Source organism: Acidisoma cellulosilyticum (genome assembly GCF_020621385.1).
GTDB classification, from domain to species: domain Bacteria; phylum Pseudomonadota; class Alphaproteobacteria; order Acetobacterales; family Acetobacteraceae; genus Acidisoma; species Acidisoma cellulosilyticum.
In genome coordinates this window covers 1-56,183 of record NZ_JAESVA010000017.1, presented here as the reverse complement: position 1 = coordinate 56,183, position 56,183 = coordinate 1, and the positions used below count along the sequence as shown (strand labels likewise).

The window sequence follows — 56,183 nt, the reverse complement described above, 5'->3', positions numbered from 1 at the left end:
CAAGATCGCCCAATGCCTCCAGCGCGTTGGCCAGATAATGCTCGTGCAGGTAGGAGGGCCGGTCGCCCGCCAACCGCCGCGCGGCCTGGACGACCAGAACCATCTCCCGCGCATCCTTCGGATCGCGCAGGCAATTCGCTTTTTCGAAATAGAGCCGGTAGTCGAGCGGATCCGCTTTCATGGCCTGGTCGAGACAGATCAAGGCTTCCGGCACGCGACCGGCCAGCCGCAAGGCTTCCGCCGCGATCAAGGCCCAGGAGGGTCTCGCGTCCGGCAGATGCGCCTGCCGCTGCAGCCGATCGGCCGCCTCATGCGGCGTCAGCCGGCCCAGCGACCAGGCGGCCCAGCCGGCATAAAATGCAGCGCCCCAGACAGAGGGATTGCAGGCGATCGCCCGTTCCGCCGCGACCAGCATGTCCTGCCATTGCCCTTGCAAGGCGTACCATTGCGCCAGCTCGACCAGAAAAGCCGCGTTTTCAGGGTTGGCGGCGATGGCGGCCGTCAACTGCGCGACCGTAAACCGGCGTTCAATCCCCAGATTATAGTCATCATGCGCCACACCCAGAACTTCGATGGTCGCGCGGCGATAAGGGCGATCGATCAGCCCGGCGTCAGACAATATCGGCACCCACAGCAGCGGGTCGCCGAAGCTTGAATCATCCGTCCCGATGACATGGGCCTGGCCGAGGGGCGTCGTGAATCCAACCCCCTGGTTGAGCAGATAGAGGAACCGGACATCCGCGTCGGGGAAGGTCGTCTTGACCGCCCGCTCCAGCCGCAGCGCCTTGTCGTAGTCGATGACGCGCCGCACCAAAGTCACCGGCCTGGTCGCCATATAGGTGCGAAAGCGGTCCGCCAGATACTGGAACTTCTTGATGAAGGCCGGATAGTGCAGCAGAAAATCCGGCTGCACATGGTGCGCATAAAGTGGAAATTGATGATGGAAGGTGACGCCGGTCACCACGTCCTGCACGCAATGGGGCGTGTGATCCAATCTCAGCGTGAGATGTTCCGGGTGAAAGACGTCGAAATTTCTTTCGATGATCCTGATCAGCCCGTCGATCGGCGTTGCCAGCCAATCAAAAAAATGCGCGATATTTTCGCTGCCATGCATTCTGAGCTGAAATGCCACGTCGCATCTTTGCCCAAGGCTGATCAAGGATCTGGTCATATCAATCCATTATCAACATGATCCATGGCAAACAGAGCCTCACTTCCCGCGCGCAACGTCCCTGAGACGAGACAGGGACAAAACGATCCGTCGATAAAACGATCAGTCGATCAAACGACAAGAAGAGAGACCCGCCAGCCTTCCGACCAATCCTGTCGGTGTGATTATCCTTTAAAATTCTTAGCAATTACATAAAGCTCGCTCGATTCCTTGCGGCTCGCGGGCGGCTTTGCGTGCTTCACGCTCTCAAACCGCAGTTTCATCGGGTCCAGCAGATGCTTGTCGGCCCCGCCCTGGAACAGTTTCGCGACGAAAGTGCCGCCGACCGGCAGCAGGTCGAAGGCAAGATCCAGCGCCATTTCGGCAAGCGCCACGATGCGGATGTGATCGGTCGAGGCATGGCCGGAGGTATTGGGCGCCATATCGGACAGGAACAGGTCCGGCTTTCCGCCCAGCAGTTCGATGATCCTGGCCTGATTTTCGGGGTCGGTCGCATCCCCCTGGATCAGCTGTGCGCCGGGAATAGGCGGGATTTCCAGCAGGTCGATGCCGACGACGACGGCCGCCCCACGGTCCAACGCCACCTGCGTCCAACCGCCGGGGGCAGCCCCCAGATCCAGCACCCGCATGCCCTTCTTGATGATCTGGAAGCGGTCATCCAGCTCGATCAGCTTGAAAGCGGCGCGTGACCGCCAGCCCTGCTTTTGCGCGGCCGTGACATAGGGGTCGTTCAACTGCCGCTGCAGCCAACGCTGAGAGGCGACGCTGCGCCCCGCCGTCCGCTTCAGCGTGACTGTCAGAGCCCGTCCTGCGCCCTTGCCCGGGTCGCCGGGCGGGCCTTTGCGCCCATCTTGGGCCATAAAATTCTGCCTTTGTCAGCCGGCGGGCGAAGCGGCGATGGATGTCTGCAAAGCCCCACCGCCGCAACCGCGACGGCTGTCCTTACGGCGCCCCCCGCGGATCTGCCGCAGAAGGATGCCTTCGCGCAAGCCACGATCGGCGACCCCCACCTCCGGCGTCGGCCAGACGGAGCGGATGGCGGCAAAGATCGCGCAGCCCGGCAGCACCAGATCGGCCCGGTCCTCGCCGATGCAGGGATGGGCCGCCAGGCCGGCGCGGCCCATGGCGCGCAGGCTTTCCACAGCCTGATCGGCTTCCTCGCCGGGCAGTACGATGCCGTCCACCAGCGGCCGGCGGTAGCGCGGCAGTTTCAGCGCCACACTGGCGACCGTCGTAATCGTACCGCTGGTGCCCAGCAGGCGGACGCCGGCGCGATTGATCTCCCGCCCGATGCGGTGGATGTCCTCGAACTCCCACAGCTTCTCCTCCACGGTCTCGACCATGGTGTTGAAGCCGTCCTCGGTGAAGCAGGTCTGCTCGGTACAGGCCCGCAGCGTCATGACCCCGAAGGGCAGCGAGACATAGCTGATCAGCGTCGGCTGGCCGGCATCCAGTCTGACCCAGGCGATTTCGGTGGACCCGCCGCCGATATCGAAAACCAGCGCCCGCGGGCCGGCATTACGCAGCAAAGGCGAGCAGCTTTCCAGCGTCAGCTCGGCCTCCTCCCGGCCGGAGATGATCCGGATATCAAGCCCGGTCTGCTCGCGCACGCGGGCCAGGAAGTCGGCGCCATTGGTGGCCCGGCGGCAGGCTTCCGTCGCGACCGCGGTCAAGCCGCTCAGCCGGTAGCGGGACAGCCGACCGGCGCAGGACCGCAGCGCATCCATCGCACGGTCCATCGCGCATTCCGCCAATTGGCCGGTTTCTGCCAATCCCTCGCCAAGACCGACGGAACGGCTGAAGCTTTCGATGACGCGAAAACCGTTGCTGCTCGGCACACCCAGCATCAGACGGCAATTATTCGTGCCCAAATCGAGGGCGCCGAAAATTGGCGCGCCGGACCGCTTTTCCGCGATCGGTGCATCGCCGGCCGCTCGGGGCGTGGAGATGCTGGTGTCCATGGGTTAATAGTCGTCGCTAGATCAGAGGTTCGACAAGTGTCAAATGTTTAAGATAGGCCTGCAAGATGAGAGGCATGCCTTATTGCCCACCGGTCCGAGAATACTTTTTATCACCGCGACGCGGATCGGCGACGCGGTGATCAGCACCGGCATCCTGAAACATCTGCTGCGCCAGAACCCGACCGCCCGCGTCACGGTCGCCTGCGGCCCGGTGGCGGCTGGGGTTTTCCAGGCCATGCCGCAGCTGGAGCGGCTCATTCTGATGCCCAAGCAGAAAATGGACGGGCATTGGTTCAAGCTATGGGGCCAGACCCTCGGCACGCGCTGGGATCAGGTCATCGACCTGCGCGGCTCGGGCACCGCCTTGTTTTTGCTCGCCCGTCACCGCCAGATTCTGAAGGGCGGCCGCCGCCCTGGCTCCCGCCTCGGCCAATTGGCGGAAAGCATGGGGATCGCCCCGCCGCCGCTGCCGATCGCCTGGTATAGCGAGGCCGATCGCGCCCGCGCCCGCGCTTTGCTGCCGAACGGCGCGCCCTATATCGGTCTCGGCCCGACCGCGAACTGGGCCGGCAAGGTCTGGCCGCCGGAGCGGTTCGTGGCACTGTTCCAGCGCCTGCGGGCGCATGCGCTGCCCGATGCGCGTCCGGTGATCTTCGCTGGTCCCGGCCCGGCCGAGGCCGCGCTGGCACAGCCTGTGCGAGACGCTTTGCCGGACGCGATCGACCTCACGGGACGTCTGACCCTGCCGCAAGCCGCCGCCTGCCTTGCCCGCACGGCCCTGTTCGTCGGGAATGATTCGGGTTTGATGCATCTGGCGGCGGCAGCCGGCGCGCCGACATTGGGGCTGTTCGGCCCCTCCCCGGTCGACGAATATGCGCCCTCCGGCCGCCGCACAGCGGTCGCGGTCGCACCCGGCCCCGCCGGGAAGGCGCCGATGGACGGGCTGACGGTCGAGGCGGCAGCAGAGGTCGCCATGGCTTTACTCAAGGATGAAGGGCGGATCGCCGCATGAAACCAATCTATGATCTCATCATCCGCGGCGGCACCGTCGTTCTTCCCTGGGGGTTGGAGCGCGCCGATATCGGCGTCGCCCTCGGCCGTATCATCACCCTCGCCCCTGGCGCGGATGCCGAAGCGGGGGAGGTTTTCGACGCGACCGGCCTGCATGTCCTGCCCGGCCTGATCGACGCCCATACCCATCTGCGCGACAATCCCGAGGTCGAGACCATCCCCTCCGGTACCCGTGCGGCCGTGCTCGGTGGCCTCGCCGCCGTCTTCGACATGCCGAACGGCAATCCCTCCATCACCACAGCCGAGCGGCTGGCGGTGAAGAAAGACTATGCCGCCACCCGCTCCTGGTGCGATCTCGGCCTTTACGTCGGCGCGTCGCGCGACAATATCCCTGACCTGGCGGCGCTGGAGCTGGAAGACAGCGTCTGCGCCGTGAAGGTCTTCGCCGGGTCCAGCACCGGCGACCTGCTCATCGAATCCGACGAACTTCTGGAGCAGGTGATGCGCAGCGGCCGCCGCCGCGTCGCTTATCATTCCGAGGACGAATATCGCCTGCGGGAGCGGAAGGATCTGTTCCACGAGGGCATGCCCTATGCCAATCACATGGAATGGCGCGACGTGGAAGCCGCCTTCCTCGGCACCCGCCGCCTGATGGCTCTCGCCCGCAAGACCGGCCGCCCCGCCCATATCCTGCATGTCTCGACCGCCGAGGAGCTGGATTACCTGGCCGATTACCGCGACATCGCGACGGTGGAGGTGCTGCTCAACCACCTCACGCAATGGGCGCCGGATGCCTATGACCGGCTCGGGCCTTATGCGGTGATGAACCCGCCGATCCGCGACAAGCGGCATATGGAAGCGGCCTGGGCAGCGGTGCGGGACGGCATGGTCGATGTCGTGGGGTCGGATCACGCGCCGCATGCGAAGGCCAATAAGGAAAAGCCCTGGCCGGCGACCGCCGCCGGCCTCACGGGCGTGCAGACCATCGTGCCGCTGATGCTGGACCATGTCTCGGCCGGCCGGCTGTCCCTGATGCGCCTGGCCGACCTCATGTGCGCCGGCCCGGCGCGGGTCTACGGCATCCTCGGCAAGGGCCGCATCGCGCGTGGCTATGACGCCGATTTCACCATCGTCGACATGAAGAAGACCCGCACCATCGAGCAGGACTGGATCGCCAGCCCCTGCGGCTGGTCACCCTTCGTCGGCACAAAGGTCCAAGGCTGGCCGGTCGCGACCATCATCCGTGGCCGCACGGTGATGCGCGAGGATGAGGTTCTGGGCGAGCCGCAGGGCCAGTTCGTCAGTTTTACGGGTTAGGATTTCCGCGCGCGCGACCTGCCCGGCTTCATGCCGGGCATCCACCCGCCGCGCCATGCAAAACGGCGGGTGGCAACCGCTTAGAGTCTACAAGCTTTTAACAAATAATTGGTCGTCCGCGCACGTGTTGCGCGGATCTACCCGCCCCGGCGCCCAGACGGCTGCTTGCCTGTTCGCAGGGGTAGACCCGCGGAACAAGTCCGCGGGCGACAAATTTGGGGGCGTTTCCAACCAAACCTGACCGCCTAGAGTCCGTCAGGTTTATGTGGAAACGACCCCTTGCCCCGTCATGGCCGGGCTTGACCCGGTCATCCAGTCCTTGGGCGCCCCAACGAATGGATGCCCGGCTCGGGCGCCGGGCATGACGATATTAGGGACAAGCTTCAGTTAAAATCAGACAAACTCTAAAACAGCAGATACCGCGTGGGATTGTCCGGCAGGTGCCAGGCGAAACCGGCCTCGGCGATCACGGACAGAATATTGCCGACGATCACCAGCCCGAGCAGAAGCGCGGTCACCCGGGCGATAGCCGGCGCGCCCTGCGCTTGGCCCTGAAACCAGGTCAGGCCGCAAAGCTGAAGGGCAGCGGCCAGGATGGTGCAGACGAAGACGACAAGGCACCACGTATAGAGGTGATAGCCCAGCATCGGCGCGCCAAAGCCGGGATCGCCGGGCAGGATATGCAACAGCACCTGCCGCGTGGCGATACAGGCGCCGAGCAGGCTCGCCAGGATCGCGATCGACGCGCCCACCGCGATCTCACGCGATGACAAGGCGCCGCGTGCGGATGCGACCAGGACCGATAGCGGGCCGAGGGCCGCCATCATCATGGCGATGCGCTGCATCAGGCAAAGCGGACAAGGCGGCTCACCGGACAAAAACTGCGCCGCGAAGGCCGCCAGCAGCACCAGCGCCAGGCACCAGGCCGTCGCGACATTCGCCAGCACATACAGGCGCGCCATCACGACCCTCACAGGCTTATCGTCAAAGGCGTCGTCATGTCCTGGTAGAAGACGACGGCGGTGATGATGAGCGCCAACAGAAAAAGTGGCACCGCCGCACGGCTGCCGCGCCAGAAGGCGATCAGGCTCGCCAGAATGATCAGCATGATGATGGCGAGGATCATGGCTAGCCGACCGACCAGATCGCCGCATCCACCGCCTCGCCCAGAATGTCCACGATAAGGTCGATATCGGCGGCCGTCGCGATATAGGGCGGCGCGAGCAGAACATGATCGCCCATGCGCCCGTCGATGGTCCCGCCCATCGGGTAGCAGGCCATGCCGCGGGCGAAGGCTTCCGTCTTGATCCGCTCATGCAGACGCAGACCGGGGTCGAAGGGGGTTTTGCCGGCGCGGTCCGCCACCAGCTCGATCGCCTGGAACAGCCCACGCCCGCGCACATCGCCGATATGGGGGTGATTGCCGAAGCGCGCGCGCAGCCGCTCATCCAGCCGATGGCCCATGGCGCGGACGTTGGCCAGCAGATCGTCCTCCGCGATCACCTGCTGCACAGCCAAAGCCGCCGCGCAGGCCGTCGCATGGGCCAGATAGGTATGGCCATGGGCGAAAGCGCCGGACCCATCGGCGAGGGCCGCGATGATGCGGCCATGGATCAGAATGCCGCCGATAGGCTGATAGCCGCCGCCCAGGCCCTTGGCGATCATCTGAATATCGGGCGCCACACCTTCCTGCTCCCACGCATGCAGCTTGCCGGTGCGGCCCATGCCGCACATCACCTCATCCAGCAGAAGCAGCGCGCCGTGGCGGTCGCAGACCTCCCGCACGGCCCGAAAATACCCGGCGGGCGCCGTCGCGGCACCCAAGGTTGCGCCCACCACGGGTTCGGCGATGAAAGCGGCCACCGTCTGCGGCCCCAACCGGACAAATTCGGCCTCCAGCTCGGCCGCCAGACGTGCCACGTAATCGGCCTCGCTTTCGTCTGAGCCCTGGCCGCGATAGGCATAGGCGGGCGAGACATGGCTGAAGGCGTCGCTCAGCAGCGGCTGATACAGCGCCCGCCTTGCCATATTGCCGCCAGCCGAAAGCGCGCCCAGCGTATTGCCGTGATAGCTCTGCCGGCGGGCGATGAAACGGCTGCGGTCAGGCTGTCCGATTTCCACGAAATACTGCCGCGCCAGCTTGATCGCCGCCTCATTCGCCTCCGACCCGCCTGAGACGAAATAGGCATGGGTCAGGCCGCCCGGCGCCGCGCCCACCAGCGTTTCAGCCAAGGCCTCCGCCGGCTCGGTCGTGAAGAAGCCGCTATAGGCGAAGGCGAGCGTCTCCGCCTGGTCCCGCACGGCCGCGATGACCCGCGGATGACCATGGCCGAGACAGGAGACGGCGGCCCCGCCGCTGGCGTCGATAATCTCCCGCCCATCGGCCAGTCGGACAAGCAAACCTTGGGCGGAGACCGCCTGCGGCGGAATATCGCGCAGCCCACGATGCAGAAGATGGCTCATAGCGTCAGATCACAGCCTCGATAGCGCGTTGCAGCTTCTGGGACTCGGGGGCGGTCTTGCTGGAAAACCATTCGGCCAGGCTGCCGTCGCGCCGCGTCAGGTATTTGTAGAAATTCCATCGCGGCTTGCCCAGAAACCCGGCCTGCTCGCCCAGCCATTGGAACAGCGGATGCGCCTGCGCGCCTTTCACATGGGATTTTTCCATCATGGCGAAGGTGACACCGTAATTGCTCTCGCAAAACGCGCCGATCGCCGCCGCCTCGCCCGGCTCCTGATTGCCGAAATCATTGCTCGGCACACCGATGATGACAAGGCCGCCGTCCTGCCCGCCCCATGTCACCTGCAACGCCTGCAGCCCGGCATATTGCGGCGTGAATCCGCATTGGGAGGCGGTATTGACGATCAGCAGCGGCCGGCCGCGTAAAGCGGCGAGCGGAAAAGCCTCTCCCTGAAGGGTCCTGAGGCTGAAATCATAGACGGTTTCGGCCATTCAGCCTCCAATTTCGCTTGAGGTTTGCTCTCGCTTCACGCCGCCGCTATGGTCCGGCCCCGTTTGCGGCCGGTGAGGAAAACCCCTCGCGGGGCGCAATTTCAAGAGGTTTGCCGGAGGCGTAGCGTGGTCGATATTTTCGACGAAGTCGATGAGGATCTCCGGGCGGAGCGGCTCGCGCGTTTCGCGCGCCGCTATGCGGTCCTGCTCGTCGGCGTCGTCGTGCTCGTTATTCTGGGTGTCGCCGGCTGGCAGGTCTGGTCCTGGCATCGCGGACAGGAAAATGCCAAAGCGGCCTCGGCCTATCTGGCGGTCATGGAACAGGCCGGCCAGCGCGGATCGGCGGCCGACCGCCAACGCCTGGCCCAATCCTTCGGCGCGGTCGCCCAGTCCTCGCCGCAAGGCTATGCGACGCTCGCCAAGCTCAACCAGGCGAGCCTTCTGGCCGATTCCGGCCATCTCAAGGATGCCGAGCCGATCTGGGATGGGCTGATCAATGACGGCCAACTCAACACCGTGCTGCGTCAGGTCGCGACGCTGGGCTGGGCCTCGCACGAACTCGACACCGCCGAGCCTTCGCTGATCCAGGCGCGGCTCGAATCGCTGGCCGCCGACGGCAGCCCCTGGCGCCCGATCGCCCTGCAATATCTGGCGCTGCTGAGCATCCGCACCGGCCACAAGGATCAGGCGATCAAGACCCTGCAACAGGTCGCCGACGATATTTCGACGCCCACCGATATGCGGAACATGGCCAACGCCATGGCTCAGGCGCTCGGCGCGCCGCCGCCCGCACAGTGATGTCCCCGGGCGCAAGGCGCCATGCTCCCTATCCATGGGCGAAGGCGCCATGCTTTCGCCACGCTGCCCCTCTCGTAGTCAGCCTCGAAAAGATTGGCGTTCCTGAATGAGCCGCATGATTGCCCGACCCGACCGCTCTATCCCTGCCGCCGAGGCCGACCGATCGGTCCTGACGCGCCGTCAGGCGCTCGGCCGGGCCGCGGCCTTCGGCCTGCCCTTGGCGCTGACCGCCTGCGGCTTCCTCGGCGGTAACGAATCGCCGCCGCTGCCCGGCACGCGCATCAATGTCCTGAGTTCGTCCGCTGCCTTGGTCGTCGACCCGACCTTGACCCAGGCTGTGACCCTGCCGGTGCCGGTGGCCGGGCTGGAATGGGCGCAGCAGGGCGGCAATCCTGCGCATGATCCGGGCGTCAGCACCATCGGCGCCAACATCAGCCAGCTCTGGTCGGCCGATATCGGTGAAGGCACGGCCTATCGCCACCGCATCCCCAACCCGCCCGTCGTCGCGAACGGCATGGTCTTCAGCATGAGCGCGGATGGGCAAGTCAGCGCCTTCGACCTCAAGACCGGCGACAATATCTGGCGTGCCTATGTGCGCCCCAAGGGGTCGCGCAGCTTCGATGTCGGCGGCGGTGTCAGCTATGATGGCGGCCTTGTCTATGCCGCGACCGGTTTCGGCGAGGTCATCTGTTTCGACGCCAAAAACGGCAATATTCGCTGGCGCAAGCCGCTCGGCTCGCCCGCGCGCACCGCACCGACCGTCGCCGGCAACCACATCTATGTCAGCCTGATCGATGCCTCGATCGTCGGTCTCGACATCCACGACGGGAGCACCCTGTGGTCCCGTGAGGCGCGTAACGTGCAGACCGGCGTGCTGGGCCTGCCGGCGCCGGCCGTCGCCGGCAGCGTCGTCGTCGCGGGCTTCAGCTCGGGCGATCTGCTGACGCTAAATACCGAAAGCGGCGAAGTGCTGTGGTCGGACAATCTGGGCGCCACCGGCAGCGGCCTCTCCCAGCTTTCGGCCATCGTCGGCATGCCGGTGATCGACCAAAGCCGCGTCTTCGCAGGCAGCCTGGGCGGCATCGTGGTGTCGATCGATCTGCCCACCGGCCGGCGGTTGTGGGAACGCGACTTCGCCATGGACCAGACCCCGTTCCTGGCGGGCGACTGGCTGTTCACCCTCTCGACCGACCAGCAGCTGGCCGCACTCTCCGCCACCACCGGCCAGGTCAAGTGGGTGCATCAGATGCCGCCCTTCAAGAACATGAAGAAGCTGCGCAATCCGATCTATTGGTGGGGCCCGGTCGTCGCTGGCGACAGCCTGTTCCTGGCCAGCAACGACAAGCGCCTTGCCGTGGTGAATGCCGTGACCGGCGATGTCACCATGATGATCGACCTGCCTTCGCCGGCCGCCGCCGCGCCTATCGTGGCCGACGGTCGCATTCTGGTGACGCTGAAAAGCGGCGACCTGATCGCCTTCGGCTGACCGGCACAGGCGAAGACGGCAACGCCCGGGGCAAAGTGAACGCCGCATGATCGTCTCTCGCGGCATTCACATGGGCTGGCTGCTGCGCGAAAACGCAGCCGCCCTTGGCATTCTGGTCAGCTACGACGTCGCCGTAACCTGCGCCTATCTTTGGCTGCACTGGCATTGGCTGTCGATCCCGCTGCTGCCGCTGCCTTTGCTGGGCAGCGCCATCGCGCTCATCCTCACCATCCGCAACAACGCGGCCTATGCGCGCTGGTGGGAGGCGCGCACGCTCTGGGGTGCCATCCTCAACAATTCCCGCAACTTCGCCCGCGGCGTCCTGGCGCAGATCGATGACGCGGCGCTGGCGCAACATCTGATCCGTTGCCAGATCGCCTATGCCTTGACGCTGCGCTGCCATCTGCTGCGCATTTCCAATGCGGATGCGCTGGCAAGCTATCTGCCGCCGGACCTCGCCGAAAGCTGCGCCAAGGCCGCCAACGTGCCGATGGCGATCCAGGCCGCGATGGGCCGGGCACTGGCCGCCGCCAGGCTGGGCGGCAAGCTCGATACCGTCGCTGTCGGCAATCTTGACCGCACGCTGGCCGCCGTCGTCGATGCGCAGGGCGGGTTGGAGCGGATCAAGAACACGCCGCTGCCGCGCCAATACAGCGCCCTGCCGTTGGTCTTCAGCCGCGCCTATTGCGTCATGCTGCCGCTTGGGCTGGTGAAGGGGCTGGGGCTCGCCATGCCCCTGGGCTCGGCGCTGATCGGCTTCATGTTCCTGATCCTGAATGAGGTCGGCCTCGATCTGGAAGACCCGTTCAGCAATAACATGCATGACTTACCGATGAAGGCCATCACCCGGACGCTGGAAATCGACCTGCTACAGACGATCGGCGCAGAGGAGATTCCGCCGCCGATCACCCCGCAGGCGGGCATTCTGGCTTAGAGTCTGTCAGGTTTTAATAGATAATCCGTCATCCGCGCACTCGTTGCGCGGACCTACCCGGCGCGGCGCCCAGACGCCGTGTTGGCGCCTAACTGGGTAGACCCGCGGCATGAAGCCGCGGGCGACAGATTTGGGGGTGTTTCCAACTAAACCTGACAGAGTTTAGGCTGAAAACCCCGGCCGAGACGCAGGATGAAGCGCCTGCGCTCGATTTGAGACAACCGGCCTATGGCTTTCCGGATGATCCGCGTTAAATGCCCGACAATGTGGGGGGGCCGCGCCGGCCCGGCCAAAGGGAAAAAATCGGATGGCCAATCACGACCCGGAGGCGCCTGATTCCGCCAAGCTGAAGGCGGATTTTGGCTTTAAGGGCGCCGTTCTGACGCCGTCGGATCCGGGTTTCGATGACGCGGTCTTCGGCGGTCTGTGGAACAAACTGCGCCCCGCGCGGCATCCCGCCATCATCGCCCAGGTCGAGGATGAGGACGATGTCGCCGCCGCCGTGACATTCGCACGCGCGGTCAAGCTGAAAGTGACGGTCCGTGGCGGTGGCCATAGTTGGTGCGGCACGTCGCTGCGCCGCGGCAGCCTGCTGATCGACCTGACCAAGCTCAACAAAATTATTTCGGTCGATCCCTTGGCCCTGACGGCCGTGGTCCAACCCATCGTCACCAACCGGGAGGTTCAGAGCGCTCTCAACCGCGAGGGTCTCGCTTTCCCGACGGGCCATTGCCCCAGCGTGAAGGTCAGCGGCTATTTCCTCTCCGGCGGCATGTCCTGGAATCACGGCGTCTGGGGTCCCGGCGTCGGCAGCGTCAAGGCGATCGAGTTGATCACCGCCGCGGGCGACAGGATCACGGCCAGCGCGACTGAGAATCAGGACTATTTCTGGGCCGCCCGCGGTGCCGGAGCGGGCTTCTTCGGCGTCGTGCTGCGCTATCACCTCACGCTTTATCCCTTGCCGAAAGCCATCACCAGCAGCGTGTATTACTACCCCTATGAGCAGGTTGAGGCGCTTGCGGGCTGGTTGGACGGGCTGGTGCGCAAGCTTCCCCCCAGTGTCGAGTTGAGCCTGTTTGTCGTGCATGCGCCGGCTGACCTGGCCGAGAGCGCTGTCTCCAGCAATGGCAAGCTGGCTTTGGTGACGGCCACGATGTTCGCCGACGTGGCAGAGGAGGCCGTTCAGACTTTGCGCCTGTTCGACAGCTTTCCGTCGATCGATCAATGCCTGCAAAAATTTGTGGCCCAGCCGACGACGTTCGAGGCGCTGTTCGACGCCTCGGGCGCGCTTTGGCCGAGCGATCTGCGCAGCCTGGTGGATGCGCAGTTTTACCGCGCACCGCTGGTCGAGGCGGTTCGGGCGGTCAAGGATCATCTGATCACCACCCCTTCCGCGAAGACCGTGTTTCTGTTCTCCGTCTATACGGGGCCGGATGCCGCGCCGCCGACGCCCAAGGATGCCGCCTTCTCCGCGACCGGGCCGATGTATGGCGGCCCTTGGACGATGTGGGACTCCGCCGACCAGGACGCGGAGAATCTCGCCTGGCACGAGGAATGCGTGGCCCTGCTGCAACCCAGCGTCGTTGCGCATTATGTCGGCGAAACGAATATCGTCGGGCATCCGGACTATGCCGAGCAATCCTTCGGTCCGGGGGTCTGGCAGCGCCTGCAGGACCTCCGTCAGATGCATGACCCGGACGGTCTTTTCTTTGGCTTTACCGAAGGGCTGACCTGAACATCTAGAGACTGTCAGGTTTAGGTGGAAACGACCCCTTGCCCCGTCATGGCCGGGCTTGACCCGGTCATCCAGTCCTTGGGCGCCCCAACGAATGGATGCCCGGCTCTGGGGCCGGGCATGACGATATTAGGGACAAGCTTCCGTTAAAATCAGACAAACTCTAAACCGGGGGCCGGGGCTTGTCCGACATCGTCACCCGGTTCCTGACGCTCGGACGCGCCTGCATTCCGACCCACCAGGCGGCAAGGGCCTCGCAGTCCTGCGGCAAGGCGAGCTTCACGATGTTGGAAAAAATCAGGCCGCCGATGACGGTGATATCGGCCATCGAGAATCGATCGCCGGCAATGAAGGCGCGGTCCCGCAGAAGGGAATCGAAGTAGCGCATGCCGCGCAAAGCCTTGTCGCGCTGACGCAATCCCCATTCGGGATTCTGATAGATCTCCACATCCGGACCCAGCCCGGGCGTCGCGTGATGGAAATAGACGCTGACCGCGTCAAGCAGTTCCAACTCGGCGCGCTTGCTCATCATATGGATGAGACCCTTTTCGCGCGCCGTCACGCCGGTGAGGATGGGTTCGCCGTCCAGCGCGTCGAGATATTCGGTGATGGCGGTGCATTCGGCGAGGAAGGTGCCGTCATCCATTTCCAGCACCGGCAAAGTGCCGGAATAATTCTTGGCGAGAAACGCGGGCTGTTTGTGTTCGCCCTTGTAGAGATCGACCGTCTCGAACTGCACGCGCGATTGCAGCCCCTTCTCGGCAATCGCGATGCGTATCCGAGCCGGATAAGGGCCGGTGGGAAAATCCAGGATCTTCATGCTATCTACCTGTCACTTGGTAGAATTCACATAAAGCCCCTTGCCTCCTCGATCAACCCTTACCTGCCACTTGATAGGTTTAGACCAAAAAGCCCTAGAGTCCGTCAGGTTTAGGTGGAAACGACCCCTTGCCCCGTCATGGCCGGGCTTGACCCGGTCATCCAGTCCTTGGGCGCCCCGACGAATGGATGCCCGGCTCGGGGGCCGAGCATGACGATATTAGGGACAAGCTTCAGTTAAAATCAGACAAACTCTAGTCAGGCCGACCGCGCCTAGCCGGCTGCACCGCGTGCGACGGCGGCCTTCAGCGCTTCGATATTGCCGGCGTAATGGGTGGGGCCGCCCTTGAAGGCGGAGGAGCCGGCGACGAAGACATTGGCCCCGGCGCGGGCGGCAAGCTCGGCCGTCTCGACCGTGATACCGCCATCGACCCCGATATCGATCGGACGGTCGCCGATCAGCGCGCGAATGCGGCGGATCTTTTCCAGCGTCAGCGACAGGAAGGCCTGACCGCCGAAGCCGGGGTTCACGGTCATGACCAGAACCTGGTCGGCCGCGTCCAGACTATAGCGCAGGGTCTCTTCCGAGGTCGAAGGGTTGATCGCGATGCCGGCCTTGAGGCCAAGACCGCGAATCGTCTGCAATGTGCGGTTGAGGTGCGGGCAGGCTTCGACATGCACGGAAATACGATCCGAACCCGCCTTGGCATAGGCTTCCAGATAGCGGTCCGGCGCCTCGATCATCAGATGCGTGTCGATCGGGCATTGGCTTACCTTGCGCACCGCCTCGATCACGCCCGGGCCGAAGCTGATATTGGGGACGAACATGCCGTCCATCACGTCCAGATGCAGCCAGTCGGCGCCTGCCGTTTCGATCGCCCGAGTCTCCTCGGCGAACTGGCCGAAATCGGCGGAGAGGATGGAGGGATTGATGATCAAAGGACGTGTCATGCGCCTATCCTATCGCCTTAGCCGCGGCTGCGACAGGGGCCAAGACCATGACAAGCGCCGAACAGCGCGTGACTTTGGCAGCCGGGATGGCTGGGCCTGTCCCTCGGCGCCATGAACTGGCCGGTCGACCGGATCGGCTCCATAGTGTTGCTGCGTAATTTGAGCAAAAGACATGGCGAAGCCGCCGGCACCGCATCCCATCCTCCTTACCCCACGTCTTTGCCTGCGCCAGTTCCGCACTGACGATACGGACGCCATGCACGCTTGCTTCGCCGATCACGCGGCGATGCGCTTCTGGGACGGGCCCGCCCATACGAAACGGATCGAGACCGAGCGTGCCGTCCGCAGGTTCATCGCTTGCCATCCGCCGCGCCATCAGTCCTGGGCCGTGGCCGATGCGACGACCGACCGCTGCCTTGGCCTGGTGAACTATCATGATCGCCACCCCAGCTTTGAGCGCGCCACCCTCGGCTATATGATCGATCCTGCCTGCCAGCGGCAGGGTATCGCGACCGAGGCGCTTGGGGCGCTGCTCGACTATTGCTTTGGCCCGCTCGGCCTGCATCGTGTTCAGGCCTTTATCGATCCGGACAATACCGCATCGCGCCGGCTGGTTGAGAGCATGGGTTTTCGCGCCGAAGGCGTGCTGCGGGACAGCCTGCGGGTGGGGAAGGTCTGGCGCAGCGACATGCTCTACGCGCTTCTTGCGACCGACCCGCGCGCCAGCACCTAGAGTTTGTCTGATTTTAACTGAAGCTTGTCCCTAATACCGTCATGCCCGGCCCCAGAGCCGGGCATCCATTCGTTGGGGCGCCCAAGGACTGGATGACCGGGTCAAGCCCGGCCATGACGGGGCAAGGGGTCGTTTCCACCTAAACCTGACGGACTCTAGACCAGGGTCAGGGCCACGGCCCAGGCCACAACCGGCACGGGACTTGCTTCGCCCGGCCCTTGCCAGCCGCAGCGCGCCCAGGCAGCCTGCGCTGGCTTTTTGTGTCCGATAGGTTTCACTATGAACGCGCATCCATTCCTCATCGAAGGCTTATCACTTGTCGGGTGAAGCTGGCGTCAAACTCGCGATCCGGAATCTCAACCATAATTTCGGGTCTTTCCGAGCGCTGAACGATGTCTCGCTCGATATCAAGGATGGCGAATTCGTTTGCATCCTGGGCGCATCCGGCTGCGGAAAAAGTACGCTTTTCAACGCCGTATCCGGCCTGCTGACAATTTCCGCCGGGCAGATCCTGCTCGACGGAAAAAACATCGCCGGCAAGCCCGGACAGGTCGGCTATATGCTGCAAAAGGACCTGCTGCTGCCCTGGCGCACAGTGCTGGGCAATATCACGCTGGGTGCCTCGCTCACCCGCGGCGCCCACAAAGCCGATCGCGAAAAGGCCGCCGAACTCGCCTATCATTACGGGCTCGGCGATTTCCTGCGCCACTATCCGCGCTCCCTCTCAGGCGGCATGCGCCAGCGCGTCGCCCTGATGCGCACCATCGCCGCCGGGCGCGAGTTGATGCTGCTGGACGAGCCCTTCGGTGCGCTCGACAGTCAGACCCGCATCGGCATGCAGCAATGGCTGCTGGAAATCTGGCGCGAGATGAAACGCACCGTCATGTTCGTCACCCATGACGTGGATGAGGCGATCTTCCTGGCAGACCGTGTCGTCGTCATGCTGCCCAAGCCCGGCCGCATCGGTTGGATTTTGGATATCGAGATCCCACGCCCCCGCGCGATGGACTGCATGACCTCGCCCGCCTTCGTCGAGATCAAGCGTCAGGTCATGGAAATGCTCTACAGTCAGGCGACGCTGCATGGTGTCCCCGGCGCCCAACCTGGTGGATTGAAGGTGCCGGCATGAGCCACGAACCCTCGCCGCTGCGCGACTACGCGCGGCATGTGGGCCTTTGGATCGTCGCCATCGCGCTGATCTTCGTCGCCTGGGAACTCGTCCTCGTCGCGACCGGCCTGCCCGCCTATGTCATTCCGCCGCCGGGCAAGGCGATCGGCGTCATCTTCGACAATATCCCGCTGATGACGCAGCTTACCTCGCAAACCCTGAGCGAGACCTTCTACGGCTATATCGTGGGCGCTGTGCTGGGCGTGGTGCTGGCCGTCATCATGGCGCAGGTCCCGATCGTCCATCGGCTTTTGTATCCGGCGCTGATTACCTCGCAAGCCGTGCCGATCGTCGCCATCGCCGCCCCGCTCGTCATCATCTTCGGCTTCGGCCTGACGCCGAAGCTGATCATCGTCGCCTGGATCGTCTTCTTTCCGGTCGTCGTGAACGTGCTGGACGGTCTCGCCAGCGTCGATCACGATCAGATCAATCTGGCGCGCCTGCTGGGCGGCACGCGGCTGCGCACCTTCATGATTGTGCGTCTGCCGGCCTGTATCGGGCCACTGTTTTCCGGCCTCAAGATCGGCGCCTGCTATGCCGTGACGGGCGCGGTGATCGGCGAATGGACCGCCTCCTCCCATATCGGCCTCGGCACCTATCTGCTCACCGCCAATGCGCAGATGAATACCGCCGGCGTCTATGGCGCGATGCTGCTGCTGACGGCGATCGGCATCGGGTCCTTCCTGTTCGTCGTCATCGTCGAGCATTTCGCCACACCCTGGCGGACGCGCATGACCGCGCCCGCCTATTTCGGCGGCAATATTCCCCCCCACGCCTCCACCCAAAAGCAAAAGGTCTGAGATGAAGCCTCTCCGTATTCTCGCGCGGCTGCTTGCCTCCACAGCCGCCGCCGGCGCGCTCATGCTGGGCCTGCCCCACGTGACGCCGAAGGCCGATGCCGCCGATCTCACCAAGGTCACGCTGACCTATGACTGGGTGACGCCTGATTTCGAGCTGATCCCCACGGCGGTCGCCCAGGCCCAGGGCTTCTACAAGGATGCCGGGCTGGACGTGTCGGTCGTCTTCCCGCCGAACAATTCCACCACCGTGCGCATGCTGGGCTCCGGTGCCGGCGATATCGGTTTCGACCCGGTGACGGACGTCGCCTTCGCCGCCGCGCAGGGCATTCCGCTCGTCTCCATCGCCGTCTATTCGCAGTCCAACAATTGCGGGCTGTTCGGCCGTCCGGGTGAGCCGGTCGATCTCTCGACGCTCAAGGGCAAGAAGATCGGCGTCTATACCGACAGCTGGACCAAGGCGATGATGCCCTACATCCTGAAGAAGGCGGGCATCACGGAAAACGATATCGAGCAGATCATCGCGACGGATGATGACATCCCGATGCTGCTGACCAAGAAGATCGACTACGCCACGAACTGTGCCAATTACGCGCTGGCCGATATGGTGCCGACGATCAAGCAGGAACCGACCATGCTGCTTGGCCCGGCTGGCGGCATGCCCGATGTTCCGGTCTGGGACTTCACGGTCATGAAGGCTTACGGCGAAGCCCATGCGGATACCGTGAAAGCCTGGCTGGCCGCGACCCAGAAGGGCATGGAATGGGCGACGGCCCATCCGGACGAGGCGGTCGCCGATCTGCTGAAACTCTACCCGGCCGCCGGCGACAAGGCTTACAACACGGTCGGCTGGAACGCGACGATCCCGCTGCTGAAGGGCCCGAACGGCTATTTCGTGCAATCCGATGCGCAATGGGACGGCATCGCCCACGCGCTGGCCGACACCAAGCAGATCGACAAGGTGCTGCCGCCCGCGACCTATTACACCAACGCCTATCTCAACTAAGGCTAAGCTCGTGACTCCACGCCGGATTATTCTTGATTGCGACCCCGGCGTGGATGACGCCTTGGCTATTCTTCTCGCCTTCGCCACGCCTGAGGCCGTCACGGTCGAAGCGATCACGACCGTGATCGGCAATGTCATGCTCGACAAGACAACTGCCAATGCGCTGCGCATTCGCGACCTCGCCGGCCGGTCGGATATTCCGATCTATGCCGGCTGCCCGCGCCCCATCATGGCGCCGATCGAGCGTAAACAATCGGTCCATGGCGGTGACGGGCTGGGCGATATCGACCTGCCCGCGCCTGCCAGCGCCATAGAGGCCGAACACGCGGTCGACGCCATCATCCGCATCGTGCGGAACAATCCCGGCCAGATCACGCTTTGCCCGATCGGGCCGATGACCAATATCGCCCTCGCGCTGATCAAGGCGCCAGATATCGCGAAACTGATCCCTGAGATCGTCTTCATGGGCGGCGCCGCCTTCCGGCCCGGCAATTCCACGCCCGCCGCCGAATTCAATTTCATGATCGACCCGCACGCGGCGCAGATCATGCTGACGGCCGGTATTCCGCTCACCATGTTCGGGCTGGACGTGACGGCGCAGGCGCTGATCACCAAGCGATGGATGGACACGGTGGAGGCCGCTTCGGGTAAGGTCGGCCGCGCCGCCATCGCCATGCTGCGCGCCTATGGTTTCGGCGATCCCTGCCTGCATGACCCTTGCGTCATCGCCCATCTGATCGAGCCGAGCTTGTTCGACGGTGTCGATGCCTGGGTGGAGGTGGAAACCACCGCCCCGCTCACCCGTGGGCAGAGTGTCGCGGCTGTCGCACCACGCCATCGGCCGGGCCATGAGCCGAATTGCCGGGTCATCACCAGCCTGGATTCTCCGCGGCTGTTCGATCTGCTGCGGGAAAAACTCATCAGCCTGGGTTGAACAACAGCGCGCGACTTCAATCTTGCGAATAGCCTCGCGCCGCGCCAATCTTCATCCCATGGATGGAATCGTCAGCCTCTCCAGCGTCCGTGAAGACCGGTTCTGGGCCGTGATCGCCTCGATCGGACGCACCCGCCGCATCGCCGAGATATTTTCAAGCCGGGAGGCCGCGCTCGCCGACCGCGCCTGGCGGGAAGCCCAGCTGCGCGCCTATGCCAGCCTGCTGCGCTCCAGCCGCCAGCCACCGCCGCATTATACCGTCGAGCCGATGAAACGCGCGGATATACCCAAAACCTGGCGTCCGCTGCCCGCGCTCGGCTTCCTGCGCGGTCAGTTCATCTGACGGTCAAGGCAGGCGGCCCGGCGTGGCACACTTCGTCATCCGCGCACTCGTTGCGCGGACCTACCCGGTGTGGCGCCCAGACGGCCGCTTGCCAGCACCCAGGGGTAGATCCCCGCGACAAGCGCGGGGACGACAAGTTTTGGGGGCGCGGCTTCCGCTCAAACCCTGACGAAATTCAAATCAGCGGATCGTAGTCGTCATCCTCGTCCGTAATGCCGCCATTGGCAGGCGTCGGCCCGGATTCGAGGTTGCCCTCACGCGCGGCCCGACGTTGATGCGCCGGACGCGGCGGGCGCTTGCGCTTCTTGCGTCCGCCGGACGGCTGACCGTCGGACCCTGGGGCCGCTCCCTGCTGCGGCGGCGCGGCAGGCGTCGCATTCCTCGGCATCGGACCGCCCAGATAGGGATCGTAATCCTCATCCTCGACCACCGGCGCCCGGATAACCGCGCGCAATATCGGTCGTGGCAACGGGGCTGGCGGCGGCGCGGCCGGCTCAGGCGCCACCGGCTCAACTACAACTGGCTCGGGTGCGGCCAACGCGGCCTCGGCCGGCACGGGCTGTTCTTCGGGCAAGTCGGCAGGTGGTGCGGCCGGCTCAGGTGCGGCCGGCTCAGGTGCGGCCGGCTGAGGCGCGGCCGCTGCTTCCGGCGCCGCGTCGAGATCGAAAATGGTCTGGCTTTCCGCGACCGCCTTCGGCTTCCGACGGCTGACGCTTGGCTTGGCTGCCTTGGGGGCAGCCGGCTCAGGCGCGGCCGGCTCAGATGCGACCGGCTCACGCGCAACGACTTCAGGCGCGGCGGCCTCTGGCTCGGGTATTTCTGGCGCGGGCTCCGGTGTCGGGAGCAGTTCAGCCTCCGCGACCGCCGCACCCTTCCGGGCGCGTCTTGCGCGGGCTGGCTTCTCCGGCTCTACGGGCGTCACGGGTTTTGCCGCTCTTCGCGGCTTCGGTGCCGGGGCCTCAGGCGCGGCCGGCTCAGGCTCAGGCGCGACCGGCGCAGCGGCGGCTGGCTCGGGGGCAACCGGCTTGGGGGCAGCCGATTTGGTCACCTTGGCTTTCGCCGCCCGGCGCGGACGCGGCGCCTCCTCCTCAATCTCGACCAGCGCAACCTCTACTGGTTCGGCATCATCCTCTGCCTCGTCCATCTCATCATCCTCATCCCACGCATCCTCGGAGACAGCCTCCGCGATGGATGAAACCTGGGCTAGGGCCGTCGGCATGACAAATCGCGGCAAGCCGGCCAGACCAGGGTCGCGACGTTCCACCAAAGCCGTCAGCACAGCCGTCAGCGTCGCGGCAAGCTGTGCTGCGGCCGCGGCCGAAAGTTTATGATTCGCAAGATAGGCGGCCAGGATTTTCTGGGCCGCCACAGTCGCCGGAGGCGTCTGGATCAGGAACGGAATCTCGGGAAAAGAAGGCAATTGTCCTGGCTCCGTAGTCAGAAAAAAACTTACTCGTCTTTTGGTCCAGAGACGCGGCGAGGACTAGCCCCTTCCGTTCAAGGCCGGGCAAAGTTTTTGCCCAAGCAATAAGACCAAAATCCGGCGCTCGCCTCGGCCTATCGGTGCAGGATCATAAAGGCAAGCTTTTGACCGGACTTATTCCTTTTTAAGAAATTCCTCCAGCCGTGCCACCTCGGCATCCAAAGCGCGCCGGAAATCCTGACTGCGCGGCGGGTTGTCGATCCATCCTTGCTCCAGATGCATTTGGCCCTCGGCCAAGCGCACGTTCACCCAGCCCAGCATCCGGTCGCGCCAAAGGACCGGCAAGGCATAATAGCCGAATTGCCGTTTGGGCGGCGGCGTATAGGCCTCGAAGCGATAGACCCAGCCCCAAAGATGGGCGAAGCGGCGCCGATCCCAGACCAGCGGGTCGAAGGGGGCCAGAAAGCGAACGCCGCGCGGCGGCGGCGCATCCGTTTCCAGCGAGGCCGGCCAGAAATAGACCTCGCGCTCCAGGCTCGCCCGCTCCACCTCGCCGGACGCGAGCAGCCTGTCGAGCGTCCCCGCGAAATCGCCCAGCCCCGGCGCGCCGCGCCGCAACAAAGCCAGCATCCCGATCAGACTGGGGCGGGAGACCGGCGCGAAGTTCCCAAGCAGCAGCAACAGCAACCGGCGCCGACGCTCCTCCGCAGGCAGCGGCGCATGCGGCAGCTGGACCGCGCCATAGATACGAATGCCGTCCTGCCGCCGCACGACGCGCAACAGCCCATGATAATGCAAGCGATGCAGAACCTGCGTCGTTTCCTTGGAAAACCCGCCCCAGGCATTGACGGCGCGATCCCGCCCGAAGGCTGCTTCCAGATCGCGCGGATGCGTCTCCTGTCGCGCCGACACCAGCGCCAGCACATCCTCGGCCAGACCGCGCGGCCGATAATCGGCGTCGGGGTCCTCGGCGTCGGGCCGCGGATGCAAAAGCTGCATCGTCTCCCGCGGCATGAAGCCATAGGCGTAGAAAAAATCCTCTTCCAGGCCGAGCCGGGTGAAGCGCCGTTCCAGATCGCCCGGCCGATAGCCCGTCACGCGCTGGCGAAGGATAAGATCCTGCGCCCGCGCCGGTGCGCGGATCGGATCGGCCTGAACGAAGCCCATGGCCTCCACCACACTGCCCAGCTTGCCCATGGCCGGGAAGGCCTGGGCAATCGCCAGGCGGCGCAGCCGGTCAGCGGGATCGGTCATGGTTCAACCACGGCAGCACAGTCAGGCCCGCCGCTTCGCCTCAAGCCCCGCATCGCATCCTCTTCGCCCTATCCATACAGCTGGTCAGGCAGCATCCATCTCAATGAGCGATAAATCCACAGGCTGAAGAGAAAACCAAACCGCATCCGTGCCGCGCGCGCTCGCGCGCAGGATCGGCTTGATGGCCGAGAGCAGATCGTCGATCGACCGGAAGGGCGTCATCGTCTCCTCCCCGTCTTCGGTGCGCATGACCAGACCCATGCCCGGTTTGGACAAACGGGCGCCCAGCACCGGTTTCCGGTCAGGGCTGGGTGTCGGCTCAGGCAAGAGCCGCTCCGTCGTCTGCGGCACGATCGCGAGTTTTGCGGCGGCCGGTCGCTCCAGCATTGTCTCGGCCGGCACCAAGGCTGACACTGGGACCGCCGCCTCAAGCGCAAGGGATTCGGGCTCAGGCGCATCGGCCCGCGGCTCCAATCCCAATCCCAATCCCGGCTGGGTGGAGATCATCGCGGGCAGATCATCATCCTCGACCGACTCAGCAGCGCCGGCACCCGCCTCGCCCGCCGTCGCGCCCCGCCGCATCTTGGCGAGCAGGCTGTAGATATTGGCCGCCGTACAGCCGAATTCCGTCGCGATTTCTCGTACCGCGCGGCGTTCGACATCGACCAGATGCAGAATCCGCGCGTGGTCTTCCTTCTTGATCCGCGCCATGCCACGCTCCTTACCTGTCCCGAGGTCAAACAAGAACATAATAGGAACATGCGCAAATCTGGCCTGCGGGTCAAGCCTCACTGCGCATCGTCAGCGTTTGATCAGCCGCATGACAGAGACGGGCTGCACGGGAATATTGACCACCGTTCCGGCGGGCAGCGTCGCGAAACGCAGCGCCTCATCGTGAAACACGCGGTCGGCAGGCAGAGGTCGCAGCGCCCAGTCATGCGGCAAGGCGATCAGCAGCGTGACGGCGATAAGGGCTAAAGCCGGCGCGCGAAACAGCCAGTTGCGGTCGCCGCAAAGACAGATAAGCACGGCGAGCCAGGCCAGGACGGGATGAAAGAAGTAGCGGCAGCTGATGGATAATTCCAGTTCCAGCCAAAGCGGCCGCTGATCGTTGCGCTGCCCTGCCGTCAGCACCGCCGCGAATTCAAGCGCCGCGAACAACAGGAAGGCCCGCAGAATCCAAGGCCCGCGCCACAGCGCGCGCAGCAGGAAAGCCGTAGCCGCCAGCATCAGGATGACGTTCAGGATCAGCGCCGCCGGGCTGCCGAGCGTCAGCCAGCCGCGGGAGACATCCCAGTAATGGCCCATGAGTATGCGCCACCCGAGGGTCGCGACCGCCAGGACATCGGTCACGACGATATTGCTCAGCGGATGCAGACCGGTTCCCAGCACCGTGGCGATGCCGCCGCGCGACTGCTGATGCCGGATGACCAGATCGAACTGAAGCGATGCGGAGGCCGCCAGGACAGCCAGCCGCCATAGCCGCCACCGTCCGCGATAAAGCCACCACCACAGTGCAGCGACGGGCGCCAGAAAGATCGCAAAAGGCCCGCTGAGACCCGCGACCACCAGCGCGACACTGTCGAAGACGGCCGCCCCGACCCGTCCGGCCGGGTTTGCGGTGATGATCAGAAAAGCCAGCAACGCCAGATGCCACTGGGTATTCGTGACATTGACATAGACCTCGCTCATGCCCGGCACGGCTATCAGCAGAACCGCCAGAAAGCCGCGTAGCGGCAGCGACGGCAGCGCCGCCGTCATCCGCGGCGAGAGCAAGAAAATAGCGGGGGAGGCCTGCAGCAGCAAAGCCGCGACGGCGAAGACGGTCGGCGCCGCCGTCAACGGCCAAAGCTGACTGAGAAGCGCCACCAGCATCGAAATCGTCTGCAGATAGCCGGAATGATCGAAGGTCAGGCAGGCCAGACCTTGCGCATAGCAGGTTGGATACCAGACCCAGCCATCCTCCCCCCAAAGGCGGGCATGGCTGATGACGGTCGGACAGCGCCAATACAGCAGCAGGACCAGACAAGCCGCCGCGATGACATAGCCGGCAGCCCGGCCAGACCGTCGGCGGTCGTACAACCCAATGGCCATGGCCTGATCCCTTGCCTGCAGCGCCCATCTATCGCCGCGGATTGCTAAGGACATCTGAGGCCGAGCGCCACCCTGCGTGAGGCGACGACGGGACGGGCCTATTGGCAGCGGGTCCCTTCCGGCTCGCCGTCGTGACATGGCGGAAGCGACCCACCGCTCCCTTGGACCGCCCCAGGATTGCCGCGGAGTTGTGTCAATCCGGTGGCATTACGTTACCCATCGTTTCCTTCGGCAATCGACCGCTTGACCTGACAGCCTATCCGCACGAGCTAGAGGCCAAGTCAGATCGCCAGTTCTGACGACGATCGACAAGCGGAGGATGACTATGAAAACTTATCTGCGTTTCGCGCTGATGCTGCTGGGCATCGCGGGGGTTTCCGCCGGCACCGTTGCCGCGGCCCATGCCGACTATTATCACAACCACAAGCACTATGGGCATCGCCAGTGGGTGAAAGACCACTCCCACCCCAAAGGCTATTATCGCTACTACTGATCAGGATCGATCGTTGAAAAGGCACCTTCGGGTGCCTTTTCGTTTTGCGCTCAACCTTGATCGCCGGATCGACGCTTCGCCCCTCATCGACGACCGCAACGGCGGCGCGGCCGGCCAGGCTTCTATCCAATCCTGACAGAATCCAGCGACCTGTCTGTCATGGAGAGGACCGTTGGCTGGCCGCAATTTAGTGCTATGACGTCAGCTGAGATGGTCCGTCGCGTTACCCCTGCCGGTCGGTTCGTTCAGCGCTTTTTGCTGACGGCGATGCTCGGTCTAGCGCTGGCGAGCCGTCTGGCGCTGGGGGCGAGCGTTTCGACTGGCGTTCCGGCCGACACGGCGGCATCGAGCGCCGTCGCCCGATTGCAGGCCGTCATGGTCATGTGCGATCCGGGTCAAACGTCTAAACCGCCACCGTCACAGCACCCACAGGCATCCTTCGACGATCTTCTGGTCCTAGAACTCGCCGACAACGCCCATGCCCTGCCTGGGGCGCCGGTGCCGCTTCCCCTTGCCGCTTCAGTCTGGCTGACGGTTGAGGTCTCGTCGACATCCTTGTCCGATCCACCGATTCCATACCGGGCTGCCCAGCAGCCGCGCGGGCCGCCAAGCATCCTGTGATGCAGGGCGTTTTGTAGCGCCCCTACGCGACCAATCCTCAATTGATTCGGCTTGGCCAGATGCAATGCTTTTGCGCGGCCAATTCAGGAAGACAGCGTTATGAACATCCGCATTTTGGCGGCAGCCTTTGTCGCGACGATTGGTTTCTCCACCGGCGCTTTCGCCCATGCCTATCCCCAGACCGAATCACCGTCCAAGGGCAGCACGGTCACAACCGCACCGACCGCGCTCTGGATCGAATTCGACGACGAACTCGAACCCAAATTCACCGGCGTGACGGTGACGGATTCGATGGGCATGCGGATGGATGACGGCAAGGCGGCGGTCTCCCCCACCGACGCGCATCATCTCAGCATCGGCCTGAAGCCGCTGGCGCCCGGCCAATACACCGTGACCTGGCACGCGACCGATACGGACACCCACAAGACCCACGGCACCTACACTTTCACCGTCGGTCAGTAAGCTTAAGGACAGCGATCCCATGGTCGTTCCCAGCTTCGACCTGACGGATAGCGGCGGCATCGGTCTTGTCCTTATCCGAGGCTTGACTGATGCCGTCGTGCTGACCTTGTTCGGGACGCTCGCCTTCCGGGCGCTGGTGGCACCCGCAGGCTTCACTGGACTGGGGGAGACAGGGGCGCTGGCGTTCCGCCGGCGCCTCGCCGCCCAGACCCGCCTGCTGGCGTCGCTGGCGCTGGTCGTGCTCGCCGTCTGGCTGGTGTTGATCGCGCAATCTCTTGCCGAGGTGACGGGGTTTGCGCCGACCGTGGGTGCCGTCTGGACCGTCATCGGCTCCACCAGCTTCGGGCATATCGTGATCGCCGAGGCCGCGATGCTCGTCGCCGTTCTGGCGACGCTCGCCCTGCCGGAACCCTGGGACCGCTCGGCCCTCGCCTTCGGGGCGATGCTGACGGCCTTGCAGGCCTGCCACGGCCATGCCTTTGGCATGGGCAATCCCCTGCTCCTCGCCTGTCTTGTCGCGCATCTGCTGGCGGCGGGCGTCTGGCTGGGGTCGCTGCCGGCACTCGCGATCAGCCTGGCCCGTCTGCCGCATCCCGTGGCCGCCCGGCTGGCTCAGCGCTTCTCGCCGGTCGGCATCACCTGCGTGTCGATCCTGGCTGTCACAGCCCTCTATCAGGGCTGGGTGTTGATCGGCAGCTGGGGCCTCCTCGCCAGTAGCGCCTATGGCTGGGCAGCGCTTCTCAAGATTCTGCTGTTTGCCCTTTTGCTCGCTTTGGCAGGTTTCAACCGGATCTACGCGACACCGCGTCTGGCACTGATGAAGACCGACGGCGCGGGTCGGCCCGCTTTGCTCTACGCTGTGGGGTTGGAGATCGGTCTCGGCATTGCCATCATTCTGGCCGCGGGGCTGCTGGCCAGTCTTCCGCCGCCGGGGATGAAGATGTGATGGCCAAGACCCGGCCGACAAAGCCTGTCCGCGGCAGGCCAGCAAAGCTGACGGCGGGTCTCATTCTTGTCGCGATCTTCGCGGTCGCGATCGGGCTCTATGCCTTGATCGCGACCCGGGAGCGGCAAAGCCTGGCGGAGACGACCATCGGTGGCCGCTTCGCACTCGTCGACTCCGCAAATCATACGGTGACGGATCGCACCTTTCGCGGTCAGTACATGCTCGTCTATTTCGGCTATACTGATTGTCCTGACATCTGCCCGACCACGCTGACCGCCGTCACCCAAGCCCTGGCGCAGCTCGGCCCGCGTGGCGATGATATCCAGCCGATCTTCATCACCGTGGATCCGAAGCGGGACAGGCCGAGCGTCATCGGCCGCTACACCGCGGCCTTTTCACCCAGGCTGATCGGCCTGACAGGCTCGCTGACGCAAATCCATCACGCCGAAACCGCCTACCATGTCGTCGTCGAACCGGGGTCCAATGCGGCGGATGACGCCGCACTGATCAATCACAGCGCGGTTCTCTATCTCATGGCGCCGGACGGGAGGTTCGTCGCCCCACTGCCCGCGGACAGCACGGCAGCGGTTCTTGCGGCCGATCTTGCCCGCCTCATCCACTGAAAGCGACGCGAAGACGATCCGGGCGATACATGGCGGCTCCCTCCAAACACCCGGAAACGCGGGTTTTGGCTTCAGTTCGTCCGCTCGCAAGGAAGATTTCCCCGATTCGCGATGAGCGCCGCTGGCGAGCACGCCCCTGGGCGCAAGCTGGGGAGTCCGAACACCAATTCCTCCAGGCCATCTGCCCGTCGCATCAGCTCTCCATGTTCGACCTAGCGTTCCAGGCCAGCGGAAGCTTGCTCGGGGCGGCAGAACAAGTTTGCCCAGCGGCTCTATTCGGCCGAAAGCGTCGGTCGCAGGGCGTGACCAGAGGTGGCGCGGTTGAGGCCGGACGTCATGAGGCACGCAAACATTGGATGGGAAGCCACCCGTAAAGCGACATACCGGCCATCTCCATGGAGCCCAACAAGACGGTAGAAGCAGCAACCCGGCCCCCCCCAAACGGCTGATCGTCTGGGATGGTGGCGTATGATGGGTCATGGCACGATGTCAGCTTGGTTGACCACAAACTGCTATATTCGAGAAGCATGAGCGACATCCGAAACGCGGCTGAGAATGATCAATTGGAAATTCTTGATGAGATGGCGTCACTGCTCGCCCAGCAAAAGCTCGTGCCCGTCTTCGGGGCTGGGATTTCGCGGCCTCAGCTAGGTTTTGCCGCCTTCGGAATAGCTCAGAAGCTCGCCCAGCGCTTGAACGCTCCAAGTGACACTGAGCTTTCCAAACTTGCGGATTTGTATATCGACACGTTCGGGGCCGAGGCCTTCTGGCCGACACCACCGCCCATGACAATCAAGCCTGGATCCATGACCCCGATGATCGCGGCGGCTAGGCGGCCAATTTCAAGACCATAAGCTTCAACCATGCCACGAGCAGCCGCGTTTCCTGATTCGGCTGCCGCAAAGAGTGCACGAACGCTATCGGGTCGCGGGCCACCGGACTTGGTCCACTCCTTGGTCACACGCTCCAGCAGAGCGGCAGAACCGAGCCTCTCGTCCAAAGCGCCTCGAACCGATTGTCCAGTCGGAGTCCAGGGATAGGGGATACGTGCCACTTCCCCGGCCGCACCATTCGCGCCCCGGTAGAGAGCACCGTTATGGACGACACTCAGGCCGATTTTTACGCCGACCTGGAGATAGGCAAACGAGCGCCGTCCCTGCGCTGCACCACGCCTCATCTCTGCGACGGTGGCGCAATTGACGTTATTCTCGATGAGCGGGGAAACACCTCCGAACGAAAAGGTCTTCCTTAGGTCCGCCAGCCAAGCGTTGCTGCTGAGTTGGGGATGATTATCCGACACAATGACCGGAACTCCGATGGCGATCGCCCGCATTGGACCGTGCAGCTTCGACAACTGCCGAAGAGATTTTTCAGCAATCCTCGAGGCGCTTTTTGTTACCGCGCTCATGTCGAAGGCTTCGCGCCCTGGGATATCTTCGTTAATTTCGGCGATGACGCTTCCATCGAGGCTTTCAGCAATCAGGCTTACCTGCGTATTGCCAAGATCGATGCCCATAACAAATCCAGAGTGACGTCCCAGCCCATAGACAATGCCGGGGCGCCCCGCTCCTCCCCCATCTTCCTGACCGAGAGATTCAACCAAACCGAGGGCGATTAATTCATCTATCGCCGCCGTTAGAGTCGGCTTTGAGAAATTTAGATCCGCTGCAATTGCTGGTCGGGTGCCCGGACCAGAGCTGACGAGGTGGCGCAATAGGGAACGCGCACTGTCTGTCTGCGGAGCGCCTTCAGGAGAATTGGGCATCTAGCGAATATTACTACTTCGGTATCTTGGCTAAAAGAAGAACGATAGCCAAGCAGTTCGTTAAATTCAAACCGTCGGTAGAGACGCGTAGCTCCATATCTTCGACTGGGTCCATCCAGTCGATCATCCCGGTTAATGGAAGAGTCACTCGGGATCTGTCGCGCCAGACGCATTTGCTGGTCTAGTGATGACCTCGGCGTCCCACATCATTCCCGAATGCCAAGGGCTTCGGACCCCACAAGCTCCAAAAGTGTCCGGTTCTCGGTAGCTTCCAAGACCGGACACTTTTCCATCTAGTTCAATTGATCAAGCTGAGACCGCTTGTTTTATTTAGCCGTCTCGCATGCATCCTCACCTCGATAGAAGGTAAAGACATTTTCGAGATCACCGCTCTCGGGCTCGGCTACTTTGACGACGATTGGCCGATCTCCGTCAGATTGAATTACGTCGACGTTATCTTCGATGCCGTTAGCCCTATCCATAGTGATCAAGGCAGCTGGTGAACTCGGATCTTTGGCAGCTATGCAGTCTCCCGAACGCGTTTCCAAATACCAAGCATTCTCTTTCTGCTGTTGGTATGCAGCCGTCGCGGCTTGAATGCTTTGCTGTTGAGCGGCAGGATCAAAACCCAGCGCTGCACTTTGAGCATCAGTTATGTAACCCCACTCCACCAACTGATATGCCAAAGCCTCCGGAAAAGAAACGTTTATCTCTTCATCGGATGGGCAAACGGGCCCCTCGCCTTTGTAAGCTCCTGGCACCCAAACGCTTTGATCCACCATACATTGTGACAGACCATTGTCGCTGGAATGGTCATATGAAGCCAGCATTGTCTGCCAAGTGTCGTTCAGCTGGCCAACAAGAACCTTTTGAGCAACCCAACCGGCTAGGTAGCCATTAGGCTCTCCGCTGTCACTTTTCTTGTAAAAATCCTGCATTTCGGCAAGCTTGAGTAACATGTAGCCACGAAAACGTGGGTCTTTGCTAACGTCCTGGATGCCGTGGCTGCTGAGCGTCCTGATGCGAGTAGGCGTATATGAACCGGCATAGGACGAAAATCGGTAGTTGAACCGCCCGTCAAAATCGACGAACTCGACCGACTTGTCGCCAAGAATATCGACGTAGTTGAGGCCGATATCCGAATCCGTCTCACCCAAGGGAACATCTTCCCAATTTCCGGGCGCATGTTCGAGGAATGCTGCCGTGCTGGTGCAACAGTGAGCGCCACCGGTATAGGCTGATAGGACAATCTGTGGTTCATCGACGTCGGCTGCGAGCCGTCTGACGTCGACATTCAGGGCGAGTGAGTCAATAGAGACTTGGTTGTCGAGCAAAAATAGAGGCACTTTGAAATCCGACTGACCTTTTTGAGAGATGGTCATAAAGATCGCATTGCACGGGGCCGATTGCGGAGTGTCTACAACCTGAAAGCCCAGCGCTCCTTTGTTTGACGCTGAACAAACATCAGTATCGGTGCTTTCCTCGTTGTCTATCGAAACCGACACATCTTATTGAACAGCGAGAGCGGTTTGCCTGAAAAGACGCCTGTTGCAAGAGGGGCGCTCTTGTAGTGGTCCAGCGCTTTCTCTTGTGGAGATGGTTGATCGGTATCTGCCGAAGACGAGCTTGTCGATGCGGTAGCGACCCCGGCTGCGGTCGGAGCATGCCAAGGCGGCGGGAGTTGAGTAAAATCTGCTGCCTCGGTGCACTGCCCGAGTTTGGAGATAGCTGCAGAAGTTCCTGTCAGGTCGACTTTCTCTGCTTCTAAACCGCTCGCTTTAATGAAGAGCGAATTTCCGGCCGTGAACCCATGAAGAAACGGTGGGAATGTTATGGCATCCAGAGCAATGGCTATTGAGTTCGACTTCACATTCCCAGCCAGGGTCTGGCTGCCCTTGTCATAGGCGAGCGTGATTTCCTGGCCTCCGTCGCTCGGGAAAGGATCGGGTCGGGTGATGTTCAACGTGAAGACTCGCGGTTGGGCCATATCGGCCATGAGGCTCATCCGCCAATTGCCGCTAAGGTCAGCTTCCATGCCACAGGTTTTGGAACCTGACGCTGAAATCGTATTTGTCTGGACCCACTGTGGAATCAGTGGCGATTGGGCTTCAGAGTTTACCGGGAATGTTGGAGAAGACGCCTGGGAAAGCGAAACACTCCCTGAGATTGCCTGCGAGGCCGCTGGGGCCGGAAAATATGCCCCCGCAGGAGGTGTCGGCGCCGAACCGTCGTTTTGTGCGCGCGCAGATACAAACGACGTCAAGGCCAAGGCAAAGCCCAACGCGATCGCTAGTGTAGTTTGGTCACTCATAAGTCCCTCCGCGTGGCTGCTGCCTTATCGCGCTATGGTATCATGAACGGTGAACGGATGATGATGAGCGGTCAGCTTGATAGCTAGATTTTCTGAACAACTCTCAGTCTGACGAAGCATAATTGGATAGCCTCTGCTCTCGGACGGTTGCCGACATTCCTCGCTAATGCACCAGTGAGGCCGCAATCCAAGCTGTAGCGGTGCCCTGTCGAATTTCCACCCACCCACGGTCTTTTCCGACGATGTCAAGCTCGTCACCCGGTTTCGCCCGATTCACTATCGCATCTTTGACACTTGGCCCACTCCGGATATTCGCCATTCGCAGGACAGTGACGGTTCGCGGCGGAGCGGCTTCTGTCGGTGCGACAGGACTGGACACCGCTGCCGTCGGCCCGCTTGTTACAGTCCCCGTCTGCCCATCTGCGGGAGCATCAGCGGCAGCGGGACCAACCGGAGCAATGGACACGCTTTCCGTCGTGCTGCTTGGAGAGCTGTTGAACCAGGCTACACCAGCAACCAATAAGACGATAACGCCGAAGCTGCATGCTCGCGCAATACCTTTATGCACCAAACTTGGCTGGATGTTGGGTGACGAATTCAAATGAAGTGACGGCGATGCTGCTTCGGAATGCCGATGCGCATGCTTGTGGGCAGTCTGATAGGATATCCCGGTGCCCGGGATACCAAACGTCGCCCGGGTGCCCTTTTTGCTAATGTTGAATGTTGCGCCTTTTCCGCCAACGCTCAGGCTTGGGCCTGACTTGGACAGATTGAGTCTAAGACCTGGTGCAATCCTAACACTGCGGCGAAAGCGAAAACCCATTTGGATACCTATTGGGGACGGTTGAGATAGTAAGAAGCTAATATCTCGGCGAGATTGTTCTTTGATTTGCAATTCTGTGCCCTGAGCGCCCGGCCCTTAGGAGCTTCTGTAGCTCCTGGATCGCGGCACCAAACGCTAGACAGGGTTCGACTCTACTGGTCATAAACGCCTCGTTCAGGCCGCCTTCTGTCGACATTTTCAGGTCGCCATAAACGGCAACAGGGATTTCGCGATTGTCTTTAAAACGGCGATCTCTTGAGCCATCTTTGTTGGATTTCGCCCAGGTTTTTCCAATGACGGCAGTGTCTCTCGGGGCCGCTTCAGTTTCATTGAATTTGGCCGTGGTCACGCTCAACTGCAGTTCCGCCAGATCCACGAGAGCGAAATCTGATCCATTATTGGCCGCGACGAGAACAAACCCCGGGTAGAAATAGGCTGTGCTCTTTCCCCCTTGAGCGGGCAACGCCATTGGGGCTTCGCTCGTACTTACCAGCGGGTCAGCTCCATGGGAAAAGCCTATCGCGCGCCTACCTGACACGTAGGCCGCTGTCGTTCGCGCTCTCACGCTATCAATCAACTGGGTCGATGAAACAGACCAAATCTTCTCACAGGCAAGCATTTGGTCGAAAGCAGCACGGGAACGCCGATGCGGCGAGGCAACCTCGCTCTCCATATCGAAATCCACGTTAACGACTGAAGTCTCTAGGTTCGCTCTCAAAGTTGCCAGCTCCGTCCGTCGCTGCACAAGGCGTCCGTTGGCGCCGCGTCGAACAGGCATAATCGCACATGCTAGCGTTGCCCAACCCAGCGCTCTTACTGTCCAGGCACCGGCGACCTGCAACCTGCCCTTTCTGATATCTGCTTGGATTTCTCGCTTTCTCTGGTTTGTAGCAAGCAGGAGTGCCTTGAAGCTCGCCAACCCTGATGAGGTCATATTTGACACATTGCCCGTCCCGAAATCCGTTCGCGTACCCGGGATCAGGAAGGGATCGGTCGGCAGCTGACCAGCGAGGTTAGGGTTGCCAATACTTTGGAGGCTCGCGAGCCATCGAGCTGAAGTTGGGTTCCAGTTGCCTGACGAACCTATCGTCGTGGAAAGTCCCGCGCGACCGACGGCTATCCGGACCCTAGGAACGCTGGTGATGGCATTCCGAAATCGACCATTCATGGAGGGAGACCTAGTTCAATCAGAAGGAAGCTGAGTTATCGGTTTGACCCACAAGTCGGTGCGGGTGGCTTAAGGCAAAACACGCACGAAAGCCGAGTAGACCCAGCCAACGGGACTTGCGTCGCCAACCTGGACCCAGCCCTGCGACTTTTGGAATACCTGGAAGACGGCGCCTGCGTTGGCCACTTGAACGACGGACGAAGAGGTGCTGGGGCCGGACCGAACATTAGCCGCGTGGGTCATTATAATTTTCTGATTCCCAGCAACGGTGCTCGTAGATGTGTCAGCGGTATGCTGGGCCGGTGCCTGCTGCGACACCTGCCCAGAGGATGGGTCACTTCCCGAGGACTGGGCAACGGCATTGGAACTGCCAGTATCTAACGCAGACAATCCTGCGACAACAAAAAGCACAGCTGCGGCAGCCATACGCCTCTTGCTTGTCGGCGTATTACCACGCGCAATCAGAGCATCCGCACGCGCTTGTGGGATTTTCGATTCTAGTTCAGTTCGTGTTTTTATAAGGGTATGATTGCTAGCCGATTGAAGGAAGCTCGTATTTCGAAGCCGGGAGACATTCGCAGAAAGGAGGCTTTCAATTCGACTACGATTCGCCATTATATCGCGCTCGACATTTGCTACGTCAGCCGCCGCCACCCCGCGGCTCCCGTCAAATCTAAACGTCCGCTCATGGCTTTGTCGCCAGTCATAGAGACGCTGCGTCAGATGGGGCCCAAAACCCGGCAAAGCCATAATTCTCGGAACGTTTACGTCAAAAGCCGTGTCGATGCCGTAACTCGTTAAAGTGGCGATTTTTGCGTGTTTGATTCCAGCGATCCCCGCCTGAGCAATCGTAAAGCGATCAAGGTGCTCCTCGAGTTGCTTGTCTCGCCGCTTGTCATGGAGAACCTGCAGGCGCCTCAGGCGTTCGTTTGACAGACCATCGTATTCGGACTTTAGGCTCACGCAAGTTTGCTTGATGCAGGTAAAGCCCTGCGATTCGACTGCCTGCCGCCATGCCTCACATAGCGTCGACCATTCAGCTTGGACGTCGAACAGCGCCTGTTGAAAAGGGCCTGCCTTCGTTTTCTTAGCCTTCCCCTGGATGACGCCAAGCGCACAAATCAGACAAAAGATAAGGACTGCCCGGGCGGTGGCATTACCGGCGAAAGTCATGGCAACTCCGGCAGCCACGGTGAGCCACGAAAGAAGCAATAAACTTACTTCCTTTCGGTTGATGGCCTTTGCAGCATCAGAGGCGTTCCTACTCGGAGCGGGGATGGTGGGGACCGGGCCAATTGCAGGTGGAGAGGGAACGGACTCAATCTGCTGCCAGATTGCGGCAATAGATGTGGTGCCGCTGCTTCCTGGAGTGAAAATTACGGGGAACAAGGTGGTGTTCGTCGAAGACTCGATTTGGCACCAGGGGCACCCCGCATATCCCTTTCGATAAAAATGCGATTGATTTGAAGCGCAGGGGCGCACCTCGCTTTGGAGGCTATCGAGCGCGGTTACCCATTCAGTTGCGGTTGGGCGACTGCCGTTGCGACCGGACGGAGAAAACGCCTTCTCGAACATACCCTGAAGTTCGGGGCCAAGCGCATCGACAGGTAGACTGCCCAGAGGCGGCTTCAATCGTGTTCGCGCACCTTCGATGGAATGCGCATATCGGGAAGCCGCAATAGCATCTTCCAGTGTAGGGATATCTTCTGACCCACTAGGCCTCCCGGCAAACGGATGCTTCCCGATGCAGAGCAGCTGGAAGATGATGACCGCTAGGCCGAAGTTGTCATGGTTCGTGCTTCGACGTACTGTTTTGTAGCTGGCCAATCCTTGCATTTCGGGGGGCTGATGGGTTCCAACCCCGACTTCACAAAACCAAATACTATTGCCGCTCGATACTTGGAAGCTATCGCAGTCAATCATTCGGACGGTTGCGTCCTGGCTGACGACAAGGTTCCCGTGATTGACATCTCCGACCACAAGCGATGCGGCGTGAACAGTAGAAAACGCCCGAGCAGTGTTAGCCGCGGCATGGATCAAAAACCGCCAATCCGCTTTCGGAAACTCCCTTAGTCGCAACTTTGGGCCGTAGACCTTAAATACAGGTTCATGACCCAGAACCTTCGGCATTATAAAACCGACAACCTGCCGACTATGATCGTGCAAGGTATCCAACGGCATTGCAGCTATCCGCAGCAATTCCGGCGTCGTCAATGACGTCATGGCAGTTAGCTTCTGCGCATGATCGCGAGATAAGGGTTTGAAGTTTATCTTTGCGACTTTGTCAGGATGTCCGATTATCTCGGAGACCGCTCCCTCACCACCCTTTCCGATCTCCTTTCCTAAGGAAATGGGTGCGCCACGGGAGTTAAACAGCTGCTTCGACATTTTCCGGCACTGCAGCAAGGCGGCGGGTCGCCATTACAAGAGACTTATCATCGTCAGTGCGACTATTAATATGCTTAGAGGCCAGATAACTTTCTAAAACAGGCGAAGGCAGCCCGCTCTGGTCCTCTTCAAGCGTCGCCAACCAGCTAAAGATTGGCTGAAAAGCGGGGCCGTGGACTGTCCGCTCACTCATGTTCAATACGAGGCGTTCAATTCCATCAGAAAATATCGCAATCTCATCGACAGGAGGGCCTTCTGCCTCAATCTGCAGCAATTCCTCCACGCCCGGCTGAGTGACGAAAAAAGTCGAATTTGCGTATTCCCCGTTCTGGGGCCAAAAGACCCAGGCATAATCATCGCCGCCTTCCGTGGCCACCACAATGGCGCCATCACCTAACTGAACGTAGATGGAAGCCGTGCGGGCCAACACCGCTCCCAGGATTGTGCATGAATAATCGCGCAGTTCGTGCCCGTTTCTAGTGGCCGTATCCTTGAGGGACTCCACTAAAGACCGAAACCACCTTTTTACAGAGGTTGATGTAATGGTTTCGAGCGTGGCATCTCGTTGCGCTACTCCAGAAAAATGCTCCAAGAACTCCGAAACGGTTTGCTTCGAACCGATTTCTGAGTGTGCCGCCGTGCCAGCCCCGTCGCTAACCGCCGCAATGAGAATTTGCTCCCCATTCAGATCTTCCACGACTCTGCAGTCGGCGGCGTCCTGACAGGGACTTCCCGTTTTTTCATGAGAGGTTCCGATCGAGGTAGCGAAGGCGGTTCTCCACCACCTGTCGCTCGTCATACGGCCGACCACCCGGAGGGCGGCGGAAGGGCAACCATCGTTCCAGGCTGAGAGCGTGCGACGCCCCCCAAGGAGTTCGAAAGCCAACTGAACATTTCCCGGAAACTGAGCCCTTGAAGCTTCACTGGCGTCCGATGCGGGCTGCAGATTTGAGCCAACTTGCTCATGTCGGCTCCCTCAACCCCAACGGCGAAGAAGCTAAAGGACTTGCGCTCGTTGTTATCCCCTTGGTGAACGCGCTCAGCTGCGGCCAAATAGGCATCGGTCGGAGCGCCGTCGGTCACCAGAAGCACCCAGGGGCGATAGTAGGCGATCCCGGCCGCCTTATAGACCGCCTTTCTTTGGTCAAGTAGGTCCAGGGCCTGCATGATGGCCGCACCTAGCGGTGTATCACCCGTTGTGGTCAACTCCGGCGGTTGAAACACGTCGGCGCTCTGAAATTCCGACAGGACCCTAACAGGGCCAAAGGTGACGATCGCCACCTCAACCCGTTGGGCCGCCATTGCGTCGGAGGTCAGCTCTTGCTTGAACGTCCGCAAACCCGAGTTTAGCTCGGTAATCGGGCGCCCGTTCATCGACCCCGACGTATCCAAAAGGAGCACGCAGGGGCAGCGTGGCTCCGGGTTCTCCACTAATTCAGGGGGGACAAAGGGAAGTTGCTCGAAGCTCATAAGCCGCTCACTCGCTAAGGATATGCGAGTGTTACCTCGCAATTGGGATTGGTACACTAGACGTAAACGGCAGCCTGATTCATCCTTAAATTGTAACTATTTTCAAAATTCATCTGAATGGATTAAGTGTTGCGTAAGAGCGACGCTCACAACGCGCTTTTCGGCCGAACCGTTTCGCGGATTTTCCTCATCTCACGCTCCTCGCCCCATTCAAAATGTGCCCTCAACAGACCCGCTAGGCTCATTGGAGCACCATTGCTGACGCCCCCAGGGTCAGAAATTTCAGAGCGATAATGATGGAAATCACGGCCAGGTCAGAGCGATAATGGTCAACGACCATCGCCGTTTAAAAAGGGGCAAGCGGCCGCAGCACTCGAGTATCCCGCCAAGCTCGCTGACGGCGTTAGCGCATAATTACTGCGCATGTTTGCAGCTGATCATTATGGAACAGCGGCACGCCGGTGATAGCTGGCAGATCAAGTTTCAGTCTTCCGTAATCCAAGAACTGCAGCGATGTGTAGGACGGTCATAAAATGATAGTTCTCCTGGAATCCATCCGGAAAGCATTCGTTGATCAGCGCGCAACAGCAAATGATAATATCAAAGTTGCTCAGTTCTCACTGGCTTATCCAGCGATAGGCGTTGCCGAAAAGAGAGGCCGAGCGTTTAGATTTAGTTCGCCTTAGTCTGAGCTTTCTTGTAGGCGTAGCCAGAACCTGACAAACGGCGTTTCCTTGCCCCGAAACGCGGACCAGCCATAATCCAGATGAAATACCAGATGATGAAACCCTTGAAGAACTCGCCGCTGAACTCCGTTGCTATAGATGTTGAATTCCACTGAGAGTTGGGCTCTTCCGCATAAAGCGTGCAAAATCCCGCACCCGAATGGCCGACCTTGTCGATTTCAACAGCGTTTTTGGTCAAACAGGCGTTGCGGCAGGAGAAAAGCATCTTTGGGATGTCGTCCGCGCGAAACCTTCCGGACAAATCTGCGGAAATTTAAAATATGCCTCCCAGCCTGCACGCTTTATGCGGAAGAGCCCAACTCTCAGTGGAATTCAACACCTCGCCAACTCACCATTCTTTGGCCTCCCTGCAAAAAGATCTCTCCTAAGCTACGCGTCTTTATAGATCTTCTTTCCGCACGCCTTCGCTAACCGAGCGGAATGAGCAGATAAGGCAATGTCTGCTTTAAAGACGAGCCGCTTCGGTGGTCGATGTTGTAGTTGGGTCGATAACGGCTGGTGCGGCTTTGGGGGGAAAGCGGTCACTCAGGGTTTCGGCCGGAATGGCCGCTTGGCGCCCAGTCCGGCATTCGGGCGCGATGTCAGGGGCGCAAAAAAGCGGACTAGTCGTGAGTGCCAGTCGCAAGCATGTGTTTAACCCCTGGCATAGGAAGGAGCTTACCGACAATAACCTCGGACGCATCCTCCGTGAGATGCGTCTCACTGCGCTTTCTCGCCATCATCATTGTCCGTAAAGGTTCGGAAACTTAAAAGTTTTACTGAAGTTTCTTCGGAACGACTGTATTGTTCTGTACGAAATGCTCACCAAGCAGGTAGTTAGCTGATAGAGCAAATCGCACCTGAGCAGGTTCATTCAGTCGGTCTTTTACCGAGTGAGCAAAGCTCCGTACCCGAGCCTGTAGTGTGTCGATCTGCACCTTCGTCATGACCTTGAGGTTCGGCGGCGGGGTTGCCAGCGCGTCTAGCGTCGCGGACGGATGAACGATTACCGGCGTTGCCCTGAAGGTGTGGTCATACGCCTTGGCGAACCAATTTGCAGAACCGCTAACTTCATCACTGTAGGTCTTAGAAATCGTCGCTGACACTGCCCCGCTTTTGCAGCGCAGCAGGAGGTAGACGCCATGTCCAATCCCCCACAGAACATCAAGTTTGGTGACACCCTCTCTTTCTGGCCGTTGGGCTCGGAAGCCGATGTGCAGACCCAATTCATAGAGAGCTTGCTCAAATGCCTCAGATTCCTCTCGTACGAACATGAGGTCGTTCAGGGCGCCATTGACGCCGATCATGAGCCGATTGGCATCGCCGCCGTAAGTGTCTTTGAGATACTGGATGGCCTGTCGCGCCTGATCCATCCCCGTCGTATCGACGCGCTTGTAGACGACCCCGCCGATGGGCTTCGTTACGATGCCGTTGCTATCGATGGCCGATTGGAGAATTTGCTGCGACTTGCCTGGGTCCATAGGATGCACAGCAGCGGCGATCTGATCGAGTAGCCACCCCTTCACCCTCCGGTCCGTCGAACCAGCTTCGGCAGCCCGCAAGGCCGTTTCTGCAACATCGTATCGCCGAAGCCGGACAGCATCGAATGCCTGCCGCTGCGCTTTTGCGATGGGGTCGACAGTTGTTTCGTCTGAGTAGGTGATTTCAATGAGGGCGTTCTTAGCAGCAGCCATCCAATCCGGATCGCGGTGCCACTGATCGTAAAAGGCTTCGTGGACCGCAAACATTCCGCGGTTGGCTACCTGGGTGCTCACCAGTCTCGACAACTCCACCTGAGCTGCCGCGGCAGGCGAGAAGTGGGCTGACGCGCCGGTAGCATAGAGGGAACGTATAAGCTGCGGCCCCATTAGCGTGACGGCACAGTAGTCGTCGTTGGATCGAATGCCCCGACCCATACCCTGTTCGATTCGTTGAATCTGACCCGCCAGCGTCCGGTCGCTGTCATGAAGCGTGCCTTGGTCATAGCGGTCCAGAAGGCTGCGCGTGTCGGGAACACCATCGATTACCAAGAGGCGACAGGCGTCATCTGGGAGGTCGACACCGTCGTACTTGTTCACCAGAGCTGCTAGGTTCCCGATCGAGGAACGCAGACGCTCTACCCCTTCCTGGAGGTTGTTCGCCAGCAGTGTCATACCCGGCGTCGCCACATCTGCCCAATACGCGGCACGCTTGGTCGACGGCACAATTACCACGACGTTGAGGTAGGGCCTGAAGTGCTCCGCGATGAACGCCTTCACTTCATCGTCTTTTAGGTTCGTATTAAGTTGCTGAGGCACGAGGATCATGCGTTCGCCGAGATCAGAGGCTGACTTCGGCGTTATCGGCTTCGACACCGTGGCGGCATCAGCGCCGAAGTTGGTTACGAGAATCGAGTCATCCGAAAGTGTGGCTTTGCCGCCGCCCCGACCTAGCCCTGACGACGATATTCCGTTCTGAAAGACGCGGCTCGCTTCCATTTCGGTTAGACCATGTCTGCTTCCACGGGTGCGACGGCTCGAACCGGCCACTCCGCTTTTCCCGATACCGGACATTGAGAGTGCGCTATGTAATGTCCTAAATAGGTCGATAGCTGACCCATGGTTTGCGACGAGACGTAGTGGCTGTCGGTCCCCTGGAGGTCTCGTTAATTGGTAGTGTAATCCCGATCCGCGGCTGGGGCGCCCCTCTTCATTACTCCGATGTCTCCATATTGAAAGGAATGGCGGGACTTTGTATGCCCGTGGCTGATACCATTGAGGCAAGAGGTCATGGAGCTAAGGCACCTTCGCTATTTTGTGGCTGTTGCGGAGGAGGGAAGCCTGACCGTTGCGGCTGAGAAGCGCCTTCATACAGCACAGCCCTCGCTCAGTCGGCAATTGAGGGACCTTGAAGAGGAGGTCGGTGCGCAGCTCTTCACGCGGAGCGCGCGAGGGATCCAGTTGACGCCCGCTGGAAAGGCCTTTCTGGAACATGCTCGCCTTGCACTGGCGCAAGCTGAAGAAGCCATACAGGCCGCCCGACGCGCCTCCCGCCCCGCCAAAGCCGTCTTTTCTGTTGGCTTCCTGACCGGCCAGGAGGTTGACTGGCTACCCCAAGTCACAAACATCTTGCGGGCTGAACTGCCACGTATCGAGTTCAAGGTTACAAGCCTCTACTCGCCGGATCTCGCCGAGGCGCTTCAGCGTGGCGAAATCGACCTTGGCTTCCTGCGGGTCGAGCCCAGGCCGGGCGTCACCTATCGAGTGATTGCTAAGGAGCCTCTGGTTGCAGTTCTCCCTAGCGACCATCGACTTGCAATTCTGAAAGAGATCGACCCTCACGATCTGGAGTCTGAGATCTTCATCGGCTTTTCTGACGTGCCGCATGTCCTGCGTGAAGTTGTCGACGACTATCTGAAGCTACACGAGGTCACCATCACGCCGAGCCATTTTATTGATAATTTCGGCACAGGCGTCTCTCTTGTCGCCTCGACCCGTGGAGTAGCGCTGCTCCCGACCTATGTCGAACCCTTGCTGCCCTGGTCCGTTGTAAGCCGTCCGCTAAAGGGTGACGCTCCGACGATTGACCTTGCCATCGGCTATCGTCAGGACAATGCCTCTCCTGTTCTGAAGGCATTTTTGGCAGGTCTCGACAAACTCATTGCAGCCGGGCCAGTTGGTGCTCGACTGAGGACCTGATGCCTCTCTGCGACTTTCTGACGTAGGAACCAACTACTTTCTCGCTCACCGTCACAGGTCATGAAGCTAAAATGGCCTAATCGCGCAGAATACGGAACATCCACAAGCGTGTTTCGTCGACTAGGCAAAATGCCTGAGGAGAAGCGAGAAATTAGACCCTCCTCAAACCATCTATCTCGTTAAAAATCGTGAAGCCAATCTTCACTTCGCCACTGACGATAAAAAATCTTCTTCAATGCCAGCGTTACAGTGCACCCGTGAGAAACTGGGCTTCACCACGTCCGAATGACCAGTCCTCGTCCGAATTTTGCACGATGGAGATAATAAGGTCAGTGGGTTCGATTTTACAGTAAAGGGCCAGATCGTCGCTCATCTGTTTGTAGAATTCTGTCTTCTCAGTGACCGAGCGAGGGCGGCTGAACATCTGAAGAATGAGCAGATTCGCCGACCGATTAAAACCTAACCCAGTATCTTCAGCTATCAGGTGCGCCATAGGCCTCTGGTTGATGATCTGGTATCGGTCTCTTGGGTGAACCTTGAACGTTCTCACCAAGACTTCGTGCGCGACGTCGGCGATATTTCTTACTTCTGGTTCAGAACGACCCTGAACGAGATTGAAAACCAACAATGGCATGACAGCTCTCTCTATTTGAATTTGGGGCGTCGCAGTATCCGCTCAATTTGAACTCTCGCAGACGGACATTAATATTTTTTCAAATCGAACTAAGGTGCTTAGTCTGATTTCTAATGACCTTTACTCGTTCATCGGGTTCAACTGCAGGCGATGGGCTCTCTTTAGTGCAGCGGACACGGATCGCTATTGGACGAGATGACTGCAATCTGCCGAAATAACGTCGTCACCTTGGGGGCGTACTGCCACTCCAGATTTGCACGTACCATCCAAAATACGAGACGGACGTCCAATCCAAATCTGAGCCTTTGTCTAATTATTCCGGAACGAAAAGCCTGAGCTCTTGGCCCTGCCTGGCCGGTTAGCTGAGGCAAACCTGCAGCGAAGGAAATGGGGGCAGAAGCCGCGCGGACGCTTTGACTGTGTCACGTAAGGCTCACACCCCTCCATGCTTTGGCTATTGACGGCTGGATAGCTGACCTCACGCCCCATGCCTCATAGGCATCGGTCACGGACTAACAAAGTCTTATCCAAGTCCTCGTAGATGCATCAGAGATTGCGTCAACGGAAAGCCGCAGATGCCGACCGCTTCACCATCGGACGCTCTCTCAATCAAATCTGAGCGGCTATTTTAACAATAGAGATCATGAGTTTAGCCATGAATAAGCAAGTCATTTTGATCACAGGCGCCTTGACCGGCATCGGCCGGGCTGTGGCTTTCGCAGCGGCCCATCAAGGCCACAAGCTGGTCATCGCTGGTCGCAATGCCGAGACGGGCGAGGCATTGGCTGCCATGCTGCGAGGTCTGGGCTCCGAGGTGGCGTTCATCCGCGCCGATGTGCGTCACGAAGAAGACGTGCGTGCGTTGGTCGATGCCACGGTCGAGCGCTTCGGCCGCATCGACGCGGCGGTGAACAATGCCGGGACGGAGGGCAGGCCGGGACCGATCAGCGAACAAACGGCGGAAAGCTACGCCGCTACTTTCGACACCAACGTTCTCGGCACGCTGCTCAGCGCGAAGCACGAGCTTCGTGTCATGCAAGCTCAGGGCTTCGGCAACGTCGTCAACGTGTCTTCCACCTATGGGCATGAAGGTGCGGCAGGTGCTTCGATCTATGCCGCAAGCAAGCACGCGGTCGAGGGACTGACGAAATCCCTGGCACTCGAGGCTGCCCCTTACGGTGTGCGGGTCAATGCCGTCGCACCTGGTCCGACCGACACGGGCATGCTGGACCGCTTCACCGGCACCGAGGAACGCAAGGCAGCCCTGGCCTCCGGCGTGCCGCTTGGACGGGTCGGTCGCCCAGAGGAGGTGGCCGCGGCCATCCTGTTCCTGGCTTCGCCCGCCGCTTCGTTTGTCACAGGTCAAATCGTCACCGCCGACGGCGGCAAAACCGCCGGTTAATCAATCTGAAAATGAGGAGGGCATCATGTCCGAAGTTTTGAAACTCCATCAGTCGAATGCGTCGCCGAATTCCCGTCGCGTCCGCATCTATCTCTCGGAACGCGGCATTCCGGCCGAACTGGTTCCCGTTGATCTTGGGTCCAAGGAACAGTTCTCCGACGCCTATGCCATGATCAATCCGCGAAAGGTCGTTCCAACCCTGGTGCTGGAAGACGGCACAGCGATCGGCGAAGTGCCAGCGATCCAGCGCTATCTGGAGGAAGCTTTCCCGGCGCATCAGCTTGGTGGCACCACACCGAAGGAGAAAGCGCTGATCGGCATGTGGGATCGGCGCATGGAACTCGAAGGCTTCGCCGCCGTGATGGAAACGGTGCGCAACGCGGCCTCCGGTCTTGCCGGGCGGGCGATCTCGGGTCCGCACTTCTATGAGCAGATTCCGGCGCTCGTCGAGCGTGGGAAAGAGCGGGTTCGTGATTTCTACGCGGATCTTGAGCAGCGACTGGCCGCAAACAACTTCGTCGCTGGCAATACGTTTTCAATCGCAGACATCACTGCGGTCGTGACTGTCGACTTTGCGACCAAGGCCCTGTCTATCGCGATCCCTGGCGAAAACGAGGCAACGCATCGGTGGTACGCCGCGGTGAGCGCTCGCCCCAGCTTCTCCGCCTGAAGACACAGTCACACATCGCACAGAGAATAGCCATGTCTCACACACATCAAACGGCACCGACGCAGTACACTGAAGCAAACGGCATTCGCTTTGCCTATCGCCGCTTCGGTAAAACAGGCGGCGTGCCGCTCGTCATGAATATGCATTTCACCGGCACCATGGATCATTGGGATCCTTTGGTGACGGATGGGCTGGCTGCAGGCAGGGAAATTATCCTCTTCAACAACGCAGGCATCTCAAGCTCGTCCGGTGACGTGCCGACGTCGATCGAAGAGATGGCGGCCAACGCCGTTGCCTTCATCCGAGCCTTAGCGCTCGATAAGGTCGACGTGCTCGGCTTCTCGCTCGGCGGATTGATTGCGCAGGAAATCACGCTTCAGGCGCCGGACCTTGTGCGCAAGCTCATTCTGGTCGGCACAGGCCCGCGCTCCGGCGACGGCATGGCAACACTGACGCCTGAGGCACAGTCGATCTTCGGTGCGACCTATAGCGAGCCAGACGAACTATGGGCGCATGTCTTCTTCACGGAATCGAAGAAGAGCCAGGCCAAGGCGCATGAGTTTCTGAAGCGCTTCCGTCTGCGCGTCGAGGGACGTGACCCCGAGGTGAGCGAGAAGGTGGCACCGGCCCAAATCGCAGCGCTCGGGAAATGGGGGGAGCCGCGTGAGAATCCGTTTGTTTATCTGAAGGCGATTACGCAACCGACCCTGGTCGTCAACGGTGACAATGACGTCATCATCTACACGTCCAACTCCGTGATCCTGCAGCAGAACATCCCGGACGCGCAGCTCATCCTCTATCCCGACGCCAATCACGGATCGCAATACCAGTATCCCGAGATCTTCGTCGCCCATGTCGGCCTGTTTCTCGACGCCTGACCTCTCTTAATTCGACACCAATCCGCGCCGGTCTTCATGACCGTGACGCATCAAGACAAGGAGTTTCATCATGACACCCTGCAACGGAAAAACTGCTCTCGTCACCGGCGGCTCGCGCGGCATTGGCCGTGCTGCGGCCCTCGCTCTCGCCAAGGCCGGTGCCCAGGTTCTGGTCCATTATGGGCGTAACGCTGCCGAAGCGCAGTCGGCCGTCGAGGAGATCCGGGCAGCCGGTGGCCGCGCCGAAGCAATCGGCGCCGACCTTGCCGCGCCCAATGGCCCGCATGAACTGGCGGCCAAGGTGCGCGAGATCGTCGGTGAGCGGCTCGATATCCTGGTTGCCAATGCCGGTATTTCGACCGGGGCGACGATCGAGGAAACGACGGTGAAGGATTTCGATGCGCAGTTTGCCGTCAATGTCCGCGCGCCGTTCTTCCTGGTGCAGCAGTTGCTGCCGATCTTGAAGGACGGCTCCAGCGTGATCTTTACGTCCTCGCTCGCGGCGCATGCGGCGGTCGGCAATCTCTCGGCCTATGCCGCGACCAAGGGCGCGATCGACACCCTGGTGAAGCATTTCGCGGCGATCCTCGGGCCGCAGGGCATTCGGGTGAATGCGGTCGCCCCCGGCGTCGTTGCGACAGATATGTCGAATTTCGCGAAGACCGATGCGGGGCGCGATTTCACGCTCGGCATCCAGGCCCTGAAGCGTGTGGCTCAGCCTGATGATATTGCGGGCGCCATTGCCTTTTTGGCCTCCGACGCCGCTCGCTGGGTTTCCGGCGATACGCTCCGTGTCGACGGCGGATCCAAACTCTAACGTTTCCATCCCACAAGGGGCCAGCGTGACCGTCATCGGCCACGCTGGCCTGTCGGAAGGCCTATCAAATGTCCAATCTCTTTTCACCCGTCACCATAGGGGCTCTCACGCTACAGCACCGCGTCATTCACGCGCCGACAACGCGCCTGCGTGCTCTGGATGACGAAACGCCAAGCCCGATGATGGTGGCGTATTATGGCCAGCGGGCGTCCCAGGGTGGCCTGATCATCACGGAGTCCGCTCACCCGTCCCATGACAGCCGCGGCTATATCGGTGCGCCCGGCATCTACACGGACGCCCATGTTGAGGGCTGGCGCCAGATTACCGATGCGGTCCACGCCAAGGGCGGTCTTATGGTCATGCAGATTGCCCATGATGGTCGTCAAAGCCATGTCGACCTCAGTGACGGCAAAGCGCCGATCGCGCCGTCGGTGGTGCCCTTCGAGGGCCAGGCCCTGACCCAGAATGGTTGGGTCCCGGTCTCTCCGCATCGTGCCGTGGACATCGCGGAAATCCCCACGCTCGTTGAAAGCTTCCGCCAAGGCGCGCTGCGCGCGAAAGACGCGGGCTTCGACGGCATCGAACTGCACAACGCGAACGGCTATCTGGCCGATACATTCCTACAGGACGGCACCAACAAGCGGACGGACGCCTATGGTGGGTCGATCGCAAACCGGATGCGCTTCTCGACGGAACTGACCGAGGCCCTGATCTCAGTCTTCGGTGCTAGCCGTGTCGGAGTCCGTGTCTCGCCGAGCGGTACATGGGGTTCAATCTCGGACAGTGATCCCGAGGCGACCTTCGGCGCCTTCGCGGGGCATCTGAACCAATACGGTCTCGCTTATCTGCATATCATCGAGCCGCGGGTAAGCGGCGTGGAGACGATCCACGAGGGCCAGGCGCCGGTCGCGTCGTCCTTCCTACGCGGCGTGTTCAAAGGGCCAATCATCGCCGCCGGTGGTTTCGACCACGACGGTGCAGAGGCTACCGTGGCACGCGGTGATGCCGATGCAATCGCTTTCGGGCGCTATTTCACATCCAATCCGGATTTGCCGCAGCGCTTCCTGAAGAACCTGCCTCTCACGCCCTACGTGCGAGAGGCATTCTGGGGTGGAGACGAGCGTCATTACACCGACTTTCCGTCCTACGACGCCGCTGTGGCGGCCTGATCGGAGACAGCAGCCATGACAATCAGCGTGACCGAAGCGAACAAAGCCTTCGTGATCCAGGCATTCGACACTTTGTTCAATAAGCGAGATTACGACACGGCCTGGCATTTCTGGTCACCTGACTACATCCAGCACAGCGCCCATATCGCGCCGGGGCGTGAAGGCCTTTTCGACTTAATTCGTTCGGTACCGAACACGCTCCGCTACGAGCATGGACTGATCCTCGCCGAAGAGAACTTCGTCATGGTTCATGGGCGTTTCTCCGGAAATGGCCGTCCGGCTGCGTGGGTTGGTGTTGATATCCTGCGCATTGAGAATGGTCTGCTCGCCGAACATTGGGACGTCTTGCAGGATGAAGCGACGCTGGCGTCCTCGGTCAGCGGCCTCCCCATGTTCGGCAGCAATTTCCCAAACTGATCGATATCCATCGACAAGCAAGGAGACGACCCTTGTCTACGAAAACGATTAAAATTCCTGGTCCTGATCATCCCATTACCATTGAGCGGAATCCAAAGCGTGTCACCGTGATGCTTGGCGGGACCGTGATTGCCGATACGACTGACGCTCTGATTCTGCGTGAAGCGCACTATCCCCCGGTCCAATACATCCCAAGGAAGGATGTTTCGATGGACGCATTGGAGCGTTCCGCCACGGAGACCTACTGCCCCTACAAGGGTGATGCGGCGTATTTCTCCATACCCGCAGGTGGCAGAGGTTCGACTGACGCAATCTGGACCTATGAGGCGCCATTCGAAGCGGTAGCGGAGATAAAAGATCATCTCGCGTTTTATCCGGAGCGCGTGGACGCGATCGAAGAAAATCCAGTTTGAGGAAATAGGAGGGTAATCGCTATGGCAACCTTACTTTCTCCGATTCAGATTGGAGCATTTGAGCTGTCTCATCGCGTCGTGCTCGCGCCACTGACCCGCATGAGGTCCAGAACCCCTGGGAACATTCCCGGCCCCATGATGGTGGATTACTACGCCAAGCGGGCAACGCTGGGCGGACTACTGATTTCAGAGGCAACCTTCATCACAAGACAGGGGAATGGTGGCTACGGCTCTCCTGGAATCGAGAATGACGAGCAGGTAGCGGGCTGGCGTAAAGTAACTGATGCCGTCCACGCGAAGGGCGCCAAAATTTTGCTGCAGCTTTGGCACGTCGGGCGCGTATCGCATTCCGACCTACAACCTGGTGGCGGGTCTCCGATAACGCCATCGAAGTCAGACTTGACCCTCAATGCGTTGCTGGAAAATGGTCCGGGACCGGTCACACCGGCTCGGGCCATCGCGACGGAGGAAATCCCGACAATCGTTGGGCAATATGCCCAGGCGGCCGTGCGGGCGAGGACTGCAGGGTTCGACGGTGTCGAAATCCATGCCGCCAATGGCTATCTCATCGACCAGTTTCTTCAAGATGGCTCTAACGAAAGAGCCGATGCCTATGGCGGCTCAATCGAGAACCGGGCGCGCTTCCTGTTCGATGTCGTGGATGCGGTCGCGGCTTACTGGGGGCCAGGGCGGACCGGTGTGCGCCTAGGGCCGAGCGGCAGTTTTAATGGTATGCATGATAGCAATCCTGAGGCTTTGTTCAGCTACGTCGCCCGCGGTTTGAAGGCACGGGGTGTTGGATACCTGCACATTATCGAACCCCGCATTGTCGGAAATACTGAAAAGGGCGATCAAACAGCGGTCGCCGCTGCTGCCCTGAAGTTCCACTTTGGTGGGCCGATTATTGCTGCGGGTGGCTTTGACCAAGCGAGTGCCGAGGCAATCATCGAAGGCGGAGATGCGGATCTAGTGGCCTTCGGTCGACACTTCATCGCTAATCCAGACTTGGTTCGGCGGTTTCGTGACGGTCTTCCACTCAATCCCTATGATCGGACAACCTTCTACTATGGTGGGTCCAAGGGATATACCGACTATCCCCTCTATGAGGAGGTCGCTGCCTAAGACCAAAATGCCTGAATATTGTCAGCAGAGCGGTCATATCCATTCCGAGATGTGCCGACAAAAATCGCGCATTCGTTCAATAAAAATTCCCAGGCGATTTTAAAATAAAATGCGCAGTCAAAGTCGGTGGAGAACCATCTTCATGCGCTGCCGATTGAAGAAAATTCCGAATCAAATTCGAGGCTGCGAACCTACCTTCAGTCGGCGCATTTTTAAGAGAAAGAACACAATGTCTCGGATTATAATTGTCGCGACACTCAGTGCCTTTGTTCTTGCAGTTCCGATGTCATTCGACTCGGCTTTTGCTCAAGTTACAGGTTCGCCTGTGGATAGCCAGGGCCATCCAACACTGGAAGGTGCTCCATATAAAAAGGCTCATAAAAGAAAGCATAAAAATTTCTACGGTAAACATTATAATGTCTACCAACACTCTCACGGAGGTCACTGACACTCTCGGAGTGTGAGCGCGGCATACAGCCAATCAGTGTGCCGCGCTTGGGGAGGTTCGCCTTGAGTTTGGCGACCTATATGCAAGCCGTCTCGAGATGGCTCGATACGCTCGGCGTATATGCAGGGGCTGAACGGTGCCGACGACGCCACGTCCCAGGGGTAGTTCCGGCATGGCTCAGAAATACACGATTGAAGTGGCTTTGATCTGCGAAACCACACCGAACGGCAATTTCTGCGAGCGTGAGTTTATCTTTCAGAAGCAGGTCTCTGGCATGTTCCACACGGCGCTGTTGAAGCCATCGATGGGGAGGAAAGCCTGTCGATTGTTTGAACGCCCGGGCAAAGTGGCTTCGGGACAGGCGACATTCTCGGGCGACGTCAGCGAAGGAGATATCCCCCTCTAACCGTGATTCCATCATTTCAGTCGCACGTTTTGTTTGCCACGGGGCCAAGCCTTGGTTCTTGGTATAGCGAGGCTGATTCAGCCCTCCGTAAATGGTTGCGACATGGGCTCTAAAAGCAAGGGAGATATAATCCAGGAAAAGATGGTTAACAGTCTCGGGGTGTTCGACGGCGGGCAGCAAGCTTTGGCCGATGTTCTTCAAGACTGCATCATCAACTGCGACGCCGTGGCGGAAATTGAGATGCGTTATAGTGGCCGCTCCGATTTCATCAGCAAACTCATCTAAGGCGGCGCGCGGCAAATCAATCCTGATACAGTCGAACGGGCTGCTCACGCAGCAAACGAGGTCTCTGCGTAAATCCAGCATACATGTTGTGCCAGCTTCATAGGGAGCTTTCGGCGTAGGCTTTCCATCGACCCAAAGCGCTCGCAGTGGAACCGACCGCAATTGAACATTTGCTGCCCAACCGTCGTCATTCGGTATCGAGATCCGCCTACCTCCGCGATTTTCATCGCATCGCAACCGTGTGATTGAAATTTGTGGGCTTTGCCGACCGTCCGGTTGGAGCGTGATGGTTGGCCCGAGATGTAGTGTTCTGGCGAGAGCCTGAGCAGAGTGGTCTGCGCTCTGGCTACTGCTCCATTGGGGCAGTGCATACGTCGTCATGGCAGATCCTTGACGTGAAATGTCACGCCAATCTGGATGAGAACCTGACGGTAGGCGTGTTTAACGATGTTGTTCTTTATGAAAGCGGAGATCACCCGTAGCTACGGCGTTTACGGTCCCACCACCGTATGACGCACCTAAGGCCGCAAAATGCTTCCGATAATCTTATCTTATCAGATAGTTAGGTTTGAGCGGTCGATACTGGCAAAGGAGGCTGCGTCGAATTTGAATGGCCCAACAGATGCTGGGCGGCGCGCAGGTCAGCGGTTCCGAAGCCCTCAGTGAAACGTTCAAAAACGGAGCGCAAGCCTCCAGCAGGGTGAGGTTGAGTTCCGCGGCGGAGGCAGGCCGTTTCCTGGCTCGTCACGATTCGAAGCTCCCAGGCGAGCGCTTGTTGACGTCGCGCGGTCGTCAGCGCTTCGTCAAGGCAGGCAGTGGCAGCTAAACTATCTGGTTGCGCCATTTCGAGTAGCATTCCCTTTAGCCGGAGCAATTCAGGGCGACACCACTGGTCACCTGTGCGGTCGCAGTGCTGCAGCGCGGTCTCCACTAGGTTTATGCCGGTCACGCTCTCACCCGCATTGAGCGCGGCCTGGGCCATCAGGCATGAGATCCAAGGTATATGCGCTCCGTGGCCGGTGCGCAGTGCTGCTGAAACCACCTCGGCGAACTGGCTAGGCGCTACGGTCGCCCCCTCCATCGCTGCAATGGCGATTTCTGCACCGTTGGCAACCTGTTGCCAGGTGGCCAAACCTCCTTGCGATGATGTCTCCTGAAGTAGCGCCAACGCACTTCTCGCTGCCTCCCACTCCCCGGCAAAGCAAGCCACCGGGATCGCCGCCTCCGCCAGAAAATAGCACAAGGTAATCACCTGCCCCTGCACAACGGCAGACTTGAGAGATTGTTCTGTTAGCTGCTTAGCGCGGTCGGGCAAGCCGACGAGCCACAATACTCTGGCAAGCGTCGCACGGACCATAAGACCCTGATCGACCTGGAAGCCTACAGTATGCCAACGTAAGTTCTCATGGTCGTAAGTCGTGGCCATTCGTTCGAGGCGTCTAAGCGCGCTCCGTTGCTTGCCTGCCATATGGAGACCCACCCCAAGCAACCTATCGGACTGCCGTCGCTTATCCTCATCCCGGATGCGAAGAGCCAAATTTCGATAGCGAACTCCAATTGAATATGCTTCGCGGGGCCGCCCACCATAGATAGCCGAAGTCCATAATCCCCAAAGCGCACGAGCTTCAAATCTGGTCTCAGACAGAGCTCTGGACAGGCTTACGACCCTTTCCCAGACTTCAACCGTTTTGGGAATCGGTCCCGGCGTGTACATCATCGCGGAACCAAGGGTCGTAAGCAGGCGCATGGAAACCGGCTCATCGACCACTTGTTGCTCCGCGAGAGCATCTAGAGCTTGCGAAGCTCGCCGTCGGCTTTCCTGAACCATCGACAAATCGAAGAGCATCGGGGCAGCGGCTGAAGCTAGCTTAATCGCCAGTTGGGTGTCGCCGCTCTCAGAAAATGCCCAATCCAAAGAAGAGCGAATATTGCCCATCTCTCTGCTGAATGTCGTGACCCATACCGCTGAAGGCGTCGTGGTCCAGTTTGCCTCTGCATCCAGCAAAATCGCGATATAATAGTGCGCATGACGTAAAAATAGCGCTTCTAGTTCGCCACTTTCTGTGAGCCGTTCAATGGCATAGTCGCGTGTCGTATCGAGTAACCGATAATGAATGCCAAGAGAGCTGACCTCGGTTGCTACGAGAGACTTGTCGACTAGATTCGTCAGACTTGCCAGAAGCGTATCATCGTCCAGGATACCGTCCGCGACGATTTTCCGGGCTGCGGATAAAGTTATGGCTCCTTTGAAGACCGCGAGACGCCGTAGAACCATGCGGTCTTGGTCCGAGGTCAAAGCATAACTCCAATCGAGAACGGAGCGCATGGTTTGATGCCGTGGAACCGCTGTGCGGCGCCCCCGTGAAAGGAGCTTGAAACGATTTTCTACTAGAGACAGCAAAGTGCGAAGGTCGAACGTTCCAGCATGACCGGCCGCGAGCTCTATCGCCAGTGCGATGCCGTCCAGGCGGGAGCATAAATCCGCAATCACGGGTGCGTCTTCATCAACCAGCCTAAACGCACTGTTCACGGCGGTCGCACGTTCGACAAAAAGTTGGACCGCTGGATAGGAAATTGCCTCCGCGGCAGTCATATTCGACTTGAGCGGTGGCATGGCTAGAGATGGAAGGTTGAGAACCCACTCGCCTTCAGCTCTCAATCTTTCGCGGCTTGTGGCGAGGATATGCAACCCACTGCTGCATCGCAGGAGTTGCTCAGCGAGTACATTGGTTCCGTCTATTACCCGCTCGCAATTGTCGAGGATGATCAAAGCCCGTCGGTTGGCGAGCTTGGCAAGGACACCTGGGGTCGGATCGTCCGCGAACGTCGAAATTCCTAGTGAGACGCCGACAGCGGCTGGCACTCTGCCAGGATCATCTAACACAGCCAAATCGACAAAGAAGATTCCGTCGGGATAAACGGATGTCACTGCTCCTGCCACTGCAAGGGCCACGGCCGTTTTACCGATACCGCCTGGGCCAAGAAGGGTTACGAACCGCCGCGATGCTAGTTGAGCCACCACAGCGGCCACAATTTCCTCACGACCGATTAGGTGATCAAGAGGGAATGGAACAGCGGACGCTACCGACCGAGGTTGAGGCGCTTGAGGGGCTTGCACGGAGTTTGTGTCATCGACGGGGCAGACAAAACGATAGCCGCGCCCCGGCACAGTTACCATAAATGCTCCGCCCTTCTGTGTTTCACCAAGGGCTCGTCGAAGCAGAGAGATGTGTACGCGAAGGTTAACCTCATCAACAGTCGTGTCTGGCCAAACGCGGGATATGAGTTCGTCCTTGCTAACGAGCTCGCCTGGGCGTTCCAGGAAGGCGAAGAGCAAATCTAGTGCCCGACTTCCCAACCGCACGGGCTCATTACCAAGCATCAACCTCTGTTGTGCGGGAAAGCACGTGAATGGACCAAATTTTATAGTCCGCTCAGACATTGTTCGGAGCAACCTCTCGGCGAGCGGTGATTTGCCGCGCCGTTCTGTGTGAATTGGAACCCGGGCTTCAACTAGGCTCGAACAAGCTAATTTCGAAACATTTCTCTACAACGCATCTCTGAAAGACCTTCCAGCACGTCCTCTTGCCTTCAGGCTAGAAGTCACCCTGATCGGCATCGATAAAGGCGAAGAGATCTTCGTTCAACTTCTCCTTATGTGTCAGCCAAATAGCCTGCGGCGCATCATTGTAGACCGCCAATACCGCATGCGGAATGGCCTTCTTCAACTCAAGGCCCGCGTCTGTTTCGCCCAAAAAGCTTCGGCCGCCGTGCATTATCAGCGTCGGTAAGTCAAAGCGCTGAAAATCTGCACTGAAATCAGCTTCGCAGAGAGCCGTGATTGAGTCGTAGGTCGCCCGCGGCGAAGCTTGGACAGCCATAGCAAAGGTCCACTCAAGGACGCCTGCCGGAACAACTGCGCCGATCTGCGGCGCTCGATATAGGCCGTGACCGTAATTAGACAGAAAGCTCTGTCGATTTTCGGCGATCGATGCGCGCACTTGGTCAAACATCGCTTTTTCTACGCCACTGAGATTTGCCGCAGTTCGAAGGGGATTTGGCGGCAATCCGCCGATCAAAACGGTCTTAGCCAGTCGGCCCGACCCATGCCTGCCGATATATCGGGCGACGTCCCCGCATCCCGTATATGAACCAATCAAGACACCGTCGATGACATCCAGGGATTGCATCAAAGACGCTAGATCGTCGGCAAACGTGTCGTAGTCGTAGCCGCGCCAAGGCTGGCTGGAGCGGCCAAAGCCGCGACGATCATAAGCGATGCAACGGCACCCTCGATCGGCAAGGTATGTCATTTGATATTCCCACATATCGCTGCTCAGCGGCCATTCGTGGGCGAAGATCACAGGTCTTCCAGTTCCCCAGTCTTTGAAAAACAGTTCCGTGCCATCACGAGTGATGTGTGTATTCATAGAGGCTCCATCTTCTCGGGGCGCGTGTCGTTAGACCGGATTTCAGAAAGCTCGGCCACTAAGGTGGAGGCCGGATGTTATTCTCCTGTCTTGGACAATTTGATCATTTCCCGGCCAGGCAAGCGGTGGGCGCGGGAGGAACCACCAAGCTAATGCCCGACGCCAAAGACGAGTTTGCCATGGCTATACTCGCGCGGATCTTGAGATTGCTGCATGCTGAGAAGGGCAATCGAATCATGGCTCTCACCCAAACAGACGCTGCCGTCGCGAGACTGCGCACCACGTCACGGCGCATGAAGATGACCCCGGCGCCCACGAAGCCGATGCCGGAGACAACCTGGGCGGCCACACGGGAGGGGTCCAGACGACACGATAGGTCTCGATGACGTCCATGAAGCCGTATTTCGAGACGAGCATGAACAGAGCGGCCGCCACGCCAACCAGCGTAAAGGTCGGAAGACCGGCGTTTTTCTGCCGGATCTCGCGCTCGAGCCCGATCAGCGCGGAGAGGACGAAGGCGAGGCCGAATTTCCGACAGAATAAAGTCAAATACACCGAGCAAAACCGCTCGCGATCCCTTTAACTGACGCTCGGCCAGTTCACCGCTCAATCAGCCTAGCCTAGCCTAGCCTAGAGGGTGTCATGCACCTTGCATGAGTATCGCAGCTTGTTTGAGCATATATCCGACGAAGGCAATGACGTGGAATCCGGCCAAGGTGGTCGCAACGCGTT

The 56,183-nt window shown here is 60.2% G+C and carries 54 protein-coding genes and 2 pseudogenes (1 of these 56 running past the window's edge); 27 read left to right on the top strand and 29 right to left on the bottom strand.

Annotation, left to right across the window (positions count from 1 at the left end; all coding sequences use genetic code 11):
• The 3 genes from ACELLULO517_RS26775 to ACELLULO517_RS26765 form a co-directional block, all read right to left on the bottom strand.
• Positions 1-1,171 carry the 5' portion of a DUF1796 family putative cysteine peptidase gene (locus ACELLULO517_RS26775; protein ID WP_227310604.1) on the bottom strand. 221 nt of this gene lie to the left of the window's left edge, so 1,171 of the gene's 1,392 nt are visible here — the first part of the coding sequence; it begins with the start codon at positions 1,169-1,171; its stop codon lies beyond the left edge, outside the window.
• Between the two features lie 164 nt (positions 1,172-1,335).
• Complete coding sequence (locus ACELLULO517_RS26770) at positions 1,336-2,031, bottom strand: RlmE family RNA methyltransferase (protein WP_227310603.1); 696 nt, start codon at positions 2,029-2,031, stop codon at positions 1,336-1,338.
• Between the two features lie 15 nt (positions 2,032-2,046).
• A complete protein-coding gene (locus ACELLULO517_RS26765) occupies positions 2,047-3,132 on the bottom strand; it encodes a Ppx/GppA phosphatase family protein (protein ID WP_227310602.1) in 1,086 nt (361 codons plus the stop codon).
• Positions 3,133-3,214: 82 nt separating this feature from the next.
• Here ACELLULO517_RS26765 and ACELLULO517_RS26760 point away from each other — a divergent pair, with 82 nt between their 5' ends.
• Together ACELLULO517_RS26760 and ACELLULO517_RS26755 are read left to right on the top strand one after the other, a co-directional pair.
• Entirely contained in the window at positions 3,215-4,144 is a 930-nt protein-coding gene (locus ACELLULO517_RS26760; RefSeq protein ID WP_227310601.1) for a glycosyltransferase family 9 protein, read from the top strand.
• The gene (locus ACELLULO517_RS26755; RefSeq protein ID WP_227310600.1) at positions 4,141-5,460 is read left to right on the top strand and encodes a dihydroorotase; all 1,320 of its coding nucleotides are present in this window, start codon (positions 4,141-4,143) and stop codon (positions 5,458-5,460) included. The genes ACELLULO517_RS26760 and ACELLULO517_RS26755 overlap by 4 nt, the downstream gene beginning before the upstream one ends.
• Positions 5,461-5,864: 404 nt before the next feature.
• Here ACELLULO517_RS26755 and ACELLULO517_RS26750 read toward each other — a convergent pair whose 3' ends face one another.
• From ACELLULO517_RS26750 to ACELLULO517_RS26735, 4 genes are read right to left on the bottom strand one after another with little or no spacing between them, the layout of a single operon-like run.
• Positions 5,865-6,422, bottom strand: coding sequence for a disulfide bond formation protein B (locus ACELLULO517_RS26750; RefSeq protein WP_227310599.1), 558 nt, complete (start codon positions 6,420-6,422; stop codon positions 5,865-5,867).
• An 8-nt stretch (positions 6,423-6,430) separates the two neighbouring features.
• On the bottom strand, positions 6,431-6,586 hold the full coding sequence (locus tag ACELLULO517_RS26745) for a hypothetical protein (protein WP_227310598.1): 156 nt from the start codon (positions 6,584-6,586) through the stop codon (positions 6,431-6,433).
• A gap of 2 nt (positions 6,587-6,588) precedes the next feature.
• On the bottom strand, positions 6,589-7,923 hold the full coding sequence (locus ACELLULO517_RS26740) for an aspartate aminotransferase family protein (RefSeq protein WP_227310597.1): 1,335 nt from the start codon (positions 7,921-7,923) through the stop codon (positions 6,589-6,591).
• A gap of 4 nt (positions 7,924-7,927) precedes the next feature.
• Positions 7,928-8,413, bottom strand: a complete 486-nt coding sequence (locus ACELLULO517_RS26735; RefSeq protein WP_227310596.1) for a glutathione peroxidase — start codon at positions 8,411-8,413, stop codon at positions 7,928-7,930.
• A 126-nt stretch (positions 8,414-8,539) separates the two neighbouring features.
• On the opposite strand from ACELLULO517_RS26735, the gene ACELLULO517_RS26730 reads away from it, so the two are divergent.
• From ACELLULO517_RS26730 to ACELLULO517_RS26715, 4 genes are all read left to right on the top strand, one after another.
• Positions 8,540-9,211, top strand: coding sequence for a DUF2659 family protein (locus tag ACELLULO517_RS26730; protein WP_227310595.1), 672 nt, complete (start codon positions 8,540-8,542; stop codon positions 9,209-9,211).
• 106 nt (positions 9,212-9,317) lie between these two features.
• Positions 9,318-10,697 carry an outer membrane protein assembly factor BamB family protein gene (locus ACELLULO517_RS26725; protein WP_227310594.1) on the top strand — a complete coding sequence of 460 codons (1,380 nt, stop codon included), beginning with the start codon at positions 9,318-9,320 and terminating at the stop codon, positions 10,695-10,697.
• A 46-nt stretch (positions 10,698-10,743) separates the two neighbouring features.
• Positions 10,744-11,631 (top strand): bestrophin family protein, encoded by an 888-nt coding sequence (locus ACELLULO517_RS26720; protein WP_227310593.1) that lies wholly within the window; start codon positions 10,744-10,746, stop codon positions 11,629-11,631.
• A gap of 307 nt (positions 11,632-11,938) precedes the next feature.
• Entirely contained in the window at positions 11,939-13,366 is a 1,428-nt protein-coding gene (locus tag ACELLULO517_RS26715) for an FAD-binding oxidoreductase (RefSeq protein ID WP_227310592.1), read from the top strand.
• A 163-nt stretch (positions 13,367-13,529) separates the two neighbouring features.
• Here ACELLULO517_RS26715 and ACELLULO517_RS26710 read toward each other — a convergent pair whose 3' ends face one another.
• Together ACELLULO517_RS26710 and rpe are read right to left on the bottom strand one after the other, a co-directional pair.
• Positions 13,530-14,186: a glutathione S-transferase gene (locus ACELLULO517_RS26710; RefSeq protein WP_227310591.1), complete on the bottom strand. Its 657-nt coding sequence runs from the start codon at positions 14,184-14,186 to the stop codon at positions 13,530-13,532.
• 272 nt (positions 14,187-14,458) lie between these two features.
• Positions 14,459-15,136: a ribulose-phosphate 3-epimerase gene (rpe, locus tag ACELLULO517_RS26705; protein WP_227310590.1), complete on the bottom strand. Its 678-nt coding sequence runs from the start codon at positions 15,134-15,136 to the stop codon at positions 14,459-14,461.
• Between the two features lie 172 nt (positions 15,137-15,308).
• Here rpe and ACELLULO517_RS26700 point away from each other — a divergent pair, with 172 nt between their 5' ends.
• The 6 genes from ACELLULO517_RS26700 to ACELLULO517_RS26675 all read left to right on the top strand — a co-directional run bounded on the left by ACELLULO517_RS26700 (position 15,309) and on the right by ACELLULO517_RS26675 (position 20,117).
• The gene (locus ACELLULO517_RS26700; RefSeq protein ID WP_227310589.1) at positions 15,309-15,869 is read left to right on the top strand and encodes a GNAT family N-acetyltransferase; all 561 of its coding nucleotides are present in this window, start codon (positions 15,309-15,311) and stop codon (positions 15,867-15,869) included.
• Positions 15,870-16,185: 316 nt separating this feature from the next.
• A complete protein-coding gene (locus ACELLULO517_RS26695; protein ID WP_227310588.1) occupies positions 16,186-16,998 on the top strand; it encodes an ABC transporter ATP-binding protein in 813 nt (270 codons plus the stop codon).
• The gene (locus ACELLULO517_RS26690; protein WP_227310587.1) at positions 16,995-17,837 is read left to right on the top strand and encodes an ABC transporter permease; all 843 of its coding nucleotides are present in this window, start codon (positions 16,995-16,997) and stop codon (positions 17,835-17,837) included. The genes ACELLULO517_RS26695 and ACELLULO517_RS26690 overlap by 4 nt, the downstream gene beginning before the upstream one ends.
• A 1-nt stretch (position 17,838) precedes the next feature.
• A complete protein-coding gene (locus ACELLULO517_RS26685) occupies positions 17,839-18,840 on the top strand; it encodes an ABC transporter substrate-binding protein (protein ID WP_227310586.1) in 1,002 nt (333 codons plus the stop codon).
• 10 nt (positions 18,841-18,850) lie between these two features.
• A complete protein-coding gene (locus tag ACELLULO517_RS26680; RefSeq protein ID WP_227310585.1) occupies positions 18,851-19,774 on the top strand; it encodes a nucleoside hydrolase in 924 nt (307 codons plus the stop codon).
• 22 nt (positions 19,775-19,796) lie between these two features.
• A complete protein-coding gene (locus ACELLULO517_RS26675) occupies positions 19,797-20,117 on the top strand; it encodes a hypothetical protein (protein WP_319796452.1) in 321 nt (106 codons plus the stop codon).
• A gap of 175 nt (positions 20,118-20,292) precedes the next feature.
• On the opposite strand, the gene ACELLULO517_RS26670 is transcribed toward ACELLULO517_RS26675, so the two are convergent.
• The 4 genes from ACELLULO517_RS26670 to ACELLULO517_RS26655 all read right to left on the bottom strand — a co-directional run bounded on the left by ACELLULO517_RS26670 (position 20,293) and on the right by ACELLULO517_RS26655 (position 24,888).
• Positions 20,293-21,537, bottom strand: a complete 1,245-nt coding sequence (locus ACELLULO517_RS26670) for a hypothetical protein (RefSeq protein ID WP_227310584.1) — start codon at positions 21,535-21,537, stop codon at positions 20,293-20,295.
• A gap of 177 nt (positions 21,538-21,714) precedes the next feature.
• Positions 21,715-22,794 carry a DNA glycosylase AlkZ-like family protein gene (locus ACELLULO517_RS26665; protein ID WP_227310583.1) on the bottom strand — a complete coding sequence of 360 codons (1,080 nt, stop codon included), beginning with the start codon at positions 22,792-22,794 and terminating at the stop codon, positions 21,715-21,717.
• Positions 22,795-22,878: 84 nt separating this feature from the next.
• Positions 22,879-23,505: a hypothetical protein gene (locus ACELLULO517_RS26660; RefSeq protein ID WP_227310582.1), complete on the bottom strand. Its 627-nt coding sequence runs from the start codon at positions 23,503-23,505 to the stop codon at positions 22,879-22,881.
• 90 nt (positions 23,506-23,595) lie between these two features.
• A complete protein-coding gene (locus tag ACELLULO517_RS26655; protein ID WP_227310581.1) occupies positions 23,596-24,888 on the bottom strand; it encodes a hypothetical protein in 1,293 nt (430 codons plus the stop codon).
• 325 nt (positions 24,889-25,213) lie between these two features.
• Between ACELLULO517_RS26655 and ACELLULO517_RS26650 the strand changes: the two genes are divergently transcribed.
• From ACELLULO517_RS26650 to ACELLULO517_RS26630, 5 genes are all read left to right on the top strand, one after another.
• Positions 25,214-25,381, top strand: a complete 168-nt coding sequence (locus ACELLULO517_RS26650; RefSeq protein WP_227310580.1) for a hypothetical protein — start codon at positions 25,214-25,216, stop codon at positions 25,379-25,381.
• A gap of 210 nt (positions 25,382-25,591) precedes the next feature.
• Positions 25,592-26,002 carry a hypothetical protein gene (locus tag ACELLULO517_RS26645; RefSeq protein WP_227310579.1) on the top strand — a complete coding sequence of 137 codons (411 nt, stop codon included), beginning with the start codon at positions 25,592-25,594 and terminating at the stop codon, positions 26,000-26,002.
• A gap of 99 nt (positions 26,003-26,101) precedes the next feature.
• Positions 26,102-26,464 (top strand): copper resistance CopC family protein, encoded by a 363-nt coding sequence (locus ACELLULO517_RS26640; protein ID WP_227310578.1) that lies wholly within the window; start codon positions 26,102-26,104, stop codon positions 26,462-26,464.
• A gap of 19 nt (positions 26,465-26,483) precedes the next feature.
• Positions 26,484-27,410 (top strand): CopD family protein, encoded by a 927-nt coding sequence (locus tag ACELLULO517_RS26635; protein WP_227310577.1) that lies wholly within the window; start codon positions 26,484-26,486, stop codon positions 27,408-27,410.
• Positions 27,410-28,033, top strand: a complete 624-nt coding sequence (locus ACELLULO517_RS26630) for an SCO family protein (RefSeq protein ID WP_227310576.1) — start codon at positions 27,410-27,412, stop codon at positions 28,031-28,033. Before ACELLULO517_RS26635 ends, ACELLULO517_RS26630 begins: the two co-directional genes overlap by 1 nt.
• 673 nt (positions 28,034-28,706) lie before the next feature.
• On the opposite strand, the gene ACELLULO517_RS26625 is transcribed toward ACELLULO517_RS26630, so the two are convergent.
• From ACELLULO517_RS26625 to ACELLULO517_RS26580, 10 genes are all read right to left on the bottom strand, one after another.
• On the bottom strand, positions 28,707-29,549 hold the full coding sequence (locus ACELLULO517_RS26625; protein WP_227310575.1) for an ROK family protein: 843 nt from the start codon (positions 29,547-29,549) through the stop codon (positions 28,707-28,709).
• Between the two features lie 575 nt (positions 29,550-30,124).
• Positions 30,125-31,180: a hypothetical protein gene (locus tag ACELLULO517_RS26620; RefSeq protein WP_227310574.1), complete on the bottom strand. Its 1,056-nt coding sequence runs from the start codon at positions 31,178-31,180 to the stop codon at positions 30,125-30,127.
• A gap of 107 nt (positions 31,181-31,287) precedes the next feature.
• A complete protein-coding gene (locus ACELLULO517_RS26615; protein ID WP_227310573.1) occupies positions 31,288-31,794 on the bottom strand; it encodes a hypothetical protein in 507 nt (168 codons plus the stop codon).
• A gap of 478 nt (positions 31,795-32,272) precedes the next feature.
• On the bottom strand, positions 32,273-32,932 hold the full coding sequence (locus ACELLULO517_RS26610) for a DUF4236 domain-containing protein (protein ID WP_227310572.1): 660 nt from the start codon (positions 32,930-32,932) through the stop codon (positions 32,273-32,275).
• 37 nt (positions 32,933-32,969) lie between these two features.
• Positions 32,970-33,605: a hypothetical protein gene (locus tag ACELLULO517_RS26605; RefSeq protein WP_227310571.1), complete on the bottom strand. Its 636-nt coding sequence runs from the start codon at positions 33,603-33,605 to the stop codon at positions 32,970-32,972.
• Between the two features lie 564 nt (positions 33,606-34,169).
• Complete coding sequence (locus tag ACELLULO517_RS26600; RefSeq protein ID WP_227310570.1) at positions 34,170-36,488, bottom strand: SH3 domain-containing protein; 2,319 nt, start codon at positions 36,486-36,488, stop codon at positions 34,170-34,172.
• Complete coding sequence (locus ACELLULO517_RS26595) at positions 36,469-37,287, bottom strand: PP2C family serine/threonine-protein phosphatase (protein ID WP_227310569.1); 819 nt, start codon at positions 37,285-37,287, stop codon at positions 36,469-36,471. Before ACELLULO517_RS26595 ends, ACELLULO517_RS26600 begins: the two co-directional genes overlap by 20 nt.
• Positions 37,284-37,958 (bottom strand): vWA domain-containing protein, encoded by a 675-nt coding sequence (locus ACELLULO517_RS26590; protein ID WP_227310568.1) that lies wholly within the window; start codon positions 37,956-37,958, stop codon positions 37,284-37,286. Before ACELLULO517_RS26590 ends, ACELLULO517_RS26595 begins: the two co-directional genes overlap by 4 nt.
• 672 nt (positions 37,959-38,630) lie before the next feature.
• Positions 38,631-38,909, bottom strand: coding sequence for a hypothetical protein (locus ACELLULO517_RS26585; protein WP_227310567.1), 279 nt, complete (start codon positions 38,907-38,909; stop codon positions 38,631-38,633).
• 550 nt (positions 38,910-39,459) lie between these two features.
• Entirely contained in the window at positions 39,460-41,211 is a 1,752-nt protein-coding gene (locus ACELLULO517_RS26580) for a helicase C-terminal domain-containing protein (RefSeq protein WP_227310566.1), read from the bottom strand.
• Positions 41,212-41,451: 240 nt separating this feature from the next.
• On the opposite strand from ACELLULO517_RS26580, the gene ACELLULO517_RS26575 reads away from it, so the two are divergent.
• Positions 41,452-42,360, top strand: a complete 909-nt coding sequence (locus tag ACELLULO517_RS26575; RefSeq protein ID WP_227310565.1) for a LysR family transcriptional regulator — start codon at positions 41,452-41,454, stop codon at positions 42,358-42,360.
• 244 nt (positions 42,361-42,604) lie between these two features.
• Here ACELLULO517_RS26575 and ACELLULO517_RS26570 read toward each other — a convergent pair whose 3' ends face one another.
• Positions 42,605-42,994 carry a tautomerase family protein gene (locus ACELLULO517_RS26570; RefSeq protein ID WP_227310564.1) on the bottom strand — a complete coding sequence of 130 codons (390 nt, stop codon included), beginning with the start codon at positions 42,992-42,994 and terminating at the stop codon, positions 42,605-42,607.
• 655 nt (positions 42,995-43,649) lie between these two features.
• On the opposite strand from ACELLULO517_RS26570, the gene ACELLULO517_RS26565 reads away from it, so the two are divergent.
• The 8 genes from ACELLULO517_RS26565 to ACELLULO517_RS26530 all read left to right on the top strand — a co-directional run bounded on the left by ACELLULO517_RS26565 (position 43,650) and on the right by ACELLULO517_RS26530 (position 49,882).
• Entirely contained in the window at positions 43,650-44,396 is a 747-nt protein-coding gene (locus ACELLULO517_RS26565) for an SDR family NAD(P)-dependent oxidoreductase (protein ID WP_227310563.1), read from the top strand.
• Positions 44,397-44,421: 25 nt separating this feature from the next.
• The gene (locus ACELLULO517_RS26560) at positions 44,422-45,066 is read left to right on the top strand and encodes a glutathione S-transferase family protein (RefSeq protein ID WP_227310562.1); all 645 of its coding nucleotides are present in this window, start codon (positions 44,422-44,424) and stop codon (positions 45,064-45,066) included.
• Between the two features lie 32 nt (positions 45,067-45,098).
• Positions 45,099-45,944: an alpha/beta fold hydrolase gene (locus ACELLULO517_RS26555; protein ID WP_227310561.1), complete on the top strand. Its 846-nt coding sequence runs from the start codon at positions 45,099-45,101 to the stop codon at positions 45,942-45,944.
• Positions 45,945-46,014: 70 nt separating this feature from the next.
• On the top strand, positions 46,015-46,761 hold the full coding sequence (locus tag ACELLULO517_RS26550; protein ID WP_227310560.1) for an SDR family NAD(P)-dependent oxidoreductase: 747 nt from the start codon (positions 46,015-46,017) through the stop codon (positions 46,759-46,761).
• Positions 46,762-46,829: 68 nt separating this feature from the next.
• Positions 46,830-47,930, top strand: a complete 1,101-nt coding sequence (locus ACELLULO517_RS26545; protein WP_227310559.1) for an alkene reductase — start codon at positions 46,830-46,832, stop codon at positions 47,928-47,930.
• Positions 47,931-47,945: 15 nt separating this feature from the next.
• Entirely contained in the window at positions 47,946-48,347 is a 402-nt protein-coding gene (locus ACELLULO517_RS26540; RefSeq protein WP_227310558.1) for a nuclear transport factor 2 family protein, read from the top strand.
• Between the two features lie 32 nt (positions 48,348-48,379).
• Entirely contained in the window at positions 48,380-48,760 is a 381-nt protein-coding gene (locus ACELLULO517_RS26535; protein ID WP_227310557.1) for a DUF427 domain-containing protein, read from the top strand.
• Between the two features lie 21 nt (positions 48,761-48,781).
• Complete coding sequence (locus ACELLULO517_RS26530; RefSeq protein ID WP_227310556.1) at positions 48,782-49,882, top strand: alkene reductase; 1,101 nt, start codon at positions 48,782-48,784, stop codon at positions 49,880-49,882.
• A 524-nt stretch (positions 49,883-50,406) separates the two neighbouring features.
• On the opposite strand, the gene ACELLULO517_RS29125 is transcribed toward ACELLULO517_RS26530, so the two are convergent.
• A complete protein-coding gene (locus ACELLULO517_RS29125; protein WP_227310624.1) occupies positions 50,407-50,748 on the bottom strand; it encodes a helix-turn-helix domain-containing protein in 342 nt (113 codons plus the stop codon).
• 129 nt (positions 50,749-50,877) lie between these two features.
• Between ACELLULO517_RS29125 and ACELLULO517_RS26520 the strand changes: the two genes are divergently transcribed.
• Entirely contained in the window at positions 50,878-51,021 is a 144-nt protein-coding gene (locus ACELLULO517_RS26520; protein WP_227310629.1) for a hypothetical protein, read from the top strand.
• A 562-nt stretch (positions 51,022-51,583) separates the two neighbouring features.
• On the opposite strand, the gene ACELLULO517_RS26515 is transcribed toward ACELLULO517_RS26520, so the two are convergent.
• From ACELLULO517_RS26515 to ACELLULO517_RS26500, 4 genes and pseudogenes are all read right to left on the bottom strand, one after another.
• Positions 51,584-54,052, bottom strand: coding sequence for an ATP-binding protein (locus ACELLULO517_RS26515; protein ID WP_227310628.1), 2,469 nt, complete (start codon positions 54,050-54,052; stop codon positions 51,584-51,586).
• Positions 54,053-54,178: 126 nt separating this feature from the next.
• Positions 54,179-54,403, bottom strand: a pseudogene (locus tag ACELLULO517_RS29120) (winged helix-turn-helix domain-containing protein); the annotation flags it as partial.
• Positions 54,404-54,617: 214 nt separating this feature from the next.
• Positions 54,618-55,451 carry an alpha/beta fold hydrolase gene (locus ACELLULO517_RS26505; RefSeq protein ID WP_227310555.1) on the bottom strand — a complete coding sequence of 278 codons (834 nt, stop codon included), beginning with the start codon at positions 55,449-55,451 and terminating at the stop codon, positions 54,618-54,620.
• A 214-nt stretch (positions 55,452-55,665) separates the two neighbouring features.
• A pseudogene (locus ACELLULO517_RS26500) lies at positions 55,666-56,006 on the bottom strand (MgtC/SapB family protein); the annotation flags it as partial.
• Positions 56,007-56,183: the final 177 nt, after the last annotated feature.

What these genes read in the sequence shown, in the direction of transcription:
- ACELLULO517_RS26770 (WP_227310603.1), bottom strand. Translation starts at nt 2,031, where the DNA reads ATGGCCCAAGATGGGCGCAAAGGCCCGCCCGGCGACCCGGGCAAGGGC.
- ACELLULO517_RS26765 (WP_227310602.1), bottom strand. Translation starts at nt 3,132, where the DNA reads ATGGACACCAGCATCTCCACGCCCCGAGCGGCCGGCGATGCACCGATC.
- ACELLULO517_RS26755 (WP_227310600.1), top strand. Translation starts at nt 4,141, where the DNA reads ATGAAACCAATCTATGATCTCATCATCCGCGGCGGCACCGTCGTTCTT.
- ACELLULO517_RS26750 (WP_227310599.1), bottom strand. Translation starts at nt 6,422, where the DNA reads ATGGCGCGCCTGTATGTGCTGGCGAATGTCGCGACGGCCTGGTGCCTG.
- ACELLULO517_RS26745 (WP_227310598.1), bottom strand. Translation starts at nt 6,586, where the DNA reads ATGATCCTCGCCATCATCATGCTGATCATTCTGGCGAGCCTGATCGCC.
- ACELLULO517_RS26740 (WP_227310597.1), bottom strand. Translation starts at nt 7,923, where the DNA reads ATGAGCCATCTTCTGCATCGTGGGCTGCGCGATATTCCGCCGCAGGCG.
- ACELLULO517_RS26735 (WP_227310596.1), bottom strand. Translation starts at nt 8,413, where the DNA reads ATGGCCGAAACCGTCTATGATTTCAGCCTCAGGACCCTTCAGGGAGAG.
- ACELLULO517_RS26725 (WP_227310594.1), top strand. Translation starts at nt 9,318, where the DNA reads ATGAGCCGCATGATTGCCCGACCCGACCGCTCTATCCCTGCCGCCGAG.
- ACELLULO517_RS26720 (WP_227310593.1), top strand. Translation starts at nt 10,744, where the DNA reads ATGATCGTCTCTCGCGGCATTCACATGGGCTGGCTGCTGCGCGAAAAC.
- ACELLULO517_RS26715 (WP_227310592.1), top strand. Translation starts at nt 11,939, where the DNA reads ATGGCCAATCACGACCCGGAGGCGCCTGATTCCGCCAAGCTGAAGGCG.
- ACELLULO517_RS26710 (WP_227310591.1), bottom strand. Translation starts at nt 14,186, where the DNA reads ATGAAGATCCTGGATTTTCCCACCGGCCCTTATCCGGCTCGGATACGC.
- rpe (WP_227310590.1), bottom strand. Translation starts at nt 15,136, where the DNA reads ATGACACGTCCTTTGATCATCAATCCCTCCATCCTCTCCGCCGATTTC.
- ACELLULO517_RS26700 (WP_227310589.1), top strand. Translation starts at nt 15,309, where the DNA reads ATGGCGAAGCCGCCGGCACCGCATCCCATCCTCCTTACCCCACGTCTT.
- ACELLULO517_RS26690 (WP_227310587.1), top strand. Translation starts at nt 16,995, where the DNA reads ATGAGCCACGAACCCTCGCCGCTGCGCGACTACGCGCGGCATGTGGGC.
- ACELLULO517_RS26685 (WP_227310586.1), top strand. Translation starts at nt 17,839, where the DNA reads ATGAAGCCTCTCCGTATTCTCGCGCGGCTGCTTGCCTCCACAGCCGCC.
- ACELLULO517_RS26665 (WP_227310583.1), bottom strand. Translation starts at nt 22,794, where the DNA reads ATGACCGATCCCGCTGACCGGCTGCGCCGCCTGGCGATTGCCCAGGCC.
- ACELLULO517_RS26660 (WP_227310582.1), bottom strand. Translation starts at nt 23,505, where the DNA reads ATGGCGCGGATCAAGAAGGAAGACCACGCGCGGATTCTGCATCTGGTC.
- ACELLULO517_RS26655 (WP_227310581.1), bottom strand. Translation starts at nt 24,888, where the DNA reads ATGGCCATTGGGTTGTACGACCGCCGACGGTCTGGCCGGGCTGCCGGC.
- ACELLULO517_RS26650 (WP_227310580.1), top strand. Translation starts at nt 25,214, where the DNA reads ATGAAAACTTATCTGCGTTTCGCGCTGATGCTGCTGGGCATCGCGGGG.
- ACELLULO517_RS26645 (WP_227310579.1), top strand. Translation starts at nt 25,592, where the DNA reads ATGGTCCGTCGCGTTACCCCTGCCGGTCGGTTCGTTCAGCGCTTTTTG.
- ACELLULO517_RS26640 (WP_227310578.1), top strand. Translation starts at nt 26,102, where the DNA reads ATGAACATCCGCATTTTGGCGGCAGCCTTTGTCGCGACGATTGGTTTC.
- ACELLULO517_RS26635 (WP_227310577.1), top strand. Translation starts at nt 26,484, where the DNA reads ATGGTCGTTCCCAGCTTCGACCTGACGGATAGCGGCGGCATCGGTCTT.
- ACELLULO517_RS26630 (WP_227310576.1), top strand. Translation starts at nt 27,410, where the DNA reads ATGGCCAAGACCCGGCCGACAAAGCCTGTCCGCGGCAGGCCAGCAAAG.
- ACELLULO517_RS26625 (WP_227310575.1), bottom strand. Translation starts at nt 29,549, where the DNA reads ATGGGCATCGATCTTGGCAATACGCAGGTAAGCCTGATTGCTGAAAGC.
- ACELLULO517_RS26620 (WP_227310574.1), bottom strand. Translation starts at nt 31,180, where the DNA reads ATGACCATCTCTCAAAAAGGTCAGTCGGATTTCAAAGTGCCTCTATTT.
- ACELLULO517_RS26615 (WP_227310573.1), bottom strand. Translation starts at nt 31,794, where the DNA reads ATGGCCGATATGGCCCAACCGCGAGTCTTCACGTTGAACATCACCCGA.
- ACELLULO517_RS26610 (WP_227310572.1), bottom strand. Translation starts at nt 32,932, where the DNA reads ATGGGTTTTCGCTTTCGCCGCAGTGTTAGGATTGCACCAGGTCTTAGA.
- ACELLULO517_RS26605 (WP_227310571.1), bottom strand. Translation starts at nt 33,605, where the DNA reads ATGGAGAGCGAGGTTGCCTCGCCGCATCGGCGTTCCCGTGCTGCTTTC.
- ACELLULO517_RS26600 (WP_227310570.1), bottom strand. Translation starts at nt 36,488, where the DNA reads ATGTCGAAGCAGCTGTTTAACTCCCGTGGCGCACCCATTTCCTTAGGA.
- ACELLULO517_RS26595 (WP_227310569.1), bottom strand. Translation starts at nt 37,287, where the DNA reads ATGACGAGCGACAGGTGGTGGAGAACCGCCTTCGCTACCTCGATCGGA.
- ACELLULO517_RS26590 (WP_227310568.1), bottom strand. Translation starts at nt 37,958, where the DNA reads ATGAGCTTCGAGCAACTTCCCTTTGTCCCCCCTGAATTAGTGGAGAAC.
- ACELLULO517_RS26585 (WP_227310567.1), bottom strand. Translation starts at nt 38,909, where the DNA reads ATGCTTTTCTCCTGCCGCAACGCCTGTTTGACCAAAAACGCTGTTGAA.
- ACELLULO517_RS26575 (WP_227310565.1), top strand. Translation starts at nt 41,452, where the DNA reads ATGGAGCTAAGGCACCTTCGCTATTTTGTGGCTGTTGCGGAGGAGGGA.
- ACELLULO517_RS26570 (WP_227310564.1), bottom strand. Translation starts at nt 42,994, where the DNA reads ATGCCATTGTTGGTTTTCAATCTCGTTCAGGGTCGTTCTGAACCAGAA.
- ACELLULO517_RS26565 (WP_227310563.1), top strand. Translation starts at nt 43,650, where the DNA reads ATGAATAAGCAAGTCATTTTGATCACAGGCGCCTTGACCGGCATCGGC.
- ACELLULO517_RS26560 (WP_227310562.1), top strand. Translation starts at nt 44,422, where the DNA reads ATGTCCGAAGTTTTGAAACTCCATCAGTCGAATGCGTCGCCGAATTCC.
- ACELLULO517_RS26555 (WP_227310561.1), top strand. Translation starts at nt 45,099, where the DNA reads ATGTCTCACACACATCAAACGGCACCGACGCAGTACACTGAAGCAAAC.
- ACELLULO517_RS26550 (WP_227310560.1), top strand. Translation starts at nt 46,015, where the DNA reads ATGACACCCTGCAACGGAAAAACTGCTCTCGTCACCGGCGGCTCGCGC.
- ACELLULO517_RS26545 (WP_227310559.1), top strand. Translation starts at nt 46,830, where the DNA reads ATGTCCAATCTCTTTTCACCCGTCACCATAGGGGCTCTCACGCTACAG.
- ACELLULO517_RS26540 (WP_227310558.1), top strand. Translation starts at nt 47,946, where the DNA reads ATGACAATCAGCGTGACCGAAGCGAACAAAGCCTTCGTGATCCAGGCA.
- ACELLULO517_RS26530 (WP_227310556.1), top strand. Translation starts at nt 48,782, where the DNA reads ATGGCAACCTTACTTTCTCCGATTCAGATTGGAGCATTTGAGCTGTCT.
- ACELLULO517_RS29125 (WP_227310624.1), bottom strand. Translation starts at nt 50,748, where the DNA reads ATGGAATCACGGTTAGAGGGGGATATCTCCTTCGCTGACGTCGCCCGA.
- ACELLULO517_RS26520 (WP_227310629.1), top strand. Translation starts at nt 50,878, where the DNA reads ATGGTTAACAGTCTCGGGGTGTTCGACGGCGGGCAGCAAGCTTTGGCC.
- ACELLULO517_RS26505 (WP_227310555.1), bottom strand. Translation starts at nt 55,451, where the DNA reads ATGAATACACACATCACTCGTGATGGCACGGAACTGTTTTTCAAAGAC.